This is a genomic window from Noviherbaspirillum sp. (assembly GCF_035254685.1).
In the GTDB taxonomy this organism is placed as follows: Bacteria; Pseudomonadota; Gammaproteobacteria; order Burkholderiales; family Burkholderiaceae_D; genus Noviherbaspirillum.
Genome location: NZ_DATFAI010000056.1, coordinates 1 through 55,836 on the forward strand (window position 1 = coordinate 1; position 55,836 = coordinate 55,836).

Annotated in this window: 58 protein-coding genes (1 of these 58 only partly in view); 36 read left to right on the forward strand and 22 right to left on the reverse strand. The window is 59.4% G+C overall.

Features of this window, described 5'->3' with window-relative positions:
- The 15 genes from VJ698_RS23565 to motD form a co-directional block, all read left to right on the forward strand.
- Positions 1 to 592 (forward strand): methyl-accepting chemotaxis protein (locus VJ698_RS23565; RefSeq protein ID WP_324105263.1); only part of this gene is annotated, 592 nt, incomplete at its 5' end.
- Between the two features lie 275 nt (positions 593 to 867).
- A complete protein-coding gene (locus VJ698_RS23570; protein WP_414691222.1) occupies positions 868 to 2,553 on the forward strand; it encodes a methyl-accepting chemotaxis protein in 1,686 nt (561 codons plus the stop codon).
- Between the two features lie 51 nt (positions 2,554 to 2,604).
- Positions 2,605 to 3,519 carry a CheR family methyltransferase gene (locus VJ698_RS23575; RefSeq protein ID WP_414691224.1) on the forward strand — a complete coding sequence of 305 codons (915 nt, stop codon included), beginning with the start codon at positions 2,605 to 2,607 and terminating at the stop codon, positions 3,517 to 3,519.
- 3 nt (positions 3,520 to 3,522) lie between these two features.
- The gene (gene cheD, locus VJ698_RS23580; RefSeq protein WP_324105264.1) at positions 3,523 to 4,134 is read left to right on the forward strand and encodes a chemoreceptor glutamine deamidase CheD; all 612 of its coding nucleotides are present in this window, start codon (positions 3,523 to 3,525) and stop codon (positions 4,132 to 4,134) included.
- 62 nt (positions 4,135 to 4,196) lie between these two features.
- Positions 4,197 to 5,273, forward strand: a complete 1,077-nt coding sequence (locus tag VJ698_RS23585) for a chemotaxis response regulator protein-glutamate methylesterase (protein WP_324105265.1) — start codon at positions 4,197 to 4,199, stop codon at positions 5,271 to 5,273.
- A gap of 170 nt (positions 5,274 to 5,443) precedes the next feature.
- A complete protein-coding gene (gene cheY / locus VJ698_RS23590) occupies positions 5,444 to 5,842 on the forward strand; it encodes a chemotaxis response regulator CheY (protein ID WP_136416137.1) in 399 nt (132 codons plus the stop codon).
- Between the two features lies 1 nt (position 5,843).
- Entirely contained in the window at positions 5,844 to 6,488 is a 645-nt protein-coding gene (gene cheZ / locus VJ698_RS23595; RefSeq protein WP_324105266.1) for a protein phosphatase CheZ, read from the forward strand.
- A 53-nt stretch (positions 6,489 to 6,541) separates the two neighbouring features.
- Positions 6,542 to 7,756: an EAL and HDOD domain-containing protein gene (locus VJ698_RS23600; RefSeq protein ID WP_324105267.1), complete on the forward strand. Its 1,215-nt coding sequence runs from the start codon at positions 6,542 to 6,544 to the stop codon at positions 7,754 to 7,756.
- Positions 7,757 to 7,936: 180 nt separating this feature from the next.
- Positions 7,937 to 9,100: a flagellar biosynthesis protein FlhB gene (gene flhB, locus VJ698_RS23605; protein WP_324105268.1), complete on the forward strand. Its 1,164-nt coding sequence runs from the start codon at positions 7,937 to 7,939 to the stop codon at positions 9,098 to 9,100.
- The gene (gene flhA, locus VJ698_RS23610; protein ID WP_324105269.1) at positions 9,097 to 11,184 is read left to right on the forward strand and encodes a flagellar biosynthesis protein FlhA; all 2,088 of its coding nucleotides are present in this window, start codon (positions 9,097 to 9,099) and stop codon (positions 11,182 to 11,184) included. Before flhB ends, flhA begins: the two co-directional genes overlap by 4 nt.
- Positions 11,181 to 12,503, forward strand: a complete 1,323-nt coding sequence (gene flhF / locus VJ698_RS23615) for a flagellar biosynthesis protein FlhF (protein WP_324105270.1) — start codon at positions 11,181 to 11,183, stop codon at positions 12,501 to 12,503. The genes flhA and flhF overlap by 4 nt, the downstream gene beginning before the upstream one ends.
- Positions 12,496 to 13,305, forward strand: coding sequence for an antiactivator of flagellar biosynthesis FleN protein (locus VJ698_RS23620; RefSeq protein ID WP_324105271.1), 810 nt, complete (start codon positions 12,496 to 12,498; stop codon positions 13,303 to 13,305). Before flhF ends, VJ698_RS23620 begins: the two co-directional genes overlap by 8 nt.
- Positions 13,306 to 13,355: 50 nt before the next feature.
- On the forward strand, positions 13,356 to 14,087 hold the full coding sequence (locus VJ698_RS23625; RefSeq protein ID WP_324105272.1) for an RNA polymerase sigma factor FliA: 732 nt from the start codon (positions 13,356 to 13,358) through the stop codon (positions 14,085 to 14,087).
- A complete protein-coding gene (locus VJ698_RS23630; protein ID WP_324105273.1) occupies positions 14,069 to 14,806 on the forward strand; it encodes a flagellar motor protein in 738 nt (245 codons plus the stop codon). Before VJ698_RS23625 ends, VJ698_RS23630 begins: the two co-directional genes overlap by 19 nt.
- 8 nt (positions 14,807 to 14,814) lie before the next feature.
- Complete coding sequence (gene motD, locus VJ698_RS23635) at positions 14,815 to 15,597, forward strand: flagellar motor protein MotD (RefSeq protein WP_324105274.1); 783 nt, start codon at positions 14,815 to 14,817, stop codon at positions 15,595 to 15,597.
- Between the two features lie 54 nt (positions 15,598 to 15,651).
- On the opposite strand, the gene VJ698_RS23640 is transcribed toward motD, so the two are convergent.
- The 3 genes from VJ698_RS23640 to flgA all read right to left on the reverse strand — a co-directional run bounded on the left by VJ698_RS23640 (position 15,652) and on the right by flgA (position 17,279).
- Positions 15,652 to 16,122, reverse strand: a complete 471-nt coding sequence (locus VJ698_RS23640) for a flagellar protein FlgN (RefSeq protein ID WP_324105275.1) — start codon at positions 16,120 to 16,122, stop codon at positions 15,652 to 15,654.
- A 4-nt stretch (positions 16,123 to 16,126) separates the two neighbouring features.
- A complete protein-coding gene (gene flgM / locus VJ698_RS23645) occupies positions 16,127 to 16,432 on the reverse strand; it encodes a flagellar biosynthesis anti-sigma factor FlgM (protein ID WP_324105276.1) in 306 nt (101 codons plus the stop codon).
- 145 nt (positions 16,433 to 16,577) lie between these two features.
- The gene (gene flgA, locus VJ698_RS23650; protein ID WP_324105277.1) at positions 16,578 to 17,279 is read right to left on the reverse strand and encodes a flagellar basal body P-ring formation chaperone FlgA; all 702 of its coding nucleotides are present in this window, start codon (positions 17,277 to 17,279) and stop codon (positions 16,578 to 16,580) included.
- 202 nt (positions 17,280 to 17,481) lie between these two features.
- Between flgA and flgB the strand changes: the two genes are divergently transcribed.
- The 11 genes from flgB (at position 17,482) to flgL (ending at position 28,251) form a co-directional block, all read left to right on the forward strand.
- Complete coding sequence (gene flgB / locus VJ698_RS23655) at positions 17,482 to 17,895, forward strand: flagellar basal body rod protein FlgB (protein WP_324105278.1); 414 nt, start codon at positions 17,482 to 17,484, stop codon at positions 17,893 to 17,895.
- A gap of 2 nt (positions 17,896 to 17,897) precedes the next feature.
- Positions 17,898 to 18,302 carry a flagellar basal body rod protein FlgC gene (gene flgC / locus VJ698_RS23660; RefSeq protein ID WP_324105279.1) on the forward strand — a complete coding sequence of 135 codons (405 nt, stop codon included), beginning with the start codon at positions 17,898 to 17,900 and terminating at the stop codon, positions 18,300 to 18,302.
- Positions 18,303 to 18,316: 14 nt separating this feature from the next.
- The gene (gene flgD, locus VJ698_RS23665; RefSeq protein ID WP_324105280.1) at positions 18,317 to 18,991 is read left to right on the forward strand and encodes a flagellar hook assembly protein FlgD; all 675 of its coding nucleotides are present in this window, start codon (positions 18,317 to 18,319) and stop codon (positions 18,989 to 18,991) included.
- A 36-nt stretch (positions 18,992 to 19,027) separates the two neighbouring features.
- A complete protein-coding gene (gene flgE, locus VJ698_RS23670; protein ID WP_324105281.1) occupies positions 19,028 to 20,296 on the forward strand; it encodes a flagellar hook protein FlgE in 1,269 nt (422 codons plus the stop codon).
- 46 nt (positions 20,297 to 20,342) lie between these two features.
- Positions 20,343 to 21,086: a flagellar basal-body rod protein FlgF gene (gene flgF / locus VJ698_RS23675; protein ID WP_324105282.1), complete on the forward strand. Its 744-nt coding sequence runs from the start codon at positions 20,343 to 20,345 to the stop codon at positions 21,084 to 21,086.
- A 153-nt stretch (positions 21,087 to 21,239) separates the two neighbouring features.
- The gene (gene flgG, locus VJ698_RS23680) at positions 21,240 to 22,022 is read left to right on the forward strand and encodes a flagellar basal-body rod protein FlgG (protein ID WP_324105283.1); all 783 of its coding nucleotides are present in this window, start codon (positions 21,240 to 21,242) and stop codon (positions 22,020 to 22,022) included.
- A gap of 33 nt (positions 22,023 to 22,055) precedes the next feature.
- Complete coding sequence (locus tag VJ698_RS23685) at positions 22,056 to 22,727, forward strand: flagellar basal body L-ring protein FlgH (RefSeq protein ID WP_324105284.1); 672 nt, start codon at positions 22,056 to 22,058, stop codon at positions 22,725 to 22,727.
- 76 nt (positions 22,728 to 22,803) lie between these two features.
- On the forward strand, positions 22,804 to 23,880 hold the full coding sequence (locus VJ698_RS23690) for a flagellar basal body P-ring protein FlgI (protein WP_324105339.1): 1,077 nt from the start codon (positions 22,804 to 22,806) through the stop codon (positions 23,878 to 23,880).
- 13 nt (positions 23,881 to 23,893) lie between these two features.
- Complete coding sequence (gene flgJ, locus VJ698_RS23695) at positions 23,894 to 24,745, forward strand: flagellar assembly peptidoglycan hydrolase FlgJ (protein ID WP_324105285.1); 852 nt, start codon at positions 23,894 to 23,896, stop codon at positions 24,743 to 24,745.
- A gap of 95 nt (positions 24,746 to 24,840) precedes the next feature.
- Positions 24,841 to 27,012 (forward strand): flagellar hook-associated protein FlgK, encoded by a 2,172-nt coding sequence (flgK, locus tag VJ698_RS23700; RefSeq protein WP_324105286.1) that lies wholly within the window; start codon positions 24,841 to 24,843, stop codon positions 27,010 to 27,012.
- An 18-nt stretch (positions 27,013 to 27,030) separates the two neighbouring features.
- The gene (gene flgL, locus VJ698_RS23705; RefSeq protein ID WP_324105287.1) at positions 27,031 to 28,251 is read left to right on the forward strand and encodes a flagellar hook-associated protein FlgL; all 1,221 of its coding nucleotides are present in this window, start codon (positions 27,031 to 27,033) and stop codon (positions 28,249 to 28,251) included.
- A gap of 44 nt (positions 28,252 to 28,295) precedes the next feature.
- Here the strand turns inward: flgL and fliR are convergent, their stop codons facing one another.
- The 13 genes from fliR to fliF all read right to left on the reverse strand — a co-directional run bounded on the left by fliR (position 28,296) and on the right by fliF (position 39,407).
- The gene (fliR, locus tag VJ698_RS23710) at positions 28,296 to 29,072 is read right to left on the reverse strand and encodes a flagellar biosynthetic protein FliR (protein WP_324105288.1); all 777 of its coding nucleotides are present in this window, start codon (positions 29,070 to 29,072) and stop codon (positions 28,296 to 28,298) included.
- A gap of 49 nt (positions 29,073 to 29,121) precedes the next feature.
- Positions 29,122 to 29,391, reverse strand: a complete 270-nt coding sequence (fliQ, locus tag VJ698_RS23715; protein ID WP_324105289.1) for a flagellar biosynthesis protein FliQ — start codon at positions 29,389 to 29,391, stop codon at positions 29,122 to 29,124.
- Between the two features lie 9 nt (positions 29,392 to 29,400).
- Positions 29,401 to 30,186, reverse strand: a complete 786-nt coding sequence (fliP, locus tag VJ698_RS23720) for a flagellar type III secretion system pore protein FliP (protein WP_324105290.1) — start codon at positions 30,184 to 30,186, stop codon at positions 29,401 to 29,403.
- Positions 30,173 to 30,583: a flagellar biosynthetic protein FliO gene (gene fliO, locus VJ698_RS23725; RefSeq protein ID WP_324105291.1), complete on the reverse strand. Its 411-nt coding sequence runs from the start codon at positions 30,581 to 30,583 to the stop codon at positions 30,173 to 30,175. The genes fliP and fliO overlap by 14 nt, the downstream gene beginning before the upstream one ends.
- Positions 30,580 to 30,999 (reverse strand): flagellar motor switch protein FliN, encoded by a 420-nt coding sequence (gene fliN, locus VJ698_RS23730; protein ID WP_324105292.1) that lies wholly within the window; start codon positions 30,997 to 30,999, stop codon positions 30,580 to 30,582. Before fliN ends, fliO begins: the two co-directional genes overlap by 4 nt.
- A complete protein-coding gene (gene fliM / locus VJ698_RS23735; RefSeq protein ID WP_324105293.1) occupies positions 30,992 to 31,993 on the reverse strand; it encodes a flagellar motor switch protein FliM in 1,002 nt (333 codons plus the stop codon). Before fliM ends, fliN begins: the two co-directional genes overlap by 8 nt.
- A 10-nt stretch (positions 31,994 to 32,003) precedes the next feature.
- Positions 32,004 to 32,534 carry a flagellar basal body-associated protein FliL gene (fliL, locus tag VJ698_RS23740; RefSeq protein ID WP_324105294.1) on the reverse strand — a complete coding sequence of 177 codons (531 nt, stop codon included), beginning with the start codon at positions 32,532 to 32,534 and terminating at the stop codon, positions 32,004 to 32,006.
- A 139-nt stretch (positions 32,535 to 32,673) separates the two neighbouring features.
- The gene (locus tag VJ698_RS23745; protein ID WP_324105295.1) at positions 32,674 to 33,942 is read right to left on the reverse strand and encodes a flagellar hook-length control protein FliK; all 1,269 of its coding nucleotides are present in this window, start codon (positions 33,940 to 33,942) and stop codon (positions 32,674 to 32,676) included.
- A 6-nt stretch (positions 33,943 to 33,948) separates the two neighbouring features.
- On the reverse strand, positions 33,949 to 34,389 hold the full coding sequence (gene fliJ, locus VJ698_RS23750) for a flagellar export protein FliJ (protein ID WP_324105296.1): 441 nt from the start codon (positions 34,387 to 34,389) through the stop codon (positions 33,949 to 33,951).
- A 29-nt stretch (positions 34,390 to 34,418) separates the two neighbouring features.
- Complete coding sequence (gene fliI / locus VJ698_RS23755; protein WP_324105297.1) at positions 34,419 to 35,819, reverse strand: flagellar protein export ATPase FliI; 1,401 nt, start codon at positions 35,817 to 35,819, stop codon at positions 34,419 to 34,421.
- Entirely contained in the window at positions 35,816 to 36,463 is a 648-nt protein-coding gene (locus VJ698_RS23760) for a flagellar assembly protein FliH (protein WP_324105298.1), read from the reverse strand. Before VJ698_RS23760 ends, fliI begins: the two co-directional genes overlap by 4 nt.
- A 300-nt stretch (positions 36,464 to 36,763) precedes the next feature.
- A complete protein-coding gene (gene fliG / locus VJ698_RS23765) occupies positions 36,764 to 37,759 on the reverse strand; it encodes a flagellar motor switch protein FliG (RefSeq protein WP_324105299.1) in 996 nt (331 codons plus the stop codon).
- Positions 37,752 to 39,407, reverse strand: coding sequence for a flagellar basal-body MS-ring/collar protein FliF (gene fliF, locus VJ698_RS23770; protein WP_324105300.1), 1,656 nt, complete (start codon positions 39,405 to 39,407; stop codon positions 37,752 to 37,754). The genes fliG and fliF overlap by 8 nt, the downstream gene beginning before the upstream one ends.
- A 463-nt stretch (positions 39,408 to 39,870) precedes the next feature.
- Between fliF and fliE the strand changes: the two genes are divergently transcribed.
- Positions 39,871 to 40,212: a flagellar hook-basal body complex protein FliE gene (gene fliE, locus VJ698_RS23775; protein WP_324105301.1), complete on the forward strand. Its 342-nt coding sequence runs from the start codon at positions 39,871 to 39,873 to the stop codon at positions 40,210 to 40,212.
- 222 nt (positions 40,213 to 40,434) lie between these two features.
- Here fliE and VJ698_RS23780 read toward each other — a convergent pair whose 3' ends face one another.
- From VJ698_RS23780 to VJ698_RS23805, 6 genes are all read right to left on the reverse strand, one after another.
- Complete coding sequence (locus VJ698_RS23780; RefSeq protein ID WP_324105302.1) at positions 40,435 to 41,202, reverse strand: flagellar brake protein; 768 nt, start codon at positions 41,200 to 41,202, stop codon at positions 40,435 to 40,437.
- Positions 41,203 to 41,208: 6 nt separating this feature from the next.
- Positions 41,209 to 41,544, reverse strand: coding sequence for an EscU/YscU/HrcU family type III secretion system export apparatus switch protein (locus tag VJ698_RS23785; protein ID WP_324105303.1), 336 nt, complete (start codon positions 41,542 to 41,544; stop codon positions 41,209 to 41,211).
- Positions 41,531 to 42,673: a flagellar hook-length control protein FliK gene (locus tag VJ698_RS23790; protein ID WP_324105304.1), complete on the reverse strand. Its 1,143-nt coding sequence runs from the start codon at positions 42,671 to 42,673 to the stop codon at positions 41,531 to 41,533. Before VJ698_RS23790 ends, VJ698_RS23785 begins: the two co-directional genes overlap by 14 nt.
- 5 nt (positions 42,674 to 42,678) lie before the next feature.
- The gene (locus VJ698_RS23795; protein WP_324105305.1) at positions 42,679 to 43,017 is read right to left on the reverse strand and encodes a flagellar protein FliT; all 339 of its coding nucleotides are present in this window, start codon (positions 43,015 to 43,017) and stop codon (positions 42,679 to 42,681) included.
- 4 nt (positions 43,018 to 43,021) lie between these two features.
- Positions 43,022 to 43,519, reverse strand: coding sequence for a flagellar export chaperone FliS (fliS, locus tag VJ698_RS23800; RefSeq protein ID WP_324105306.1), 498 nt, complete (start codon positions 43,517 to 43,519; stop codon positions 43,022 to 43,024).
- 247 nt (positions 43,520 to 43,766) lie between these two features.
- Complete coding sequence (locus tag VJ698_RS23805) at positions 43,767 to 44,135, reverse strand: flagellar protein FlaG (RefSeq protein WP_324105307.1); 369 nt, start codon at positions 44,133 to 44,135, stop codon at positions 43,767 to 43,769.
- A 342-nt stretch (positions 44,136 to 44,477) separates the two neighbouring features.
- Here VJ698_RS23805 and VJ698_RS23810 point away from each other — a divergent pair, with 342 nt between their 5' ends.
- The 9 genes from VJ698_RS23810 to VJ698_RS23850 form a co-directional block, all read left to right on the forward strand.
- Positions 44,478 to 45,185, forward strand: coding sequence for an acylneuraminate cytidylyltransferase family protein (locus tag VJ698_RS23810; RefSeq protein WP_324105308.1), 708 nt, complete (start codon positions 44,478 to 44,480; stop codon positions 45,183 to 45,185).
- Complete coding sequence (locus VJ698_RS23815) at positions 45,178 to 46,221, forward strand: N-acetylneuraminate synthase family protein (RefSeq protein ID WP_324105309.1); 1,044 nt, start codon at positions 45,178 to 45,180, stop codon at positions 46,219 to 46,221. Before VJ698_RS23810 ends, VJ698_RS23815 begins: the two co-directional genes overlap by 8 nt.
- Before the next feature lie 2 nt (positions 46,222 to 46,223).
- Positions 46,224 to 47,363, forward strand: coding sequence for a UDP-N-acetylglucosamine 2-epimerase (gene neuC, locus VJ698_RS23820; protein WP_324105310.1), 1,140 nt, complete (start codon positions 46,224 to 46,226; stop codon positions 47,361 to 47,363).
- Positions 47,360 to 48,106 (forward strand): imidazole glycerol phosphate synthase cyclase subunit, encoded by a 747-nt coding sequence (locus tag VJ698_RS23825; protein ID WP_324105311.1) that lies wholly within the window; start codon positions 47,360 to 47,362, stop codon positions 48,104 to 48,106. Before neuC ends, VJ698_RS23825 begins: the two co-directional genes overlap by 4 nt.
- Entirely contained in the window at positions 48,094 to 48,732 is a 639-nt protein-coding gene (hisH, locus tag VJ698_RS23830; protein WP_324105312.1) for an imidazole glycerol phosphate synthase subunit HisH, read from the forward strand. The genes VJ698_RS23825 and hisH overlap by 13 nt, the downstream gene beginning before the upstream one ends.
- Positions 48,733 to 48,743: 11 nt before the next feature.
- Positions 48,744 to 49,733 (forward strand): class I SAM-dependent methyltransferase, encoded by a 990-nt coding sequence (locus VJ698_RS23835; RefSeq protein ID WP_324105313.1) that lies wholly within the window; start codon positions 48,744 to 48,746, stop codon positions 49,731 to 49,733.
- Positions 49,730 to 50,932: an N-acetyl sugar amidotransferase gene (locus tag VJ698_RS23840; protein WP_324105314.1), complete on the forward strand. Its 1,203-nt coding sequence runs from the start codon at positions 49,730 to 49,732 to the stop codon at positions 50,930 to 50,932. Before VJ698_RS23835 ends, VJ698_RS23840 begins: the two co-directional genes overlap by 4 nt.
- Positions 50,933 to 51,288: 356 nt before the next feature.
- The gene (locus VJ698_RS23845) at positions 51,289 to 54,285 is read left to right on the forward strand and encodes a tetratricopeptide repeat protein (protein WP_324105315.1); all 2,997 of its coding nucleotides are present in this window, start codon (positions 51,289 to 51,291) and stop codon (positions 54,283 to 54,285) included.
- Positions 54,286 to 54,304: 19 nt separating this feature from the next.
- Positions 54,305 to 55,836: the 5' portion of a tetratricopeptide repeat protein gene (locus VJ698_RS23850; RefSeq protein WP_324105316.1), read on the forward strand. The gene runs 844 nt beyond the window's last position; only the first 1,532 of its 2,376 coding nucleotides appear in the window; the start codon lies at positions 54,305 to 54,307; its stop codon lies beyond the right edge, outside the window.

Here is a 55,836-nt window from a genome sequence, read left to right on the forward strand (position 1 = left end):
GAATGCAGCAGTGGAAGCCGCACGTGCCGGCGAGCAGGGCCGTGGATTCGCCGTGGTGGCGGCCGAGGTGCGCAACCTGGCGCAACGTTCGGCAGGCGCGGCCAAAGAGATCAAGGCATTGATCGGCGACTCGGTGGAGAAGGTGGATGCGGGCAGCAAGCTGGTGGACGAGGCGGGCAAGACGATGGACGAGATCGTCACCTCGGTCAAGCATGTGGCCGACATCATGAACGAGATCAGTGCGGCGAGCCAGGAGCAGAGCGCCGGCATCGAGCAGGTCAACCTTGCCATCAATCAGATGGATCAGATGACGCAGCAGAATGCAGCGCTGGTGGAAGAGGCAGCCGCCACGGCGGAGAGCATGCAGATGCAGGCGACCACGCTGGCCCAGGCGGTAGCGGTATTCAAGCTGCATGGCGGCGACTTCATGCAGCTGCCGGCTGTCGAGGCGAAACCTGTAGTGCGGGCCGCCGCGCCGGTGAAAGCGATGGTCCTGAAGCGTTCCACGCCGTCGCCTGCCGCGGCTCCCGTCATCGACAAGCCCAAGCCGAGCCTGCCTGTGGGGTCGAACGACGATTGGGAGGAATTCTGAGACCGCGCCGTAGCGCTGTACGAGCAAGTGGGCGAAAGATATGCGGAGGCGCGCCCTGGCGCGCCTTTTTGTTGTTTCAAATGACGCGGTAATTGCGCTTTGTTTCCGCAATTGCCCATAATGGCTAATACGCATAATCGGTGGTGGCTTGACTCGTCGGGCATGCCGGAGCGCCTCAAGTCCAATTGGGGGTAAGTTGTTAAATGAAATGGACCAGCCGTAATGCGGCCGTGCTCTCGCAAGCTGGGGCGGGACCAGGATAAAGAGGAGGCCAAATGAAGACAAGTAAACCGAAATCTTTGCGATTAGCCGTGGCGTGGCTTGTCGCCCTGATTGCCGGAACACTGGCGGCGGCCATGGTTGACTGGATTATGGGCGGCGTGCCTGGCTCCGTCGGGCTTGCCGCCGTGGCGTCGGGTGTGACGGGTGTTGTTGCATTGGTAATGCGCCGCAGCGGCGGTAACGGCTTGTCGCACGCCATTGAGCAAATGGGCGCCGAACTCGACCACATCATGATCGGTGCCGCAGAGACCTCCTACTTCGTCGATCTCATCAAGAAAAAGGTGGATGCCGACCTGCAGACGACCGAAGAAATTGTCGACAAGGCTGCACAGACCGCCCAGACCACCGAGCAGATCGCGGCCAATGCGCAGCGCGCCTCGAAGGTCGCAGCCAACGTGCGCACCGAAAGCGTGGCCGGGCGCGCTGAAGTCGATGAAGGTCTGCGCCGCATCAATAATGCCCGTCAGGATGCCCAGACCGCTTCGGAAATGATGAGCGAGCTGCAGGAAAAGTCGCGCCGTATCCATGTGATTACCGAGGTGATCAACGAAATTGCCGCACGCACCAATCTGCTTGCCCTGAATGCGGCAATCGAAGCTGCCCGCGCCGGAGAGCATGGTCGCGGCTTTGCTGTCGTGGCCGGTGAAGTGCGGCAGCTGGCGCAACGCACGAAATCCGCCACCGACGACATCGGCGTGATGGTGCGCGAGATCAACGAGGAGGCCGAACGCGCCGCCGCCGGCATGACGGCCCTGACCGGGAAGGTGATGGAGGCGGCGTCAAACGTGGAGAAGGTGCACGCGCTGCTGAACAGTATCGAGCGCTCTGCCGGCACATCGGAAAACGAAGTGCTGCTGATTTCCGCCGCATCGCAGGAACACGTGGAGACCACCCAGCTGATCGCCGACGCGATATCGCGCATCCGCGACGGCATGCTGGCCACGGAAGAGGAATTGCCGCGCGCGGCGGACTCTGCGTTGATGTTGACGGAGCGCGGAGAACTGTTGTTCGACGCGTTGTCGCACTCCAATGCGCGCACCTCGCATGATGCCATTCGTGCTGTCGCCGAGCAGGCGGCGAAGGAAGTCGGAAAGCTGTTTGAACAGTCAATCGCGACCGGCCAGATCAGCGAGGCGCTCCTGTTCGACCGTACCTACAAGCCGATCCCCAATACCAATCCGCCGAAGCACACCACGGCATTCGACAACTTCACCGACCGGGTGCTGCCCGCGATCCAGGAGCGGATCCTGGAATCGATGCCGCAACTGATCTATGCGGGCGCGGTCGACAACAATGGTTATTTCCCGACGCATAACAGGAAGTTTTCCAGACCGCTGACCGGCAACTACGAGGCTGACCTGGTGAACAACCGCACCAAGCGCATCTTCAATGACCGCACCGGCGCGCGCTGCGGAACGAATGCCAAGCCCTTCCTGCTGCAGACCTACAAGCGCGATACCGGCGAGGTGATGCATGACCTCTCCGTGCCGATCTACGTGAACGGACGCCATTGGGGCGGGTTTCGCGTCGGCTATCGCTCCAGTGCCGAATCCACCGGTCCGGCCGCAGAGGCCAAGGCGGCAGCGCCGGTTTCTGCAAGGGTGACCAGGCCGGAGGCAAAGACACTGATTTCAGGCGGCAGCGCCGCGCGTGCACGGCTTCCGCGCAAACAGGGTTGACCAACAACGACAGACGAACGAGGAACAGGTTTGACGAGTTTGTTGAAAACGATCGACAGTGCAAAGAAGCCCGGCGCGGACACGTCGGCGCGACAGGCCAGGCCGGAAACGATCAAGGAATTCGAGTTCACGGCCCGTGATTTCGAGCGCGTGCGCGCGCTCATCTACAGGCGGGCCGGTATCGCGCTCGCCGACAGCAAGCATGAAATGGTGTACAGCCGCCTTGCGCGCAGGCTGCGCGCCACCGGCATCCGATCATTCGGAGCCTATCTCGACAGCCTGGAAAACCGGCCTGACAGCGAGGAGTGGGAAGCTTTCACGAATGCCCTCACGACCAACCTGACCTCCTTCTTCCGCGAGGCGCATCACTTCCCGATCCTGGCAGAGCATGTTCGCAAGCTTTCGGAACCAATCACGATCTGGTGCGCCGCAAGTTCCACGGGTGAAGAACCCTATTCGATTGCGATGACCTTGTGTGAGGCGCTCGGCACGATGACTCCGCAGGCGCATGTGATCGCGACGGACATCGATACCAACGTACTCACGACCGCATCCAACGGCATCTACGCGCTGGAACGGCTCGACAAGATGGAGCCCGAGCGTGCCCGGCGGTTTTTCTTGCGCGGAAAGGGTGCGCAGGAAGGGTTGGTGCGGGTGCGGCCTGAACTGCGCCAGATGGTGACGTTCAAGCAGCTCAACCTGCTGTCAGACGACTGGCCTGTTTCCGGTCCGTTCGACGCCATCTTCTGCCGCAATGTCATGATCTATTTCGACAAGCCGACGCAGGGTAAAATCCTTGCGCGGTTCGCGCCGCTGATGAAGCCGAACGCACTGCTGTTCGCAGGCCATTCCGAGAATTTTTTGTATGTATCCGATGCATTCAAGCTGCGAGGCAAGACGGTCTACGAACTGGACCCGGGCCGAGCCGGAGCGCATCGTTTGGTCGCGCGTTCGATTGAGAAATAATTTATGAGCTACGGAATCGAAGAGCATTTTGCGACCAACGTCTATTACGATCGAACCTTCGATTGTGACGCCGCCAAGATTCTTCCCGGCGAGTATTACTTCACCTGTAAGGACATGATGATCGTGACAGTGCTAGGGTCATGCGTGTCGGCATGCATCCGGGACCGGGTCACGGGCATTGGAGGAATGAACCACTTCATGCTGCCCGACAGCGGCGGGGACGTTGACAGCCCCGTCTCTGCCTCGATGCGTTATGGCACCTATGCCATGGAAGTGCTGATCAACGACCTGCTCAAGGCCGGCGCGCGGCGCGAAAACCTGGAAGCCAAGGTGTTCGGCGGCGGCAACGTTCTGCGCGGATTTGTCGCGATCAATGTCGGCGAGCGCAATGCGCAGTTCGTGCGCCACTACCTGCGCGCCGAGAATATCAAGGTGGTCGCGGAGGACCTGAACGACATCTACCCGCGCAAGGTTTACTTTTTCCCACGCTCCGGGAAAGTGCTGGTCAAGAAGCTCAGGCAACTGAATAACAATACGCTGGTGAATCGGGAACAGGATTACGCAAGCCGGCTCCAGACGACTCCGGTGGTTGGCGATATCGAACTGTTCGGCTGATTGCAAGGCAGCTTGCAGGATTCCGGTACAGGAGATAACGCCCGCAATGGAAAGCATGTGTCATGAAAATTAAAGTCTTGATTGTCGATGATTCCGCGCTGATCCGCAGCGTGATGAATGAAATCATTCGCCAGCAGCCGGACATGGAAGTCGTCGGCGTGGCGCCGGACCCGATCGTCGCGCGCGAACTGATCAAGAAGACCAATCCCGACGTCCTCACGCTGGACGTGGAAATGCCGCGCATGGACGGTCTGGACTTCCTCGAGAAGCTGATGCGCCTGCGGCCGATGCCTGTCGTGATGGTGTCCTCCCTGACCGAGCGTGGATCGGAAATCACCTTGCGCGCGCTGGAGCTTGGCGCGGTCGATTTCGTCACGAAGCCGAAGCTCTCGATCCAGAGCGGCATGCTGGAATATGCCGAACTGATCACGGACAAGATTCGGGCAGCGGCCAAGGCGCGCGTCAAGCCGCGCACCATTGCGCACGCCGATCCGCACAGGGCGCCGGCTGAAGGGCTGCCGCTGATCCGCAACCCGCTGACCAGTAGCGAAAAGCTCATCATCATCGGCGCATCGACCGGCGGAACGGAGGCGATCAAGGACTTCCTGGTGCAGATGCCTTCCGACTGTCCCGGCATCCTGATCACGCAGCATATGCCCGAGGGATTCACACGTTCATTCGCCAAGCGCCTCGACAGCCTGTGCAAGATCACCGTAAAGGAAGCGGAAGGCGGCGAGCGGGTTCTGCCGGGGCATGCATTCATCGCGCCCGGACACTCGCATCTGCAGCTTGCGCGCAGCGGTGCGAACTATGTCACGCAGCTCGACCAGGGGCCGCCAGTCAACCGGCACCGTCCTTCGGTCGATGTGCTGTTCGACTCAGCGGCGCGCTTCGCGGGGAAAAATGCAGTCGGCGTGATTCTGACGGGAATGGGGAAAGATGGCGCGGCGGGCATGCTCGCGATGCGCGAGGCCGGCGCCTACAACTTCGCGCAGGACGAAGCCAGCTGCGTCGTGTTCGGCATGCCGCGCGAGGCGATTGCGATCGGCGCGACGCATGAGGTCGGTTCGCTGCATGCGCTGCCGGGCATGGTGCTGGGCTATCTGGCCGCACACAGCAGTCGCGCGCTGCGCGTGTAAGCATCTTGTCAGAACGATCACATCGGCCTTATGCTGCCTGTACATGGTGCACCACTGATGGCGTTCTTTTGGTGCAAAATGAACAGGGGAAGGATTATACTTAGTACGCCGTTCAATTCCGCAACTGAGTGGCCGATCTATAACGTCTTATAGAATCAACGGAGCATTACATGGCTGGTCCAAATACCAAATTCCTGGTGGTTGACGATTTCTCGACGATGCGTCGTATCGTTCGCAATCTGCTGAAAGAATTGGGCTACACAAACGTCGACGAAGCGGAAGATGGTGCCATGGCGCTTTCGAAACTGAGAAGCGAACAGTTCGATTTCGTGATCTCCGACTGGAACATGCCGGTGATGGACGGACTGACCATGCTCCAGCAAATCCGTGCCGACGCGGCATTGTCCAAGCTGCCCGTACTGATGGTGACGGCGGAGGCGAAGAAGGAAAACATCATCGCTGCCGCACAGGCCGGTGCAAACGGCTACGTGGTGAAGCCTTTTACCGCCGCCACGCTCGACGAGAAACTGAGCAAGATTTTTGAGAAGCTCGAAAAAGTAGGGGCCTGATTTGAACAAGGCGGTCAGCCAGTCGGGTTCGATCGATTCCAGCCAGGAAGAAATGCTCGCTCGCGTCGGCCAGATGACGCGACTGTTGCATGAAAACCTGCGGGGATTGGGCTTCGACGAGCTGATCGCCAAAGCGGCGCACGATATTCCGGATGCCCGGGACCGGCTCGATTACGTGGCGAAGATGATCGAGCAGGCCGCGCAACGCGTGCTGACCGCCACCGAAACCGCCAGCCCCCTGCAGGAACAGATCGCCACCGGCGCCGACAGCCTCGCGCAAGAATGGCAATCCCTTATCCAGTCCCCATGCACCGAGCAGCAATACCGCGACATGGCCGAGCGCACCATCACCTGGCTGGGCGAATCGCGCAGCAACGCGAATGCGACCAGGCAGCAGCTGATGGACATCATGATGGCACAGGATTTCCAGGACCTGACCGGCCAGGTTATCAAAAAGGTAACCGAGCTTGCGCACGGCATCGAGCAGCAGCTTGTCCAGTTGCTCATTGATTATGCCCCACCGGAAGTGCGGCGCGACGCAGGGCAGGGTTTGCTGAACGGTCCGCAGATCAACCCCACCAACAATGCCGACGTCGTCGCGAACCAGGGACAGGTTGACGACCTGCTGGAGAGCCTGGGTTTCTGATTGCTTGCCAGGCCTGGCACCATAAGCGTCAGGCCACCCACCAGATAGCACAAATGCAAGAAGATTACTTCATCGTCCGTGAACCCTTGGTCAATGCGCAGGAGCGTGTCCTCGGCTATGAGCTTTCCTGGCATAACACCGCTGCAAACGGCGGCAATCCCAGTGATGCGGAAGTGGTTGAGCTGGCGCGCTTCGTTGCCGATCAGCTGAACGACACTGAGTCCGGCGCCTTGCTGGGCGATCAGCTCCTGTTCATCCAGGCGAAGCCCGGGCTGCTCGGGCATGAGGCACTCTGTGCGTTGCCACCGAAAGGCACCGTGTTCTCGGTACGCGGCGCGGACGTCGCGTCCGCCGAGGCTATTGCGGCCGTCCAGTCGGCGCGTGCCTTCGGCTGCGGCATTTCTCTGCGCGAGGCGGATCTGGCTGCGGTCGACAAGGGCCTGCTTTCGCATGTTTCCTATTTCGAGGCGCCGATCAATGTTCCCGACTTCGTGGCGCAGGTGCGGCTCCATCGCACGCTCCATCCGACATCGATGCGCATGATCGCGCGGCACGTCGACAGTTGGCAGGCTTACGATACCTGCGCTCAGCTTGGCTTGTGCTCGTTCGTCGGCCATCTGCACCTGACCACGCGGCCCAACAGTTATTCGCGCGACCTGAACCCGGCGCAGGCAATGATCCTGCAGCTGATGGACATGGTGCGCAAGAATGCGGACATCAAGCAGCTGGAGAACGTGCTCAAGCGCGACGCAGCCATCTCGTACAAGCTGCTGCGGTATATCAACTCGGCTGGTTTCGGGCTCGGCTGCGAGATCCAGTCATTGAAGCATGCGGTCACGATGCTCGGCTATTCGCCGCTGTACCGCTGGCTGGCCTTGCTGCTCGCGACGGCGACCACTACCGGTTATTCGCCCGTGCTGATGCAGGCAGCTGTGATCCGCGGGCGTTTCTCGGAGCTGCTGGGGCAGGCTTTCCTACCGAAGCATGAAGCCGAAAACCTGTTCGTGGCCGGCATGTTTTCGCTGCTCGACAAACTGCTCGGCGTACCGATGGAAGATGTGCTGGAGAAGATCCAGTTGTCCGAATCGGTCACGCAGGCATTGTTGTCCCGGGAGGGCATTTACGGCCCGTTCCTCGCCCTGGCCGAGGCCTGCGAATTGAACAGCCCCGAACTGGAATCGATGGCGACGTCCCTGTGCCTCAGCGCGAAGCAGGTCAACGAGGCCCAGATGTCTGCCCTGGCCTGGGCGCAAAGCCTGAAGCTGTAGCACTCGCCACATCCCCGCCGCTCGTCGAACAACCCTTCGCACAACCCTTCGCACAGTCGAATAGCGGGGGGTTTCCTCGCCTGTTCCCGCGATCGTCATCCTGTTGGATCGCCAATAATCCTACCTTAATAGCCCCCAGTGTAATCGCGCATTTTGCGCGGGGCGAAACAGGAGTCGGCGATGGCCGAAGACAGCGATCTCGAACGAACAGAACCAGCGTCGCCCAGGAGACTGGAACAGGCGCGTGAGGAAGGCGACGTTCCCCGTTCACGGGAGCTTGCCACCTGCACGATCCTGCTCGCCGCTGGCCTCGCGTTCTGGTTCTCGGGCAAGGGCATCGTCCGCCGTCTCAACCACATGCTCGCTTCCGGCCTGAGTTTCGAACGCGAGCAGGCATTTGACTTCAACCTCTTGATGATGCGCCTGGGCTTCAGCCTCGGCGACGTGGTGATCGGCCTGGCGCCTTTGGCCGGCATCCTCATTCTGGTCGCGCTTGGTTCGCCCCTGCTGATCGGCGGCTGGCTGTTCACCACCAAGGCGCTGCAACCCAATTTTTCGCGCATGAATCCGCTGAGCGGCCTGGGTAACATGTTTTCCACGCGCGCGCTGGTGGAACTGCTGAAGGCGATCGGCAAGACAATCCTGGTCGGTAGCGTTGCCTGGCTGGTCGTGCGTTCGCAGGTTGAATCCATGCTCTCGCTGAGCGTCGAGCCGGTGGCAACGGGCGGAGCCCATCTGGCGCACCTGCTGCTGACCAGCTTCATCGCCATCGTTGCCAGCCTGGTCCTGATCGCGCTGATCGATGCGCCGTACCAGATGTGGCAGTACGCCAACAAGCTCAAGATGACGCGCGAAGAAGTGCGCCAGGAAGCGAAGGAATCGGACGGCGATCCGCAGGTCAAGGCGCGCATCCGCCAGATGCAGCGCGAGATGGCCAAGCGCCGCATGATGGCGGAAGTGCCGAATGCCGATGTCGTGGTGACCAACCCGACACACTTTGCGGTGGCCCTGAAGTACACCGAAGGCAAGATGCGCGCCCCGGTGGTGGTGGCCAAGGGCGCGGACGAGATCGCGGCGAAGATCCGCGAGATCGCGGCGGAGCACAAGGTCGCCCTGCTGGAAGCGCCGCCGCTGGCGCGTGCCCTGTATCGCCATGCCGAGCTGGGCGACGAGATCCCGGCCGCGCTCTACACCGCCGTGGCCGAGGTGCTCGCCTACGTGTTCCAGTTGCGCGCCTATGGCAAGCATGGCGGCGTCCGTCCGGAAGCGCCCGGCCATCTGGAGGTGCCGCCGGAGCTGGATCCGCTGAACGCCGCACGGCCCGATAACGGATTGATGCAATGAATAACCTGACCCTACCTTCATGGCTGACAGGCCCGTCGGGCAAGGCGCTCGCGGCGCCGATCCTGATCATCATGATGCTGGCGATGATGGTGCTGCCGCTGCCGGCATTCGTGCTGGACATGTTCTTCAGCTTCAACATCGCGCTGTCGATCATCGTGCTGCTGACCAGCCTGTACACGGTCAAGCCGCTGGACTTCATGGTGTTCCCGACGGTGCTGCTGGTCAGCACCATGCTGCGCCTGTCGCTCAACGTCGCATCGACGCGCGTGGTGCTGACTGAAGGCCACACCGGCCCGGATGCGGCCGGCAAAGTGATCGAAGCGTTCGGCCACTTCCTGATCGGCGGCAATTACACCGTCGGTATCGTCGTGTTCATCATCCTCACCATCATCAACTTCGTCGTCGTGACGAAGGGTGCCGGCCGTATCGCTGAAGTCGGCGCGCGCTTCGCCCTGGATGCGATGCCAGGCAAGCAGATGGCGATCGACGCCGACCTCAACGCCGGCCTGATCGGCGAAGCGGAAGCGCGTCGCCGCCGCCAGGAAGTCGGGCAGGAAGCGGAGTTCTACGGTGCGATGGACGGCGCCAGCAAATACGTGCGCGGCGATGCGGTCGCCGGCATCATGGTCACTGTCATCAACATCTTCGGCGGCCTGATCGTCGGCATGGTGCAGCATGACCTCGACTTCGGCATGGCGCTGAAGAACTACACGCTGCTGGCCATCGGCGACGGCCTGGTGGCGCAGATTCCTTCGCTGATCATTTCGACCGCTGCCGGCGTCGTGGTGTCGCGCGTGGCCAGCGAGCACGACATTGGCGGACAACTGATCAATCAGCTCTTCGCCAAGCCGGAAGTGCTGTACATCACCGGCGGCATCGTCGGCGGCATGGGCATCATTCCCGGCATGCCGCACATCGCCTTCCTCATGCTGGGTGGCGCGCTGGCCGGCGGCGCCTACCTGCTCAAGAAGAAGGCGCAGCAAGTTGCCGAACTGCCGCCCCCGGTGCCGGAAGTCGCGGTGTCGGCGCCGGAAGTGGAAGAGGCAACCTGGCAGGACGTCGTCCCCGTCGACACGCTTGGGCTGGAAGTCGGCTATCGCCTGATTCCGCTGGTCGACAAGGGGCAGAATGGCGAGCTGCTGCGCCGCATCAAGGGTATCCGCAAGAAGTTCGCGCAGGAAGTCGGCTTCCTGTCGCCGTCGGTGCATATCCGCGACAATCTCGAACTCAAGCCGACCGCCTACCGCATCACGCTCAAGGGCGTGGAAGTGGGCAGCGGCGAAGCGTATGTCGGCCAATACCTCGCGATCAATCCGGGCATGGTGAGCGGCATCCTGCCGGGCACGCCCACGTCTGATCCGGCATTCGGCCTGCCGGCGACCTGGGTCGACAGCGGCCTGCGCGACCAGGCGCAGGCCATGGGTTACACCGTGGTGGATGCAGGCACGGTCATCGCCACCCACCTGAACCATGTGATCACGACGCATGCGTCGGAACTGCTTGGGCGCCATGAAGTGCAGCAATTGCTCGATCATCTCGGCAAGGAATCGCCGAAGCTGGTGGAAGAGCTCGTGCCGAAGCTCATCCCGCTCTCGACGCTGCAGAAGGTCTTGCAGAACCTGCTGGTGGAAGGCGTGCACATCCGCGACATGCATACCATCATCGAGACCCTGGCCGAATATGCGGGCCAGGTCCAGGATCCGAACGAACTCACGGCACTGGTGCGCATCGCGCTCGGCCGTGCCATCGTGCAGCAGATTTTCCCGGGGGCCAACGAGCTTTCCGTCATCACGCTCGACAGCCGGCTGGAGCGCATCCTGATGCAGGCGATGCAGTCCGGCGGACCGGATGGCGCCGGCATCGAGCCGGGCCTCGCGGATACGATCGTTACACAGGCCGAGCAGGCTACGCGCCAGCAGGAACAGATGGGGCTGACGCCGGTGCTGCTGGTGCCCGGCCCGCTGCGCGCATTGCTCGCGCGTTTCCTGCGCCGCGCGCTGCCGCAGCTCAAGGTCCTGTCGCACGCCGAACTTCCCGATTCCAAAACGATTAGAGTCACCAGCCTAGTTGGAGGCCACGCATGAACGTAAGAAAATTCTCCGCCAAGACTTCGCGCGAAGCATGGCGCCTGGTGCGCGACGCGCTAGGCCCGGACGCGGTGATCCTCTCCAACCGCACCATCAACGGCATGGTCGAGATCCTGGCGCTCGCGCCCGAAGACATGTCGGCGCTCGCCGAGCCGGTGATCGAAAAGCCGGTGGTGTCCGAGTCCACGCTGGCAGCGCTTGGCGCGAAACGCTTGAGCGATGCTGCGCCTGCGGCGCCATCCCCGTTCGGGGCGGGACGTCCGATCGACAGCGACCAGGCCTCGAACCTGGCCGATGCGCTCGCTGCAAGTCGCGGGGCCACGCAGCCAAAAGAGAAGATTGCGCCCGAACTGAACGAAGTGATGTCCGAACTGCGCTCGATGCGCGGCATGCTCGAATCGCAGCTGGCCGAGATCGCATGGAGCAGCCAGCAGAAGCGCGAGCCGATCAAGGCGGTCGTGATGCGTGAGCTGCTTTCCGCCGGATTCAGCGCCAGCCTCGCGCGCTACCTGACGCAGAAACTGCCGTCCGGAGAAAAGCCGGAGAACGGACTGAACTGGGTGAAGTCCGTGCTGGCGCGTAATCTGAACGTGGTGGGCAACGAGAACGAGATACTGGAAAAGGGCGGTGTCTATGCGCTGGTCGGCCCGACCGGCGTGGGCAAGACGACCACCACGGCAAAGCTCGCGGCACGCTGCGTCATGCGCCATGGCGCCGGCAAGCTCGCGCTGATCACGACCGACGGCTATCGTATCGGCGGTTACGAGCAGCTGCGCATCTACGGCAAGATCCTGGGTGTGATGGTGCATTCGGTGAAGGATGAAACCGACCTGCGCATCGCGCTCGACGAATTGAAGAACAAGCACACCGTGCTGATCGACACAGTCGGCATGGGGCAGCGCGACAAGATGGTGGCCGAGCAGATCGCGATGCTGTCGGGCACCGACTGCAAGGTGAAGCGGCTGCTCTGCCTGTCGGCGACTTCCACCGGCGAAACGCTCAACGAAGTGGTGCGCTCCTACAAGGGCGACGGCCTCGCCGGTTGCATCATGACCAAGCTGGACGAAGCGGCGACGGTCGGCAATGTACTCGACGTCATGATCCGCCAGAAACTCAGCCTGTACTACGTGGCCAACGGCCAGCGCGTGCCGGAAGACCTGCACGTGCCGAACCAGCACTACCTGGTGGACCGCGCGTTCAAGCTCAAGCGTGAGACGGCGCCGTTCCAGTACCAGGATGAGGAACTGCCGCTGCTGATTGCGACGACCGCCCATGCCATGAATGACAAAAGTTTGCGCGAGGTGACCCTTGGCTAGTTTTGATTTTGACCAGGCAGAGGGCCTGCGTCGCATGCTCGCCGGCCCGAAGCCGCGCGTGTTCACTTTCCTGTCGGCGGCGTCTGCGGAAGAGAAAGGGGCGATGCTGGTGAACCTGGGCGCATCGTTGACGCAGGCTGGCAGGGATGTGCTGCTGCTGGACGCCTGTATCGGGCAGGAAGGAATCGCATCGCGTTTGAATGCCACGAAGTGCGCGAGCCTGGTGCAGGTCGCGCGCCGTGAGCGTTCTCTCGACGATGCCATTCAACCTATGCCGCAAGGCTTTGGTGTGGCGGCTCTGCGGCATGGTCCGACCAAGGCGGCCGACGTGGACGCGGATCAGGTACGGCGGCTGCAAGATGCCTATGGCGTGCTTGCCAAGCGCGCTGACATCATGGTGGTGGATGCCGAGTTGGGCAAGGATGACAATTTTTTGATCCCGGCACTGACCAGTAGCGAAATCGTGGTGCAGGTGGCGAACAATCCCGCTTCCATTACGAATGCCTATGCGATCATCAAACGGCTGAACGGCCGCCTCGGACGGCGCCCGTTCAGCCTGCTCGTCACCGGCGCCAGTGAAAAGGAAGCACAGGTCGTGTTCGAGAACATGGCGCAGGTCGCCAAACGTTATCTGGCTGTCAAGCTCAACTCCATGGGCTCCGTGCCGGCCGACGAGCACCTGAAACGTGCCATGCACCTCGGGCGTGCCGTGGTCGATGCGTTCCCGCTGGCGGGCGCATCGGTCGCATTCAGGAAGCTGGCGGGACGGGTTGTATTGTCTGAAGTAGCTGCAGCGGGATAACATGGTGGGAAAGCAACTCCCGGTCGCGCCATGCAACCGGATAGGACACTATGTATACCGTTAGCGGAAAAACCGACAAGAACCATCTGCTGGAGGCGCACGTACCGCTCGTGAAGAAGCTGGCGCACCAGATGAAGGCTAAGCTTCCGCCGAGCGTCGAAGTGGACGACCTGATCCAGGCAGGCATGATCGGCTTGCTCGATGCCATCGGCCGCTATGAGGAAACGCACGGCGCGCAGTTCGAGACATATGCGGTGCAGCGCATTCGCGGCGCAATGCTCGACGAGCTGCGTAACAGCGACTGGCTGCCGCGCGGTATCCGGCAGAACATGCGAAAGATCGAAGAGGCAATGAACAAGCTGGCGCAGCGGCTCGGCCGCACGCCGAAGGAAACGGAAATTGCCAAGGAGCTGAAGGTCTCCCTGGAGGAATACCAGGAAATGCTGTCCGAGGGCAGCGGCCACCAGCTGGTGTACTACGAGGATTTCCACGACAAGGACGAGAACGAGCACTTCCTTGATCGTTACTGCGTCGATGAGGCGAGCGATCCGCTCAAGGCGCTGATGAATACCGGCTTCCGCCAGGCGGTCATTCGCGCGATCGAAGCCCTGCCCGAGCGGGAGAAGATCCTGATGGGCCTCTATTACGAACAGGAGATGAACCTGAAAGAGATCGGTGCAGTGATGGGTGTGTCGGAATCGCGCGTATGCCAGTTGCACAGCCAGGCGATTGCCCGCATGCGTGCGCGGCTCAGGGAGCAGGCATGGACTGGGCTAGCCTAGGCGGCCTCGCGCTCGCGCTGGCGGGCATCCTGGCCGGCCAGCTGCTCGAAGGCGGGCATATCGATTCGCTGGTGCAGCCGGCGGCGTTCACCATCGTTGTCATCGGCACCGTCGGCGCCGTGCTGCTGCAGAGCGGCACGCGCAGCTTCGTGCGCGGGGTTGCCATGGCACGCTGGATCGTCATCCCGCCGGAAGACAAGACCCTCACGCTGGTGCATGACATCACGCTGTGGAGCGCAACCGCACGGCGCGAAGGCTTGCTCACCCTCGAGCGTTTTCTGGACGATATCAAGGATGAATTCACCGCCAAGGGGCTGCGCCTGATCATCGATGGCGTCGACCCTTACAAAATCCGCGAGATCCTCGACGTCGACGTCAGCACTTACGAGCGCCGCGAGCGGCAGGGGGCGAAGATCTGGGAATCGGCCGGCGGGTATTCGCCGACCATCGGCATTCTTGGCGCGGTATTGGGCCTGATCCACGTGATGGAAAACCTGACCGACCCCGGCAAGCTCGGCGGTGGCATCGCGGTGGCATTCGTCGCCACCATTTACGGCGTCGGTTTCGCCAACCTGGTTTTTCTTCCTGTCGCCAACAAGCTCAAGACCATCATCGGCGACGAAGTGCGGCGGCGCGAAATGCTGACTGATGTGTTTTGCAGCATCGCCAACGGCGACAACGCGCGAGTGGTGGAAGAACGCCACCTTGCCTATAAGTAGGCGTCATCATGGCGCGCAGAAAATACGAGGACGAGAGCGACAATCACGATCGCTGGCTCGTCTCGTATGCCGATTTCATCACTTTGCTATTCGCGTTTTTCGTCGTGATGTACGCACTGTCGTCGGTCAACGAGGGCAAGTACCGCGTGCTGTCGAATTCACTGGTCAATGCCTTCGGAGGTTTGCAGATCGCACCGATCAGGGTGGAGCCGCCGGTGCCGCCGCCAGCGATGCCGCGCGGACTGCCTCCCATCCGGCCGCGCACCAGCGAGGCCTTGCGCAAGGAGCGTGAGCACCTGACCGGCGTTGCGCGAGACCTTCTCAAGGTCATGGCGCCGCTGGTGGAGCAGGGGAAGGTGCGCGTCACCCAGTCCGGCCGTGGCGTGAGCGTCGAGATCAATGCCAGTGTGCTGTTCGCGCCTGGCGATGCCCGGCTTTCCGAATCGAGCAGCCAGGCGCTCAAGGCCGTAGCGCGCGTGCTCAAGGATGATGACCATTCAATCCAGGTCGAAGGGCATACCGACAGCGTGCCGATCCGTACCGCTTTGTTTCCGTCGAACTGGGAGCTGTCGGCGGTGCGGGCCTCCAGCGTGGTGCGTCTGTTCATCGAAAACGGCATTGCCGAGAAGCGTTTGAGCGCAGTGGGTTACGGGCCGACCATGCCGGTCGGATCGAACGAAACAACGGAAGGCCGCACGCGCAACCGGCGGGTGGAAGTGGTCATTCTGTCCAGCATGCCGGACCCAACTACGGAAGTGCCGCTGCAGGTACCAGCGCCGGTGAAGAAGTAGGGGATAAGGATTGCGCTGCCGGCGGCTGCGCCGGCATGCATGGGTTGCGGCTTGTCAGCCGATGACCAGCTTGCGGCTGCCGCCCTGTCCGGTGGACTGGCCGTTCGGGCCGTACATGTTCCCGCCTTGCGGGGCGCCGTGCAGCACGTTCAGCGCCGCCTGGGTGCGCGCCATGTGCTTGCCGATCAGCAGGCCGTTGATGCGGTTCAGTTCCTTTGCCTGCTGTGCGAGTTCGAGCAGATTGGTCCACGTCCGTGCGATGGCAGGTCCGGCAGTCTTCAGCCATGTCTTCATGCCAGCCTCGCTGGCTTCAAACCCAGCCGCGGCAAGTACCCGATGGCGGCGTTGCGCCAGCTCGCCCATGCGCGCAACGGACTTGTTCTTTTCTTCAGTCAGCCGGGCAAGTTCCTTGACATCGGCGCGGATGAGGACTTCCTGCTCATCCTTGAGCAGTTGCAGCAGCACATTGCTTTCCTTGATCTCGTCGCCGAGATCTTCTGCCGGGTTCTTGCCTGGAGTTTGCATCTTGTCAAGCCTTGCGTGCGTGGATCAGGTCGCTCACCGTGTCCAGCAGTCCGTTCGCGACCTTTTCCGGGTCGACCTTGAATGTGCCGTTGGCGATGGCGGCCTTGATTTCTTCGACTTTACCGGCGTCGAAGACGCCGTTACCGCCTGCCTGCGCGAGCGATTCCAGTTTCGACGAGATATGGACTGTGTCCGTCGGAACTGGTGCGCTGCTGACGCCGCCAGTCTTTTCGGCACTCTTTCCTGAGCGAGCCTGCGCCGATCCGACGCTCAAGCCCGAGGTTTTCTTGAGGGAGTCATCGATTTTCACGGCATTTTCCTTGTCTGTTTAGCGTTTGGATACGTCTGGTCTGGATATTGTCTTCTGACGGATTGTCGCATCTTGTCATGTTGTTTATCGACGCATTCTTCCGAAACTTTAGCATCGAATCCCGATTTCAGGAAAATACCTTGCTTCAATAAGTCACTTCTACCACGCCGCCGGTCCTTGCCACTCCGCTGACGACTTGTCCTGACGCCGTGCGCGCCTGCGCTACCTGACCTTCCGCCGCATTGTTCAGCGCACGTGCCTCTGCCGAAACGCGGAAACCGGGGCCGCTCGATACCAGTCGCACGGTTTGCCCCTGCTGGATTGCCTGCTGGGCCCTCAACGCATCGCTTCGCAGCGGGATGCCTGCGGCGAGTGACACTGCTGCAGTCCTGCCGACGGCCTGCGACAAATCAGTAATGATCCCCGGTGGCAGCGCCGTCAGGTCGCCCCTGACCTTCGCGATTTCACTTCCGCTGATCATCTGCCCTTGCGCGACTGGTGTCGCTGTCACGAGATATTCCGAAATCACCTGCACGCTCGCGGGAACGTAAATGGTCCAAGGCGAGGGCACGGAGCAGCGGATGCCGACTGTCGTCTTGCCCCAGAGCCGGCTGCCGGGAGGCAGGAAGGGTTCCGGTGCGGCGCATGCAGGGAGATAGGTTCGCGTGTCAATTTGACCGACGCTGACGTTGATCTGGCCGGGCAGGCCGGTGGTTTGTATGCGCAGGAATTGCTGCACGCTTTGGCGCAACACTGCCACATCCTGCTGGGAGGCGGGCGCCTGCGCTGCCGCGACGTTGGCCAGCAGGCAGAGTGCGGCGAGCAAAGCATGGAAGGAATGTCTCATGACTGGCAGAGCTTTGGATTCAGGCTCAATGTTACTGACCAGACTGTAAATCAAAAGGGCGAAAAGCCGAGATTTTCAGAGCCTTCTCTGCCGATGGGCGTGACAGGGGCGTTCGTATGATCGAGGCTACATTAATCTAACTTCGCAATCTGTCATCGGCGCGAGTTGTCAATTATTCAACCGATGATTTCCGGAGGTGGTCATGATCGGAAAACTCGACGAGGCGTTGCAGTTCCAGCAGACGGCGCTGAAGCTGCGAGCCGAACGCCAGCAGGTGCTGGCATCGAACATCGCTAATGCGGATACGCCCAATTACAAGGCGCGCGATATCGATTTCAACAGCGCGCTGAAGCAGGCCATGACTGGTGCCGCAACAGCGCCGGCTCCCTTGGCTACGACCTCTCCGACACATCTCGGCGGAATGGCGGCAAGCGTCACGCCATCGGGAACGCCGCTCCTGTATCGCGGCGTGCGTCAGGGGAGCGTCGACGGCAACACGGTCGACATGGACATGGAGCGCAACCAGTTCACCGATAACGCGCTGCGTTACGAAGCAGGCGTCACTTTCGTCGGCATGCAGCTGAAAAACCTGCTTGCTGCCATCCAGGGGCAATAATCATGTCGCTTTTCAATATCTTCAACGTCGCCGGTTCCGCCATGAGCGCACAGGGACAGCGCCTCAATACAGTGGCCAGCAATATCGCCAACGCCGACAGCGCCAGCAGTTCGACCGGGCAGGTGTACCGCTCGAAGCAGGTGGTGTTCCAGGCTGCGCCGACCGCCGATCCCTCTGCCAGCGGCGTCCAGGTGCAGCAGGTGGTGGAAGATAAGTCGCCGCCGAAGATGGTGTACGACCCCAAGCATCCGATGGCCGACGAGAATGGTTACGTCGCCATGCCGAACGTCAACGTGGTGGAAGAGATGGTCAACATGATTTCCGCGTCGCGTTCCTATCAGACCAACGTGGAAACCATGAACGCGGCCAAGACCATGTTGCTGAAGACGCTGACGCTCGGTCAGTAAACAGGGAGAGTTGAATGAGCACCGTACAAACCAATAACACCGTCTCTTCCGACCTGATGGCGACGATGAACGGCACACGTAGCACCACGACGTCGACGGCGCAGGAAGCGCAGGACCGCTTCATGACGCTGCTCGTGACGCAGATGAAGACACAGGATCCGCTGAATCCGTTGGACAATGCCCAGGTCACCAGCCAGCTCGCGCAGTTGTCGACCGTCACTGGCATCGACAAGCTCAACGCGACGTTGCAGGCGCTGCAGGGAAGCTATCAGGCCAGTCAGTCGCTCCAGTCTGCAGACATGATCGGGCACGGCGTGCTGGTGCCCGGCTCGACGGTCAATCTTGCCAATGGCAGCGCAGTGTTCGGCGCACAGCTGACCGACCCGGCTGACGACGTCAAGGTCACCATTCGCGATTCGGCTGGGAATGTGGTCCACACTGCGGATCTCGGCGCGCAGTCGGCCGGGGTCCTCCCGATCACATGGGACGGCGCAACCGATAGTGGCGCTGCGGCGGCCAACGGCAAATACAGTTTCGAAGTCACCGCGTTGCGAGGTGGGCAGCGTACGACTGCCACCGCGCTGTCCTTCGGCCAGGTCTCGAGTGTGTCGACCGGCGCGCAGGGCGTGAGTTTGAACGTGTCTGGTGTCGGCAGCGTGAACCTCGGCGACATCCGTCAAATCCTTTAAACCGATTGCCTTAACCCGGAAAGCAGGGAGAGAAAAATGAGTTTTCAACAAGGCCTGAGCGGTCTCAACGGCGCGTCGAAGCAGCTGGAAACGATCGGCAACAATATCGCGAACGCCAATACTGTCGGCTTCAAGGCCGCGACAACAGAGTTTGCTGATGTCTATGCGAATTCGTTGAGCGGCACCTCCGGACTGGGTACGGCGGGCATTGGTACACGTGTTTCAACCATTGCGCAGCAATTCAGCCAGGGCAATGTCACCGCATCCAATAATGCGCTCGACATGGCAATCAACGGCGGCGGCTTTTTCCGTCTCACCAATGGTGGTGCCGTCAGCTATGCGCGCAATGGCCAGTTCCAGCTCGACAAGAACGGTTATATCGTGAGTCCTAGTGGCGGGCACCTGACGGGCTATGGGGTCGATTCGAAAGGCAAGGTGGCAACCGGCAGTCCGACCGACCTGCAGATCACGACAGCCGATCTGCCGCCGAAACAGACCACGGAAATCGATGGGCAACTGAATCTGGATGCCCGTGTCACGCCTATTGATCCCACGGTGACGCCATTCAACGCTTCCGACCCGACAACCTATCACAATGGTACATCGGCGACTGTCTACGACACGCAGGGCAACCCGCATGTGGTCCAGACCTATTATGTGAAGACGGCTGCCGACAAATGGGATGTTTACGCAGATTGTGCTACCGCACAATCTGTAAATCCACCTGTACCCCCGGCGACGACCCCTCCTGCTGGATTTGTGGCATCTGTCACCTTTGACTTTTCAGGTCAGATCAAAACAGTGGCGCCATCGCCTTCGCCGATCACTTTGACCTTGCCGGCGACGAATGGTGCGACGTCGCCCTTCTCCTTTAATCTGAACCTGACCGGCAGTACGCAGTTCGGATCAACCTTCAGCGTGAACTCGCTGAGCCAGGACGGCTACGCCTCCGGCCGCCTGTCCGGCTTTGGTATCGGCAACGACGGAATCATTACCGGCCGCTACACCAACGGCAAGACATCCACACTGGGCCAAGTGGTGCTGGCGAACTTCCGCAACCCGAACGGCCTGCAGCCGCTCGGCAACAACCAGTGGGCGGAAACCGCCGGCTCCGGTGAAGCGCTGGTCGGTACGCCTGACTCTGGCAGCCTCGGCCTGATCCAGTCCTCTGCGACGGAAGACTCGAACGTGGACATGACGGCCGAACTGGTGAACATGATCACGGCGCAGCGCGTATTCCAGGCCAATGCACAGACCATCAAGACGCAGGACCAGATCCTGCAGACACTGGTGAACCTGCGCTGATGATGGATGAAAGCGCGGGCGCTGCCTGCGACGATGGAGGGAATGGATGGACCGCCTGATATATACCGCCATGACCGGCGCGAAGCACATCATGGAGCAGCAGGCCACGGTGTCGCACAACCTGGCCAATGCGACCACGACAGGCTTTCGCGCGCAGCTGGATGCCTTCCGCGCCGTGCCGGTGCTTGGCGAAGGACTGCCCACGCGTGCCTTCGTTGTCGATGCGACAGCCGGGACGGACTTCACGCCGGGGCCGATCCAGAACACCGGGCGCGACCTCGATGTCGCCGTACAGGGAAAGGGATGGATTGCGCTGCAGCTCGAGGATGGCACCGAAGCCTATACGCGCAACGGTAGCTTCAAGATCAGCGACAACGGCGTGCTGCAAACGCAGAGCGGCATCAATGTGATGGGCGATGGCGGGCCGATTTCGATTCCTCCCGATGTGACTGTCTCGGTTGGCAAGGACGGAACGGTATCCGCGATCTCTACCGTCGGTAAAGCGGGATCGGCGATTACGCTGGGGCGCATCAAGCTGGTCAATCCGCCGGAGGACGCCATCGTGCGCGGCGACGACGGGCTGTTCCGGATGCGGACCGGCGAGGCGGCGGATGCGGATGCGAACGTGCCGGTAATCGGCGGATCGCTGGAAGGCAGCAATGTCAGCGTCGTCGATGCGATGGTGAACATGATCAGTCTCGCCCGGCAGTTCGAGATGCACATGAGCCTGATGAAGAATGTGGAAAGCAATGACTCGAAAGCCAGTCAGCTCATGTCGTTGACCGGCTAGTAAAACCGCGTCACAAGTTGTCGCGGAACTGCTCCTTACTCCTGTAAGGGGACCGTGTGGTGATGATGTTTGACGCAGCAGGTAAAGATTCAAAATGATGTAACGTGCCGACATGGACTGCGTCGGCGATGAAAGTGGTTTTCGGAGAAAAATATGATTCGTTCCCTGTGGATTTCAAAAACCGGTCTGGATGCGCAGCAGACGCAGATGGACGTCATCGCCAACAACCTGGCCAACGTCAATACGGCCGGCTTCAAGCGCTCGCGCGCGGTGTTCGAGGATCTGCTGTACCAGACCGTGCGCCAGCCCGGCGCGCAATCCTCGCAGCAGACGCAGCTGCCGACAGGCCTGCAGATCGGCACCGGCGTGCGTCCCGTGTCGGCCGAACGCGTCTTCACACAAGGCAACCTGCAGCAGACCAACAATGAGAAGGACGTCGCCGTCCAGGGCCAGGGCTTTTTCCAGGTGCTGCTGCCCGACGGCACGACTGCCTATACGCGCGACGGTTCCTTCAGTATCGACAGTCAGGGTCAATTGGTGACAGCCAGTGGTTATCCCATCCAGCCTGCGGTGACCATCCCATCCAACGCCATCACGATGAGCATCGGCCGCGACGGCACCATCTCGGTGACGCAGCCCGGCGTGAACGCGCCTGTGCAGATCGGCGCGCTCCAGCTGGCGACCTTCATCAACCCGGCCGGCCTGGAAGCCAAAGGCGAGAACCTGTACATGGAGACCGCTGCGTCGGGCAGCCCAAATACCAATACCCCGGGCAGCAACGGTGCGGGCACCCTTGCGCAGGGCTACGTGGAAACCTCGAACGTCAACGTGGTGGAAGAACTGGTGAGCATGATCCAGACCCAGCGCGCGTATGAAATCAACAGCAAGGCGATTCAAACATCCGACCAGATGCTGCAGCGCCTGTCACAGGTGTGATGCGGGCTGATCGAATTCTGTGGTGAGGCTGACATGAAGCGCATTTCTTCGATCGTATCTGGGGCATTGCTGGCGGTGGTCCTGGCCGGCTGCGCGTCGGTGCCGGATACCATCATTCAGCATCCAAGCAGCATCAGGCCGCAACCGCCTGCGGCCGTTGCGCCCTCCAACGGCGCGATCTTCCAGACCTCGTCCTACCGGCCGATGTTCGAGGATCGCCGGGCGCGCCTCGTGGGCGATGTCCTCACGATCGCCATCAACGAACGTACCAGCGCTGCCAAATCGGCAGACGATACGGCGAGCAAGACGGGAAGCACGAGTTTCGCTGCGCCGACGCTGTTCGGTATTCCGGCCACGACGACCGCGAAGGCATCGATTTCGACCAGCACATCCAACAAGTTCGAGGACAAGGGCTCGGTCAGTTCCAGCAACTCTTTCAACGGCACCATCACGGTCACGGTGGCGCAGGTGCTCTCCAACGGCAACCTCGTGGTGTCGGGCGAGAAGCAGATTGCGTTCGACAAGGGCGTGGAGTACGTGCGCTTTTCCGGCGTCGTGAACCCGGACACCATCGGTAACGGCAATATCGTGTCTTCGACGCAGGTGGCTGACGCGCGTTTCGAATACCGCACCAACAGCCGCATCGACAAGGCCGAAGTCATGTCCCAGCTTACCCGCTTCTTCCTGAGCATCCTGCCGATGTGATGCGCGTGAAGGAATGCAAATGAAATACCTCGATCTCATTTCGCTGAACATCGCACGGCCGCTGGTGGTCGCGCTGATGGCATGCTGCGCTTTCGGCATGGCTCCTGCCCATGCGGAACGGCTCAAGGACCTCGCGTCGATCCAGGGCGTGCGGCAAAACCAGCTGATCGGTTACGGCCTGGTGGTCGGCCTCGACGGCAGCGGCGACCAGACCACGCAAACGCCCTTCACCGTACAGAGCGTGGTGAGCATGCTGCAAGGCCTGGGCGTAAACCTGCCGCCGACTTCCAGCCTGCAATTGAAAAATGTGGCCGCGGTGGTGGTCACCGCATCCTTGCCGGCATTCGCGCAACCGGGGCAGACGCTGGACGTCACGGTGTCTTCCATGGGCAATGCCAAGAGCCTGCGCGGCGGCACGCTCCTGATGACGCCGCTCAAGGGCGCGGACGGACAGATCTACGGTATCGCGCAAGGCAACGTGCTGGTCGGCGGTGTCGGCGCATCGGCCAACGGCAGCAAGACACAGGTGAACCATCTCAGCGTGGGGCGTATCTCCGCGGGTGCCACCGTTGAACGCGCCGTACCGACGATGCTCGGTAGCGGCGATGCGGTGTATCTCGAACTGAACGACACCGACTTCTCCACCGCCAGCCGCGTGGTCGATACAGTGAACCGGCGCTTCGGACCGGACACGGCATCCGCGCAGGACGGGCGCGTGATCCGCGTGCGCGCGCCGCTCGGCAGCGATGAGCGGGTCGCGTTCCTCGGCGCGCTCGAAAGTCTCAGCATCACGCCGGCGCAGATGGCCGCCAAGGTGATCCTGAATGCGCGTACCGGGTCGGTCGTGATGAACCAGGCCGTCACCCTCGACAGCTGCGCGGTATCGCACGGCAACCTGTCGGTAGTGATCAACTCGCAGCCGGTGATCAGCCAGCCCGCGCCATTCTCGAACGGCCAGACGGTGGCGACGCAGACCTCGCAGATCGACATCCAGAAAGAACCAGGCCAGGTCCTGCTGCTCAAGAGCGGCACCTCGCTGGCTGACGTGGTCAAGGCATTGAATGCCATTGGGGCCACGCCGCAGGATCTACTGGCGATCCTGCAGGCGATGAAGGCGGCCGGTTCGCTGCGCGCCGACCTGGAGATCATCTGATGCAGGTGACGCCATGATCAACCCCACCGGCCTTACCGGCAAGCTCGCGATCGATGTCAAGGACATGAACGAGCTGCGCCAGGCAGCGAAGGCAAATTCGCCGGAGGCGCTGAAGACGGCCGCCACGCAGTTCGAAGCACTGTTCATGAACATGATGCTCAAGAGCATGCGCGAGGCGACGCCACAAGACGGCATGTTCGACAACGAACAGACGCGCATGTACACCGGCATGCTCGACCAGCAGCTCAGCCAGACCATGGCAAGCCGTGGCATCGGACTGGCTGATGCCTTGTTCCGGCAACTGTCTGGCAAGGTTGGCAACATGTCCGCTTCGGGCGCGGATGGTTCAACGCCTTCGGCAGCGGGCGCGGTGTCCGGCACCATGCGCACACCATCCTCGCAACCGGCCAACATCAAGGAATTCCGCGAACGCCTCGAACCGCATGCGGAAGAGGCCAGCCGCGCCACCGGCATACCAGCCAAGTTCATGCTCGGCCAGGCTGCGCTGGAAAGCGGCTGGGGCCGGCGCGAGATCATCAACGCCGACGGCAGCAGCAGCCACAACCTGTTCGGCATCAAAGCGACCGGCGGCTGGAAGGGAAAAGTGGTCGAAGCGACAACGACCGAGTACGTCAACGGCGAACCGCAGACCAAGGTGGAGAAATTCCGCGCCTACGATTCCTACGCAGATGCATTCCGCGACTACGCCAATCTCCTGCGCAGCAACCCGCGCTATCAGGGTGTGCTGGCCAGTGGCCAGGACGTGGAGGGATTCGCGCAGGGCCTGCAGCGGGCGGGTTATGCGACCGATCCGAACTATGCGGCAAAACTGACACGCATCATCACGCATTCATTGTCGACATGACAATGAATTGACAAAGATCATTGGCCGCACGCTCAAGTTTGGGCGCACGCTGCCGTTGATGAAGTTATCGATAGACCGGTGGAAAAGAACATATCATGGGCACGAGCATCCTTGGGGTTGGCCAAAGCGCGCTGAATGCCGCGCAGATCGGCCTGCAGACGACCGGCCACAATATCGCCAACGTCAATACGCCCGGCTACAGCCGGCAGGTCATCGTGCAAAGCACGGCGGGCGGGCAGGATATCGGTTCCGGCTTCGTCGGCAAGGGGACCGAAGTCACCACCGTCAAGCGCGTCTATAACGAGTACCTGAGCAACCAGGTTGTGTCGGCGCAGGTTTCTTCGAGCGCCCTGTCGACCTACTACTCGCAGATCCAGCAGATCGACAATATGCTGGCGGATCCGACCGCAGGCGTGGCATCGGCTGTGCAGGATTTCTTCAATGGCGTGCAGGACGTGGCTTCCAATCCGAGCTCCGACGCTTCGCGCCAGGCGATGTTGTCATCGGCGAATGCGCTGGCTGCGCGTTTTCAGTCCGTCGGTGATCGGCTCGATCAATTGAGCCAGGGTGTGAACGACCAGATCACGACGAGCGTCAAGCTCATCAACAGTTACGCGCAGCAGATCGCATCCCTCAACGACTCGATCGAAAAGGCGCAGGGAACATCGGGCGAAAACAAGCCGGCGAACGATCTGCTCGACCAGCGCGACCAGATCATTTCCGAGCTGAGCAAGGAAATCAACGTCTCCGTCGTCAAGCAGGGCAACAGCTACAACGTCTTTATCGGCAATGGCCAGGCACTGACGGTTGGCACGCAGGTGTTCAGTCTTTCGCCGGCGGCATCGTTGACGGATCCGAGCAAGATCCAGGTGGCATACACGTCGAACGGCAAGACGAGCATCCTGGCCGATTCGAGTCTCCCTGGGGGCAATCTGGGTGGCTTGCTGGACTTTCGAAATAATTCGCTGACTCCCGCACGAAATTCGCTTGGGCAGATGGCGATCGGCATGGCGATGTCGTTCAATGCGCAACATGAATTAGGGCAGGACAAGAACGGTGCACTGGGTGGTGCGTTCTTTACGGCAGGGGCGCCTGTCGTCAACGCCAGCAGCGCCAACACGAGTGCAGCAACGGTGACGGCAACCATCGTCGACGCAAGCCAGCTGACCACTAGCAACTACCGTGTGCAACGCATCAACGGCACTGGCGGCCCCGGCGTCGACTACCTCGTGACGCGTGTCTCCGACGGCCAGACGACGAAATTCGCGGGCTTCCCGCAAACCATCGACGGCATCACCTTCGCCAATCCGACCGGCACCATGGCCAGTGGCGACGAGTTCCTGGTGCAACCGACAGTAGCGGCCGCAACGGGATTCAGCGTGAAGGTTAACGACATAGCGCAGATCGCTGCGGCGACGCCAATGCGGGCCGCGGTGGGCAGCGCCAACACTGGAAGCGGCAAGATCAGCGCAGGTACCGTGAATTCCACGGGATTGCTGCCCTCGGGTGTGAAGCTTACCTATGATGCGACGGCGGGCCAGATTACCAGCATGACGCCCTCGACGGCACCGATCACGGTAAAGAGCGGCGCGACGACGACGGTTTATCCCCCCGGTTCAACGAATATCCCGTTCGCGACGGGCGATTCGCTCAGCATTGATGGCGTTCCGGTGACTTTCCCGACCACGGCCAACGGTACCTTCACGTTCAATTCGCCGACGTCGACCACGCTTACCTTTGCAAGCGGTTCGTTCACCGGATTCCCCGCCTATGAAGACGTCACGATCGTCCATGCGGACGGAACCAAACAGGTTGTCGCCGGCGCATCTCCGGCGGCATCGGTTCCGTACAAGGACGGCGATACGATCAGTTTCGGCGGCGTCAGCTTTACCATCTCGGGCGCACCGGCCGATGGCGACCAGTTCACGATCAGCCCGAACAGCAGCGGCGTAGGCGACAATCGCAACGCGCTGCAACTGGCATCGCTTCAAACCGCGAAGACGCTGGCTGGCGGCAACACCTATCAGACTGCCTATACTTCCATGGTTGCGCAAGTCGGCAACAAGACCAAGGAACTGGAGGTCACCAGCAGTTCCGCGGACAAGCTACTGGCGCAGTCGGTCGAGGCCCAGCAGTCCGAATCCGGCGTCAACCTGGATGAGGAAGCCGCGAACATGATGCGCTACCAGCAAGCCTATCAGGCGGCGGCAAAAGTCATGCAGACCGCGGGCCAGTTGTTTGACCTGCTGTTAACGTTGGGCCAGTAAGCCCGGGAGTCGGAAAACATGCGTATCAGTACTTCCACTATTTTCGATAAGGGCACGGCCCGCATGGGCGAGTTGCAGACGAGCTTGGCGAATACGCAGCAACAGGTATCGACCGGCCGCAGGATACTCACGCCCGCGGACGATCCCGTGGCATCGGCGCGCGCACTGGATGTGACGAATTCGCAGGCAATCAATTCCCAATATGCCGTCAATCGGCGCAATGCCAAGGACTCGCTCTCGGCGACGGAAGGCGCCTTGCAGAATGTGACGTCGTTGCTGCAGGACGTGAAGGTGCGAATCGTCGAAGCAGGTGGCGGCGCGCTCGACGATACCCAGCGAGGTTACATTGCGACCGAATTGCAGGGGACTCTCGACGAGCTGGTCGGCTTCGCCAACAGCAAGGATGGGGCGGGAAACTATCTTTTTTCCGGTTACATGACATCGACGCAGCCGTTTACGTCGAGCGCGACCGGCGCGCAGTACGCGGGCGACCAGGGATCGCGCCAGATGCAGGTGGCTTCGGGACGCCAGATCGAGGTCGCAGACAATGGTAATGCCTTGTTCGAGCAAATCAACAGCACTGGCCTGTTCGCATCCGCGAGCTCCGGTAACGGCGGCAACGGCACCATCTCCACGGGGACGGTCCTTGATGCCTCGAAGGTAAAAGCCGGACATAGCTACAGCATCAACTTCACTGTCACCGGGCCGACGACGACGTACAACGTGGTTGATACGACCGACCAGAGCACGCCGGTGACGCTTTCCACGGGCAATGCTTACACGAGCGGCCAACCGATCATCTTTGACGGTTTGCAATTCTCCGTCAGCGGCACACCGAACAATAATGACTCGTTCACTGTACAGCCCAACGGAAAGCAAAGCATCTTCACCACGCTGAAAAACCTGATCACAGCCTTGCAGACCCCAGCCTCGGATACCACCAGCCGCAACAACCTGGCGTATGGATTGAGCGTCGCGAACGGAAATGTCGACAATGCGCTGGATCATGTTCTGACCGCGCGTGCGTCGGTCGGCGCGAGTCTGAAGGAAATCGATTCCCTGGATAACATGGGCGACGACATGGATGTGCAGTACACGCAATCGCTATCCCAACTGCAGGATCTGGATTACGTTCAGGGCATTTCGAACCTGATGAAACAGCAGAATGCCTTGCAGGCTGCCCAGCAATCGTTCGCCAAGGTGGCGGGCATGTCGCTGTTCAACTACATCAATGGTTGACGGTCTGTACCGATTCGCTTCGGCGAACGGGCATGATCCGGTTGTCACGGTCTGGCAATTTGCCGGATGAATTCCACGCTTTCATTGAACAAGCGGTCAATCGGCGTTGCCAGATAGGGCAGTACAAGGCCGATGATGATGAAGCCCACGCCCAGCGTGATCGGAAACCCGATGCCGAACAGGTTCAGTTGCGGCGCGGCGCGGGTAAGAATGCCCAAGGCGATGTTCGTGATCAGCAGTGCGGCGATGATCGGCAGGGACAATTGCAGGCCGGCGCTGAATATCAAGCTTCCCCAATCCACGACTTGCTTCAGACTCTTGCCGCCGAGCGGCGTCGCCGAGATCGGCAACGTCGTGAAACTCTCCGCCAGAGTCGAGAGCAGAAGCAGGTGCGTATTGGTCGCCAGGAAAAGCATCAGCATCAACAGCGCAAGGAACTGGCTGATGGCCGACGAGCGTCCACGGGTTTGCGGGTCAAAAAAGGTCGCGAAACCGAAGCCCATGGTCAAGCCGGCTACTTCGCCGCCCAGTTCCACGGTGGAAAAGACGATCCGCATGCTGAAGCCCATCGCCAGCCCGATGATGAGCTGCTGGGCGAGGATCAACAGGCCGGGAAGCGACATCGGATCCATCGCGGGTATCGGCGGTATGATCGGCGCGATCACCAGCGACAGCATCACGCCGATTCCAATCTTCACCGTGACAGGCACGCTGGCGTTGCCGTAGAGGGGAGCTGTCGTGATCAATCCGAGTATGCGAGTCAACGGCCAGATGAATGACGTGATCAGGGCGTAGAGCTCGGCGCTGCTGAAGGTGATCATGCAGGAAGGCCGTAGTGTATTCCGCGCTCAATGACGGACGCAGCGCCGCTCACCCCACCATGCCCGGAATGCTGGAAAACATCTGCCGCATGAAATCGAGCATGATGGACAGCATCCATGGCCCGGCCACGATCAGGGCGACGAACACACCGATCAGCTTGGGAATGAACGACAGCGTCATTTCATTGATCTGCGTGGCCGCCTGGAAGATGCTGACGATCAGGCCGACCACCAGCGCCACCAGAAGCATCGGTGCCGACACCATCAGGGTCACTTCAATGGCCTGGCGGCCGATGGTCATCACGCTTTCCGGTGTCATGGTTCATCCTCAATAGAAACTTTGCGCCAGCGAGCCGATCAGCAACTGCCAGCCATCCACCAGCACGAACAGCATCAGCTTGAAGGGGAGCGACACGATCGCAGGCGACATCATCATCATGCCCATCGACATCAGGATACTGGCAACCACCATGTCGATGATCAAAAAGGGAATGAAGATGGCAAAGCTGATCTGGAAGGCTGTCTTCAGTTCGCTGGTGATGAATGCCGGGATCAGCACGCGCAGGGACACGTCCTCCGGCCCGTTCAATTGCGGCGTGTTGGACAGCTTGACGTACAGCGCAAGGTCGGCCTGGCGCGTCTGCTTCATCATGAAGCTCTTCAGCGGCACGGCGCCGCGCTCCATCGCCTGCGACATGGTGATCTTGTTTTCCGAGAGCGGCTGGTAGGCATCGGTGTAGATCTTGTCGAACACCGGACCCATCACGAACAGGGTCAGGAAGAGCGAGAGGCCGATCAGCACCTGGTTGGGCGGCGCGGTCTGTGTGCCGAGCGCCTGGCGCAGCAGCGAGAGCACGATGATGATGCGTGTGAAGCTGGTCATCATCAGCAGCACCGCCGGCAGCAGCGACAGGCCGGTGAGCAGGATCAGGGTCTGCAGGCTGAGCGAGTAGGTTTGCGCGCCGCCAGGGCCGGGCGTGCTGGTGAACGCCGGCAGACCAACCTGCGCGGATGCAGCAAGCGGCAGGGCGGCCAGGGCCAGGGGGAGCAGTCGTATGAATGTCTTTGCTACGGGAGACGCAAGGCTGCGGTGAAAACTGTTATTGATGCCCATTGCGTTTTTCTACGGTTTGCTTGAGCCACGCGGCGAAGCTGGTGGTGCCCGGCATGTCTGCCGGTGCAGCGGAGATGTCCTGGCGCGGCAGGGTGGACAGTGCATTCACTCGACCAGGGGCGACGCCTACCACGATCCATTGGTCGGCCACTTCCACTACGATGACGCGCTCGCGATTGCCGACGCTCACGCCGCCGACGACTTTCACGACATTGTTGCCGCCGGCGCCGGCCACGCCGATGCGTTTGAGAATCCACGCCGCGCCGGCCATCAGCGCAAGGACGACGGCCAATCCAAGTGACACCTGCAGCAGGCCGCTGGCTGAAGCGGGCGACTGTTCGGCGGCATGGACTGGCGCGGCGAGCAGCAATGCCGGGAGGAGGCTCAGACGCATCATTTGTTCAGTTTTCGGATTCGTTCGGACGGCGTGATGATGTCGGTGAGGCGGATGCCGAACTTGTCGTTCACCACCACGACCTCGCCCTGCGCGATCAGGCAGCCGTTGACGAGCACGTCCATCGGTTCGCCGGCCAGGCCGTCGAGTTCCACCACCGAGCCCTGCGCGAGTTGCAGCAGGTTCTTGATGGCGATCTTTGTACGCCCCAGCTCCACGGTGAGCTGCACCGGAATATCGAGAATGAAGTCGATGTCATTGTGCGTGCCGGTCTTGACGCTGCCGCCGGAAAAATCCTGGAACATCGCTGCAGCGGCCTGCTGCTTCTGCACCGCCGCCTGTTCGGCCGCCGCCTGCTCGGCGAAAGCCGCACCCCAATCGTCGTCGGCTGTCGCCTGGGAATCGTTTTCGTCAGCCATGGTCTTCTCCTTGCGTGAAATCGTTGGTGCTGTAGGTCAGGAGCTTCTCCACGCGCAAGGCATACTGACCGTTGAATTTTCCATAACTGCATTCCATCACCGGCACGCCGTCCACCTTGGCGGCGATCGTGTCCGTGATCGCGATAGGAATGATGTCGCCCACCTTCATGTTCAGAATGTCGCCCAGCGTCGAGCGCGCGGTGCCGAGGTCGGCAACCAGCTGCACTTCCGCGGTCTGGATCTGCTGCGTCATCAGGCGCACCCAGCGCTTGTCCATCTCCAGCGTTTCGCCTTGCAGGCTGCTGGTCAGGATGTCGCGGATCGGCTCGATCATCGAGTAGGGCGTGCAGAAATGCATCTCGCCGCTGACCGGACCGAGTTCGATGGTGAACGTCGTGGCGACCACCACTTCATTCGGGGTTGCGATATTCGCGAACTGCGTGTTCATCTCGGAGCGCACGTATTCGAACTCGACCGGATAGACCGGCTCCCATGACTTCGCATAGGTCTCGAACACGATGCCGAGGATGCGCTGGATGATGCGCTGCTCGGTCTGCGTGAAGTCGCGGCCTTCGACGCGCGTGTGGAAGCGTCCGTCACCGCCAAACAGGTTGTCCACCAGCAGGAACACGAGGTTCGGGTCGAACACCATCAACGCCGTGCCGCGCAGCGGCTTCATGTGGACCAGGTTGAGGTTGGTCGGCACCACCAGGTTGCGGATGAATTCGCTGTACTTGTGCACGCGCACCGGGCCGATCGAGACTTCGGCGCTGCGATGCAGGAAGTTGAACAGGCCGATGCGCAGCAGGCGCGCGAAGCGCTCATTGATGATTTCCAGCGTCGGCATCCGGCCACGGACGATGCGCTCCTGCGTGGCCAGGTTGTACGGACGTATCCCCGAATCGTCTTCCGGCGCGGCGCTTTCGTCCTGGTCGCCGGTGACGCCCTTCAGCAGGGCATCGACTTCTTCCTGGGAAAGGAAATTGTCTGCCATAAGCTTGGTGTTACTGAATGACGAAGGAGGTGAAGAACACACCCGTGACCGCTTGCGGCGGGCTTTGCGGCGTGAATGGCTGCTTCACCTTGGCGATGATTTCATCCTGCAGTTTCTTCTTGCCTTCCTCGGTCGCGAGTTCCGACGGCTTCTTGGTGGACAGCAGCAGCAGGATGCGGCTTCGCACCAGCGGCGTGTAGAGCTTGAGCAGTTCCACCTGCGCCTCGTCTGCGACTTGCAAGGTGAACGCGACCTGCAGGTACTGGTCGCCGTTTTCATGCTGCAGGTTCACCGTAAACGGATCCATGTTCACGAAGACCGGCGGCTTGGGCGGCTCGGCCTTGTGCGCCTCCGCCGCCGACTCCGACTTCGAACCCATGAAGTACCAGGCCGCGCCAGCGCCGCCGCCAAGCAGGAGCAGCGCAATCCCGAGCAGGAGGAAAAGCTTCTTCTTTGATTTCTTGGGGGCGCCTGCGTCGGCCTCCGCCGATCCTTCGGCGATGGGCACGACTTTCGGGTTTGCTTTCTGGGCTGTTGCCATCTTTGTCCTCTGTCCGACTGGTTACAGATTATCCGGAAAAACTATCGTCAGGATGCTTCGAAAAGAGGGATGAAGTCAATGCAAATCCGCGCTTCCGCGCGGCGCGCGGACCACGGCAAAACTCTTCCTACGCCATCGCTTACACGAAGGTATCCACCATCCCCTGTCGGGAAACCGCGGGTTGCACGCGGCTAGTGCGGACCGCCGTGTCGCCGCGGGTGTCTGCCTGGTCGATGTGGTGCGAGGACTGCGCATGATGCTGGCCAGGCGTGTTCTGCTGATTCGCCGAGCCGCTGTTGACCGTTGCCTGGCCGAGCTGGATGCCGGCCTCGCCGAGCATGTCGCGCAGTTTCGGCATGGCCGCCTCCAATGCCTGGCGCACTTCCGGCTGTGCGGCGATGAAGGTGGCATCCGCCTGCGAATTCGTGACGTTGAGCACGACCTGCAGCGGTCCTAGGTCCGGCGGGTTGAGAGTGAGTGAAGCGCTCTGCTGATCGCCCGCGACCATCCAGACAATCTTCTGACCCAGCGCCTGGTCCCATGCCGGGGTTCCGACACGCGGCGACAGCTGTTCCGCTGCCTGGATCGCCACCGGCTGGGGCGGCTGGACGGCGGCCGCCTGGATCTGCTGGATGCCGTTCGTGATCGTGGCTAGCGATTCCTTCATCTCGCTCTTGAAGTCCGCTGCCGCTGCTGCGGCGGTCGCTGCCGTGGTACCGCGTACCGCATCCTTTCCGCTGCCTGCGGTTTCGGTCGCAGCGGGAATCGACGCATGATCACCCGCTTTTGCGGCACCATGCTCCGGTCGAGCACGCGTGTGTCCAGCCTTGTCCGTTACTGAGGAGAGGGAAGTGTCATGTTTGGCGGAGCCGGGCTTGTCGATGGTGGCAAGACGTTGCGCGGCGTCGGTCGCCTGCCCAGACATCATGGCATCAATGGACGATGCAGCACCTTGCGTGCCCGCAGCCGCAACAGTAGCCAGTGCGGGTGCAGAATCGGTCGCGGCTGCGACATCTTTTGCAGAGCCTGCCACCTTGCCGTCGGCCTTCGCGGCCGGCTTTGCCATTTGCGCAAAGTTCGCGACAAGGGCGAGCATTTCATCGGGCAGCGTCGTGGCGTTCGCGGACTCGTCGGCAGCGGCCGCGTCAGCGGCCGTGCTGTCGTCATCGGTTGCCTTGGCGTCGTTCGCCTGTTTCGGATCGCTCTTCGAAGCATTTGCGGCAGCGGCCGTATTGCCCGATCCCGAGTCGGAGCGTGCCGGTGCCGTAGCGGCCTCGTGGCGGTTCGCCACTTCGCGCGACAACACTTGGCCAAAGGGCTGGGAAGACGAGCCGGATTCCGGCTGCTTCGTCGGCGGCGCGGGGTTGGTCAGCATGTTGACCGGATTCGTGACCTGGGATGTCTGCATGTCTGCCTACCGTTTGTAATTTGCCTGCCGGGTTGCGTATTCGTCCATCAACTTCTGGTCACGCCTGCTCTCCTTGCGCAACTCCGCCTGCTCTACGCGCGTTGCGAGCGTGTCGTAGGAGATGCGCTTGCGCTCGCACGACTGCCATGTGGAACGCTCGCTGGTGATGCGCTGCTTCGCCGCATTCACGATCTGCTGCTGGCCGGCGATCGCGGTATCGAGCTTCTCCAGGAAGAGCTGGAAATTGCGATACCCCGCGGCGCTCATGCCGGCTGCCATGCCTGCTTTCAGTCGCGCTTCATAGTCCTCGCGATATTGCAGCAGCATGGCAAGTTTCTGCTCGGTGTCCTCACACGCGCGAATCGCCTGACCGAGACGCTTGGCGGCGTCGTCGGTCTGGTTCGTTGCCAGTTCGATAAGCGTATCGAGTGCGGAAGGTGATGCCATGATTCATTATAGGTCGGGGTTTTTCCAGCCTATCCATTGAATAGCGCGGCAAGTTGCCCCAAGCTCTCCTGAATGCCCGACCGCTCCATGATCCCTTGCTGCAGGAAGGCTTCGATCCTCGGATGCAGCGCGATGGCCTGGTCGAGCACCGGATCGGAGCCGGGGCTGTAGGCGCCGACACTGATGAGGTCGCGATTGCGCTGGTAGCGGGAATACAACTGCTTCAGCTGGCGCGTCAGGCGCTGGTGGTCGTCGCTGGTGATGTTGTGCATCGCGCGGCTAATTGACTGTTCGACATCGATCGCCGGGTAATGGCCGGCGTCCGCCAGCGTACGGTTGAGGACGATGTGACCATCCAGGATCGCGCGCGCCGAATCGGCGATCGGATCCTGCTGGTCATCGCCTTCGGTCAGCACGGTATAGAAGGCGGTGATGGAGCCGCCGCCGACGCGGCCGTTGCCGGCGCGCTCCACCAGTGTTGGCAGTTTGGCAAACACGGACGGCGGATAGCCCTTGGTCGCCGGCGGTTCGCCGATCGCCAGTGCGATTTCGCGCTGCGCCATGGCGTAACGCGTGAGCGAATCCATGATCAGCAGCACGCTCTTGCCCTGGTCGCGGAAGTATTCGGCGATCGAGTGCGCGTAGGCCGCACCTTGCAGTCGCATGAGCGGCGGCGTGTCGGCCGGCGCGGCGACTACGACGGAGCGCGCCAGTCCGGCCGTGCCAAGGATCTGCTCGATGAATTCTTTCACTTCCCGTCCGCGTTCGCCGATCAGGCCGACCACGATCACGTCCGCGCCGGTGTAGCGCGCCATCATGCCGAGCAGCACGCTCTTGCCGACGCCGGAGCCGGCGAACAGGCCCATGCGTTGCCCGCGACCGACCGTGAGCATGCTGTTGATGGCGCGCACGCCGACATCGAGAATGTCCGTGATCGGCGCGCGTGTCAGCGGATTGGCCGCGCGCACATTAAGCGGCGCGGCGTGCACGGTATTGAGCGGGCCGAGACTGTCCAGCGGTCGGCCGGCGCCGTCAAGCACTCGGCCGAGCAGTTCCTCGCCCACAGGCAGATGGCGTCCACGGTCGCTCGGCCGGCGCCGAGGATGATCGACGGTGCCGGGGCGCGGCAGGCTCTGCACGACTTCAACCGGGAAGACGCGCGTGCCGGGTACGATGCCTTCCACATCGCTCTGCGGCATGAGGAACAGCCTGTCATTTTCAAAGCCGACCACTTCTGCTTCGATGCGCGCGCCGCTGGGAAGGGGAACGGTGCAGGCGCTGCCGACGGCGAGACGCAAGCCGACGGCTTCCATGACGAGGCCTGCCACACGCGTCACGCGGCCGGACACCTGCATCGGCTCCGGGATCGATACCAGCGACCGGCAGTCGCGCAAATAGGATTGCCAGCGCGTGGTGTGGGCGCTTGTCATTCCAGCCAGTCCGATTGCTTGCCCAGCGCGTCGGTAATGCGTTGCCAGCGTATAGCGGGCGTGGCCTCGATCTGGTTGCTCGCCGTTTCGACACGGCAGCCACCGCGCTCCATCTGGATGTCTTCAGCGATGCGCCAGCCAGCTTTGCCCAGCTCGTCGGCCATGTGGCTTCGTACGATTTCCGCATCCTGTGGATGCAGTACCAGGAGGGCAGGCTGTTGCAGGCTGGGCAGATAGCGGATGGCTTCGCCGACGATGGCGAGCACTAGTTCGGGCCTGATTTTCAATGCCGTCTTCAGCATCGCCTTTGCCACGTCGAGTGACAGGTTCAGCATGTCATCGGCAACGTTCTCGCTGGCGCGCGAAACTTCAGCCGCGAAGTTATCGGCAAGCTGCCGCAGCGCCGTGAGTTCGCGCGCTGCCTCGGCCTGCCCGGATGCGAGGCCGGCCGCCTGGCCCTGCGCAAAACCTTCCTCGTAGCCCTGGAGGCGCGCTTCCTCGCGCTGTTTGGCAAGCTGTTCCGCGACGAGCTTCGCGTTGGCCTGCGTATTTTGCATTGCGCTCGGGCGATCGTCCCCGAACGAGGCCAGTTCCCAGCGCTGATAAGCGGATAACTGTTCTTTGGGTATGGCGTTGGAGCTCATGTTCAAGTCTCGCATTCAGCGTAGATTGATGGCGCGGACAAGATGAGATCGGACTCGCGCAACGGGCAGTTCATCCGGCTACCTCTCGTCGGCTGGGTTGACGAAGGAAACCCGGCAAAGTTGATTGCAAGGGTGGCGCGATGTCGGGTTTCGCTGCGCTCAACCCAACCTACAAAACTGTTATACCTCGTAGCCTGGGTTGACGAAAGAAACCCAGCAAATCTGATTGCATGGGCCGCGCGATGTCGGGCTTCGCTGCGCTCAACCCAACCTACAAAACCTATCGAAGTCATCTTGACACTAGATATAGGCATCCTCACCCTTGGCACCAAGGATGATCTGTCCTTCGTCCGCAAGACGGCGCACGATCTGCAGGATTTCCTTCTGCTGCGCTTCCACTTCCGACAGGCGGACCGGGCCCTTGGAATCGAGGTCTTCGCGCATCATCTCGGCGGCGCGTTGCGACATGTTCTTGAAGATCTTCTCGCGCAGCTCCTGGTTGGCACCCTTGAGCGCGACGATGAGCGATTCGGACTGCACTTCGCGCAGCAGGATCTGGATGCCGCGATCGTCGATGTCGATGATGTTCTCGAACACGAACATCTCGTCCATGATCTTCTGCGCCATGTCGCTGTCGTAGTTCTTCAGGCTGTCCATCACGGACGTTTCGACTTCGCCGGACAGGAAGTTGAGGATTTCCGCCGCGGAGCGAACGCCGCCGATCGGTTTTTTCTTCAGGCTCTCATTGCCGGTCAGGAGCTTGGTCAGGACTTCGTTCAGTTCGCGCAGCGCGGCCGGTTGCACGCCGTCGAGCGTGGCGATACGCAGCACTACGTCGTTGCGCAGGCGCTCCGAAAAGAAGGTCAGGACTTCAGACGCGTGATAGCGCTCGAGATGGACGAGGATGGTGGCGATGATCTGCGGATGTTCGTTGCGCACGAGGTCTGCCACCGACTGCGCATCCATCCACTTCAGACTTTCAATGCCGCTCGCATCGCGCGTGCCGAGGATGCGGTTGAGCAGGGAAGAGGCCTTGTCTTCACCAAGTGCCTTGGTCAGGACGGTGCGGATGTACTCGTCCGAATCGAGACCGAAGGAGGTGTTCTGCTCGGTCTCCGCCCGAAAATCATCGAGCACTTTTTCAAGCTGTTCGCTGGCGACCGCCTTCATGGTCGACATCGCCGCGCCCAGTTTCTGCACTTCGCGAGGCCCGAGGTACTTCATCACCTCGGCGGCTTCCTCCTCGCCCAGTGCCAGCATCAGGATTGCTCCTTTCATGACGCCGTCTTCACTCATTTCCCACCCATGCCTTTACGACGTTTGCGACCATCTTCGGGTCATTCTTTGCCAGTTGCTTGGCTGCTTCCAGGTTGTCCTGGTAGGTGCTCGCCTTGCTTCCCATTGGTTCCACTTCATGTTCGATCCGCGCCACGACTTCAGGTGGCGGCTCGGGCGGCTCGAAAGTCTTGGCGATCTTGCGCAGCAATGGCTTGAGCACCGCGAAGAAAAGATAGGCCAGGATTGCGGCAGCGGCGATGTATTTGCCTGCACCCATGGCGTAATTCAGCGTTTCCGGACGCTTCCAGATCGGCGTCTCGGGAATCACTTCCTTCTCTGCGCCCGCGAACGGACTATTCACCACGTTGAGCGAGTCGCCACGATCCTTGTTGAAGCCCATGGCTTCCTTCACGAGGTCCGTAATCTGTGCCTTCTCGGCATCGCTCAAGGGCTTCATCGACACTTTGCCATCCTTGCCGACTTCCCGCTTGTAATTCACCACCACCGCGACTGACAAGCGCTGGATGCCGCCCATCGGCTGTTGCGTGTAGCGCACAGTCTTGTCAACTTCATAATTGACCGTCATGTCCTTGTGCGCATTGGCGGGCGCCGCACTCGATGCGCCGGCGGCGGCACCGGCACCATTGCCTGCCGCAGGCGCGGCTGGTGCAGTAAGTGGCGCCGTGGACGGGGCGGGAGGCTGGTTGGTGAGTGCGCCGGGTACGCCGGACGCAGTCGTCGGCGTCGAGCTCTGCGTTTCGCTCAGCTGCTGGCTGCGGATGGCGGAAGTGTTCGGCGCCTGGTTCGGCTTGTAGCTCTCGGCGGCCTGTTCGGTGTGCGAGAAATCAATGTCCGCCGTCGCCTCCGCGCGTACATTGTTTGCGCCAAGGATCGGCGTCAGGATCGATTCAATGCGCTTGACGATGCTTTGCTGCAGTTCCTGCACATACTTCAGCTGGCTTGCATCAAGCCCGTTGCTGCCCGGCGCGCGTGTTTCCGACAGCAGGTTGCCGTTCTGGTCGACGATAGTGACGTTCTTGGTAGGCAGGTCCGGCACGCTACTGGCTACGAGGTGCACGATGCCGCTGACCTGCTGTTCATCCAGTGTCCGGCCGGGGTGCAGGTTGAGCAGCACGGACGCGGTCGGCTTTTGCTGGTCGCGAATGAATACCGAGGCTTTCGGCAGTGCCAGGTGCACCCGCGCTGCCTGCACTGCGGACAGCGACTGGATCGAACGTGCCAGCTCACCTTCCAGCGCGCGCTGGAAATTCACCTGTTCGAGAAACTGCGACACGCCCAGCTTCTGGTTTTCCATCAGCTCGAAACCGACGTTGCCGCCCTTGGGCAATCCCTGCGACGCGAGTTTGAGGCGCACATCGTGCACCTGGTTGGAGGGCACCAGGATGGCGCCGCCACCCTCGGCGAACTTGTACGGCACGTTCATCTGTTGCAGGGACGAGACGATGGCACCGCCGTCGCGGTCGGAGAAATTCGAGAACAGTACGCGATAGTCAGGCTGCTGGCTCCACAGCCATATGCCTGCCATGACGCCGGCCACTGCCGCAACGCCAAGCATGAGGAAAAAATTCCGTCCTCCCGGCGTCTGCGCGAAGCCGACAATGCCCGATGGGGCAGGAGCGACGGCGTTTTCACCTGCTACCGCCATGATCCGCCTTCCGGGGCGATGCCGCCAAAGGTGCTGTTTTTCATGTTCTGTCCAAAGATGGGTGATGAATCGTGGTCTAAGCCTTAGTGCAGGATTTTCGGCCTGTTATGCAAATTTGATCTTTCGAACAGAACGCGATTTTTCCCGTTTATCTTGCCCAATACCCGCGGATTTGCGTGATACCTTAGCGCCGTGGAAAAAGGCGTCCGCAGCGGCTGATTCCGTACAGCCAGCGTTATTTTTCTTGCGTCGTCTCCGCGCAGGCGGGGACCCATAGGGAGGCCAATGCGGAGACTCAGCATGGATCTCCGCGCTTGCGGGGACGACGCAAGGGTAAATCAGCCTGGTGGTCCGTCCAGACGAATTCAATGGATAAAGAGCCGCAGGGTGCGTCGTGCGCGCCATTGCGACTGACTGGCATAAGGCCGCAGCAGCGAATGGCGATGAATTGCAGGGAGTGCACATGAAAACCGGAATGATCGATGCAAACAGGATCCAGGCGATGATCTCGCAGCTGAAGGCTGCCGCGACGCGTCCCGAGCAAGGCATCGAAGCGCCGGTGCTCGGCGAGTCCGCCCCCAAGGTCGATTTCGCCGCTGCCCTGAAGTCATCGCTGGACCAGGTCAACAGCGCCCAGCAGAAATCGGAAGACATGGCCAAGCGCTTCGTGCTCGGTGACGACAGCGTCAGCCTGTCGGACGTCATGATCAATTCGCAGAAGGCGAGCATCGCATTCCAGGCAACGGTCCAGGTGCGCAACAAGCTCGTATCGGCCTACCACGACATCATGAACATGCAGGTCTGACGGACGCTGCAAGGAATACGTGCAGGTGACGTGCAGCGCAGGATAAATGTCCACCAAAAACGCTCGGCGCGTCCCACGAAACCCACGAAAAACTTCAAAAATTTTCGTGTTTTTTGTGGGGCGCGCCGAGCGTTTTCCGTGGACAAAAATAAGTACGTGATGGGCTCGATGCGGGGAATGCCATGCGCATCACGCGAATGCATCAGAACGGCCTATTAACCTTCACCCCATCCCCGTCGCTCTCGCATTCCTCTCTCGTTCCAGCTTGGTGATGTAGCGCTGCACCGCCGCCATAGTCGGGCGGGGCGGATCGACGAACATGCATCCCAGCTTGCGGATGCTCTTGCCGCTGGCCAGTGTGTATTCGTGCGAATTGCGCACCTGCAGATCGACCACGACCGGGCTTCCGCCGGGGAGGTCGATGCGGCACGCGTGGTACACGCGGCCGATGGTGTTATCCAGCAGCTTCTTTTCATCCACGACCGCAATGCCGCCGCCGCTGATGTCCTTGAGCGTCACGACAATGGTGGTGCCGCCGGTGCCCGTGTCATCTGGCGGGATGAGGATCGTGCAGCGCAGCGGATGGGCGACCGGCGTCGGCACGCGGTAATGTTCGCGCCGCTGAAGCCGAACGAGGGTAGCAGGAATCTTGATGTACAGCGCGGGAAGGTTCTCGTACAGGCACTCCCCAACCTTGTCCGTGAAAAACAGGATGCGGATGTTATCCAGTACCGTCTCGAACGAAACGTTGTCGCTCTCCAGCAAGCGCTGGTTGAGCAGATTGGTCGGCGCGCGGTCGATCACGACCAGTCCGCCGGCCTCGTCCACGGCAAGCACCGAGGTGACGACCGCGTCCGCGCCGCCGTCGACCTGCATGCTCACGAGCTGGTTGCGCTCCTGCATGGCGCGCAGCAAGGCGATGATCTCGCGGCGGGAATGCACCTGGTACGGGCTGACATCCTCCGCTCCGAACTTCTTGTTGAAAGCCATTGATCCCTATTTCGTATGCGCAGTCTCTCCGGGAAGGGGAAGGTTCCCCTTGTCGCGATGATTGTTTTTGTTCGCGTCGATATGGTAAAGCCACGCGAGCAATTCTGCCACTACTCGATAAAGCGCAGGGGGAATATGGCGATCCAGGTCAACCTGCATCAGCAGGCCGACCAGTTCCTTCGACTCGTGCACGAACACGCCATGCTCGCGTGCGCGGGCGATGATTTCTTCCGCGATCAGCCCACGCCCCTTGGCCACTACCTTCGGCGCGAGGTCGCCGGTCTGATATGCCAGCGCGACCGCGTTCTGGGCAGGATTGGGGCCGTGCTTAGGCGGATTCATTGCGTTTCACCGAAAACGAATCCAGCGGCGCACCTGCCGCCTCCAGCGCGTCTGCCAGGCTTGCACTTTGCTGGCGCAGGGATGAAGCCGCTTCGTCGCTGGCCGTACTCACCTGCACATGCGCGCGCGAACCGACCAGCCGCACGGTCGCCGAAATCTCGCCAAGATGCGGCAGCTCGAAGCGCATTGTGCTGGTCCACGAAGGCTGTGGTCCGGCCTGCGAGCCGCCATCGTGCTTGTCCTCCTGGATCTCCCATTCCATCGGCTGCCCCGGCCACAGCTCGCCCTGCCAGCGCACTTGGTGCTGCTCCAGCGTATTGAGCTGTAGATTGATGATGCGCGACGCATCCCGGTCAATCGCCGGCAACTCCTCCGGCAGGCGCGAGAGGATATCGGCATCCGTCGCCGCCGCGCTGACCGGCTGGGGCTGTGCGTCGCGCACCAGCTCCAGCAGCGCCTGTGCACTGCTTCCGGGTTCGCGCAGGGCTGCGGCGAGTTTTGTCAGGTCGATATTGAGCGGGCCGGCATCGGGCGCGCGCTGTACCGCTGGCGCAGAAGAGCGCTCGAAACGGGCTTGCGGTTCAGCCGCCATCTCCGCTTGCGTGCGGCTGCCGCTGATCCACTCATGCAGATGCGATTCGTAAAACAGGCCGCTGGCATCGACGGCATGAAAGAGACTGATGGCGACGGCCTTCGGATCGGCCGCCTCCGTTGGCGTTGTAATGATCGGCGTGCGACCGAGGAGGGCGGTTGGTGCGCCGTTCTGCTCCGCCGTCTGTAGCAGATGGTCCACCAGTCGCGCCGTCGTGCTAAGGGAAGCTGTCGTACTGCCTTGCTGCATCAGCAGGAAAGTCGGACGCGGCTCGCGCGCCACGAACACCATGTCCAGCGTATCGCCGACGCGGGTACCTGTCGGCAGAGCCATGCGTGCGGTGGTATCAGCTACCTTTACCAGAAAAGTGCCATCGTCGAACATGGCATCGACGGTGGCCTGCAGTTCCTTGCCGATGGAAATCTGGGTGAGCCTGCGAAAGATCTCCTGGCGCGAATCCGTCGCGGAGGTGACAGGCGTAGGGGCCTCCAGCGAGGCCGCGGGCCGGGTGGTAGTGAGGTCGGCCCGAGGAAGCATGGCCGCTACCCGGCCTGGTTCGCGCCGTAGGCCTTCGAGAGTTTGCGCTCGGTGCCCGCGCTTTTCAGGATCGCAGACAACTGGGCCATCCACGGCTCGGTGATGTCACGGATCTGGCGGTCGTCCTCAAGGATCTTCTTGATGATGCGCGTTTTCTTTTCACGCGCGGAAGGCGTCAGCGGCTGGCGAGGCTGATCATTCTGCTTGATGATCTCGACCTGGCTGGAACAACGCGACTCCAATGCAGCCAGTTGCTCCCAGTTCCCGGTACGCGCAGCCGCCAGCATCTGATCAGTGATGTCGGCAACGGTTTCGTACAAGGCGAGGATTTCTTGGTTGTCCATTTTATCAGGCTTTCACTAGGCGGGACGTCTGCGGGGCGAGGGCGTCGTAGGCTTGTGTTTTCGGCATGGATTGTGCCGGTTGTGTCTGTTGAGCCTGGACCTGAATGTCTGCCTTCGGGGCAATCGACTCCCATGCGTCTTTCAGGCCTTTCAGTAACTGGTACACCTCTTCCAGCACTTTCGGCTGGTTCTTCAGGTTGGCGGTCAGAAGTCGGTTGCTCATGTATTCATACAGAGCATCGAGGTTCAATGCGATCTCGCCACCGACCTTTTTGTCGAGGCTGGCGCGCAGGCCGTTGTCGATGATGGAGATTGCCTTTGAAATGGCTTCGCCTTTCTTCGCAATGTCGCCGGACTGCATGTGCTGAATGCTGGATGCCACCGCGACCATCGCGCCTTCGAACAGCATGACGATCAGCTTGTGGGGGCTCGCCGCAGCAACGCCGGTTTCGATTCCGACCCTGGCATAGGCGTTGGCACCGCCTAATGATGACCCGAACATCTTGGTTTCTCCTATTTCACTTTGACAAATCACTCGCGGGCATTCACGCAAGCGGGAGGGAAATCTTGGCCATATGGCGCAACTTGCTGTTGAATCGGACGGTTTCGAATTTTGAAGACCTGTGAAATTTCGCGCGACACTAGCCGACGCCGTGGAGTACTTCGCCTGCCAGACAGCACTTTATCCCAGTAGCGGAAATGTCAAACTAAACTTTAGAAGGTGATTCAGGTGCTTATTTCGCGGCGGATCATGCCTTCTGTCGAATAAGCAGTCCTTGCTGAACGCCATCGAGCGCCTTTGCGATTTCCAGTGCTTCCTCCGATGGAATCTGGCGCAGAACTTCCTTGGTCTTCTGATCGACGATCTTGATGATCGTCCGGTGGCTGTCCGAATCCATTGAAAACTCCACTCCCTGGGCCTGTTCTTGCAAGGTCTTGTTAATACTCTTGATGGCTTGGGCCACTTGCGCCATGCTCGGAATCGCTGCCGGCTGCTGAACGGCATTTGCCACTTGCACAGGAGCCGCCGGCTCTGCGGGAACATTGGCTACCGCTGGCGCTGCCCGGTCCGCGGGCGGCATGGGGGGCGGGTTGGCCTTGACAGGTTGGATATCCATGATGTGCTCCTCTATAGAAGAAGGAGGCCGGCGCAAGGCCGGTTTGTTATTAAAAAAACATTGTCCAGCATGGCCGGAAGCACAGGCCGATCTCAAATGCTTCTCTGCCATTAATCTTTTTAACGGCTGAAATGCGGAAAAATTTAGGCCCTCTGCGGGAAGCGGTCTTTCCGGAACCGTTCGGCATTCCGCGCGAGCGCCAGCCGCATTATTCGAAGGGATTGCGTTGTAAAGCATGTCTTTATTGCGGTTTTGCAGCGGTAAGAGCAACGCTATACTCGATTTAGGGAGAGGGGAAAGATATTCTTTGCCTAGAACGACGCGCATAGATATTTCTAAACCATGGCAATTAATAACCACGTAGTGATCGGCTTGATACCTGCGCGAGGCGGCTCCAAGGGGGTGCTGCGCAAGAACCTGAGAATGATCGGCGGGAAACCGTTGGTCGGTTTTACTATTCAAGCCGCATTGAGTTCCCGATATATTGACGCCACTTATTTATCGTCGGACGACGACGAAATCCTAGCGTATGGCGAAAACAATGGCGTAAAACCCATGCGCAGGCCGTCCGAACTGAGCAGTGATACGGCTTCGGCTGTCGGCGTGGTCAAGCATTTTCTCGATGCATTGCAACCGCATCTTGTCGGGCAGGACCCATATATCGTTTATCTGCAGCCCACGTCTCCGCTGCGTTCCGGCATTCACATTGATGCGGCTTTGCTGCAAATGATGATGCAGCAAGCTCACTCGCTCATGAGTGTGGTGGAGATGGCGAAGTCGCCATTCAAGTCGTTCTCCCTCGATGATCATGGGCGGTTAAAGTCTATTTTTGACGAGGCAATGTCGAATCAGCGCCGCCAGGATTTGCCGAAGGCGTATATGCCGAATGGCGCGATTTATGTATTTCGTTCCTCGGAGTTCCTAAGCAAGGGAGGATTCCCTTCGAACGGAAGTGTTCCGTTCATGATGAGCCAGGATGAGAGTATCGACATTGACACGGAAGAAGATGTCAGACACATAGAATACATTCTGAAAGAGAGAAATGGCTGAATTCCAGATTTCCGATCGCTGGATCGGTGACGATCGCCCGCCAGTTGTGATTGCCGAGATCGGCATCAACCATGAAGGCTCAGTAGAAACGGCAATTGCGATGGCCGATGCTGCTATCAATGCCGGAGCCGAAATCATCAAGCACCAGACGCATATCGTCGAAGACGAGATGTCCGACGAAGCGAATGCCGTCATTCCTGGAAACGCCACGGTTTCGATTTACGAAATCATGAAGCGCTGCGCGCTCTCGGAGCAGCACGAGAAGCTTCTGATGGACCATGTTCATCGGCGCGGTGCGATTTTCATCAGCACGCCATTTTCACGCGCAGCGGTCGATCGTTTGGTCAAGTTCGACGTCCCGGCCTTCAAGATCGGTTCTGGCGAGTGCAATAACTACCCGCTCGTCAAGTATATTGCCCGCTTCGGCAAACCTGTCATCATCAGCACCGGGATGAATTCCGTAGAGACGGTAAGGCCGACCGTGGAAATTCTTCGCAAGGCCCGTCTTCCGTTCGCGCTGCTTCACTGCACCAATGTCTATCCGACGCCTCCGGAACTGGTTCGGCTCGGAGCAATGCACCGGCTAAAGGAGGCATTTCCGGATGCCGTAATTGGATTATCTGATCATACTACCTCTAACTACTGCTGCTTGGGAGCGGTTGCTCTTGGCGCCTCGATACTGGAGCGTCACTTCACGGACAGCAGGGATCGGCCTGGCCCCGATATCGTATGCTCCATGGATGGAAAGGCCTTGGCCGAGTTGATAGAGGGCTCCAGAATCATTTTTTCCGCGCGTGGCGGAGAGAAGGGGCCGGTCGAGGCGGAAGGTCCGACGATTGCGTTTGCGTTTGCGTCTGTTGTGGCCATCGAAGACATCGAGCTAGGCCAAACGCTATGTGAGAAGAATATCTGGGTCAAGCGCCCTGGCGGCGGGGATTTCTCGGTAACTGATTATGAGACCTTGCTCGGAAAGGTCGCGATAGCGCCAATTCATCGCGGAACCCAGATAAAAAGAAGCGATGTCGACCTGAGGTGATCATGCAAAAAAAAAAGCGCAAGATCGTGTTTCTGACCGGAACACGCGCAGACTTTGGCAAGCTGAAATCACTGATGAGCAGGTTGCAGAACGATGACGATTTTGAAGTCCATGTTTTTGTCACCGGCATGCATATGCTGTCGAAGTACGGCTATACATGCGAGGAAGTGGAAAAAACGGGTTTCCGGAACATTTACAAGTACGTCAACCAGAATGCCAGCGACAGTATGGACCATGTCCTGGCGAAGACAATTGTCGGACTATCTGACTATGTGAAGGAAATTTCTCCTGACATGCTGGTAGTGCACGGTGATCGCGTCGAAACGCTCGCCGGCGCGTCAGTGGGGGCGTTAAGCAATATCCTTGTGGGGCATATCGAAGGCGGCGAGGTTTCCGGTACAGTCGATGAATTGATTCGCCATGCGGTCACCAAGTTGTCGAATATCCATTTCGTCGCAAATGAACGGGCGAAAGTGCGTCTCACTCAGTTAGGGGAGAGAGAAGATGCAATTCACGTGATAGGCTCTCCCGACATTGACATCATGAGCTCCAACACGCTACCGACGATCGGACAGGTGAGAAAACACTACGAGTTCAATTTTGGCAATTACGGAATTTTAATCTTCCATCCGGTTACCTCGGAAGTGGATGATCTGCAGCGACAGATCAGGATCGTCGTGGACCAGGTAATCGCGTCGGGCCAGAATTACATCGTAATCTATCCGAACAACGACTCCGGCACGGATATCATTCTGCGAGAGTACGTCCGCATGCACAATCTCCCGCGGATCAGAATCTATCCCTCGATGCGCTTCGAATACTTTCTCACCCTGTTGAAGCATGCGGATTTTATTTTGGGTAATTCGAGCGCTGGGGTGCGGGAGGCTCCTCACTTTGGCGTGCCGACTATTAATGTCGGCTCGCGGCAGTACAACCGGGTGAAATGCGATTCAGTGATTGATGTGGCCGTTGATCCAGAAGCGATCGCGCGGGCGATCGAACAGAGCTGGTCCACACCGAGACGCGCACGTACCCTGTTTGGGAACGGCGATAGCGCCGAGTCCTTTCATGCCATTGTCAGCAACCAGCTTTTTTGGGAGCGCGAGACACAGAAGTATTTTGTGGATCGAGTCATGTCATGAGGATAATTGCGCGTCTCGATGTCAAGAATGAATTTGTCATCAAGGGCATTCACCTGGAGGGTCTGCGCAAGGTCGGCAATCCCAATCAGTTGGCCAAGGCGTACTATGACGCAGGAATTGATGAAATAGTATTTGTCGATTGTGTGGCCAGCCTGTACGACCGAAACAACTTGTTTTCGGTAATTCGCAATGCTTCGAAAGAAGTGTTCGTGCCAATTACCATCGGTGGTGGCCTGCGCAGCATTGCCGATGTTGAAGAAGCGCTGGATGCCGGCGCCGACAAGGTGGCGATCAATACCGCTGCGGTTCGCGATCCGCGGTTAATCGAAGACGTGGCAAGGCGTTATGGAAGCCAATGCGTCGTCGCGTCTGTGCAGGCCAAGCGCACGGTGAACGGATGGGAGGCCTACATGGAAACCGGGAGAGAGAAGACCGGCCTGTCCGTGCTCGACTGGGTTGTGCGCCTGCAAAATCTTGGAGCGGGCGAACTTCTGGTGACTTCAGTCGATCAGGAGGGAACCAGATCGGGTTTCGATATTCCCCTTGCGCGAGCAGTGAATGAAGCAGTCACGATTCCTGTGATCGTGAGCGGCGGATATGGTCAGCAAAAACACTTGAACGACCTGCTATGCGAAACCGAGCCGAGCGGCTTGTGCTTTGCTTCAGTTCTTCACTACAAGACTGCCACGGTCAGCGATTTGCGGCGGTTCGTCGACGAGGCAAGTGCGAAATGTCAGAAATGAAGAACATTGTCGTACTCGATTATGGTCTTGGCAACGTGCGTAGCGTCAGCAACGCACTAAGCGCTGTCGGAGCCAATCCGCAGGTGTCCCGCAATGAAACGAATATCTTGCAGGCGGACGGCCTGCTAATTCCTGGCGTCGGGGCATTTCCCCATGCGATGGAAAGATTGGTGGAGGCAGGTCTCGGTGAACAGATTCGCAGGTTTATTGACAGCGGGAGGCCCGTCCTCGGCATCTGTCTCGGCATGCAGCTATTGTTCGAGCAAGGTACCGAGTTTGCCTTGACTAAAGGACTCGGCGTTATCGCAGGTACAGTGGATCGTATCCCGATCCGGCCGGATGAAGGTCGATTGCCGCATATTGCATGGTCCAGGGTACGCGCCACGAAACACGGAAGCGATAAGCTATTTGCCGGTTTATGCGAGGACGAATTGCGGTTCTATTTCGTTCATAGTTACGCCGCCATTGGGGTTCCGGTTGAACATGTGATGGGCACGGCAGAATACCTTGGGCAAGAGATAGTAGCCGTCGTGCAATGCGGTAATGTGTGGGGTACACAGTTTCATCCCGAGAAAAGCGGCCCGTCAGGGCTGCGATTATTAAAAAACTTTATCTCTTACTGTTAGGGCCTAGGGACATGAAGACCGAGAATGAGGGACAAGAACGTCTGCAGCAGGAGGCCAGCGCATTCGATCGACAAATAGAAGAGCGAATTGCAAACGGCCACATCCCAGACCTCAGACTGTCAAAGCCATGCGAATATTTTTATAACAACTCGTGGCGCCATCCGGCATACGTCAAGATCGATTTCTATGAGCAGTTTGAGGTGATCCGTGACGCTATTCTTGAAGGCCTGAACAGGAAACCGGATGAAATCCGCGTGCTGGAGGTTGGGTGTGGACCCGGTTATCTCAGCCTGGAGCTTTCCCGCGCCGGATTTCATGTTGTGGGCCTGGACATTTCGGAACGTTGTGTCGAGATCGCTTCGAAATTTGCGGATGAAGATCCGTGGATTGCACGACGCGGTTCTTTGGAGTACATGGCAGGAGACTTCCATTCCCTGCCAAAGCTGGAAAAAGAGTCGTTTGATGTCGTGGTGTTTCTCGGGGCGCTCCATCATTTCCAGGATCAGTCCGCCACTCTCAAGAAAGCAAAAGATCTCCTGAGGCAGCATGGACTGGTCATTGCCCATGAGCCGGCAAGAGACAGAGTCACGCCGGCGCATGCTGCATTCATGCATTTACTGAGCTCGATACTTTCTCTTAATAAAAATTTTTACAAACATCAGGAACTCGTGGTCGATCGAGGCCAGTTGCTGCATGAGGTGGGTAGGATATACAACCTCCTGAGATATGAAAGTGAAGACGGAGAGAAGACGCAATCGATCAACGACAATGAAGCAGGTTTCGCTGAAATGTACCCGGAACTAAGCGGTGCATTCCAGCAGATTCGCTTTGAGTGGAGATATTCTTTTTTTCATGAGTTTATTGGCGGACTTCGGTTTGACGAAGAAACGAATGTGCGCGTGGCCCGGTTTTTGAAAGAAATGGATCGCATTCTGGTAGAGACTGAAGCCTTGCCGGCAACGGAATTCCTTTTTGTTGGGCGAAAGGTGATGGAAGTATGAGTACCGCCTATTTTGGTCTTCCCGAGACCGTCATTTTTTGCAAGCACTGTGTCATTTCCAATCAGCGCCCGAACTCGACTGTCGAGTTCAAGCATACGCCGAGTGAAAAGAAAGCGACGATCGGCTTCGACGAGGAAGGCGTATGCGACGCATGCCGATACCACGAAGTGAAAGAGAAGCAAATCGATTGGGAGAAGCGTGAGCGGGCCCTGATTGAACTGCTGGATAAACATCGCCGCAACGACGGCGGCTATGACATCGTTGTGCCAGGCAGTGGCGGAAAGGACAGTGCCTACACTGCGCATGTCCTGAAGTACAAGTACGGGATGAACCCGCTCACCGTCACATGGGCACCGCATAAATACACTGAAATCGGATGGAAGAATTTCGAAAACTGGATGCACGTTGGAGGGCTCGACAATATCCTCTTCACGCCTAATGGGCGCTTGCATCGCTACCTGACCCGGCAGGCATTCCTGAATTTGCTGCATCCATTTCAGCCGTTCATTGTCGGCCAGCGCATTATTGGTCCGCTGATGGCAGCTAAGTTCGGTGTCAAGCTCGTCATGTACGGAGAGAATCAGGCTGAGTACGGTAATAACACCGACGAGAACTACACCCCGACAATGGACCGCAAGTTTTTTTCAGTCGGAAAGAGTACAGAGATGATCCTGGGCGGCAAGTCAATTAAAGACATTATCGCGGAAGGTCAATTTACGCTGAACGACTTTGCGCCTTACATCCCGCCGAGCGCCGATTATCTCGAAAGCAAGGGAGTCGAGGTGCATTATCTTGGCTATTACCTGAAATGGGATCCCCAGGAATGCTATTACTATGCAGTCGACAATACAGGATTCCAGTCTAATAGCGAACGGACTGAAGGGACATACTCCAAGTACAGCAGCATTGACGACAAGATCGACATGTTCCACTACTACACAACCCTAATCAAATTCGGTATTGGTCGCGCCACTTATGACGCAGCCCAGGAGATTCGCAACGGGAAGATCACCAGAGAAGAAGGGGTGCATCTCGTTCATAAATACGACCAGGAATTCCCGCAGAAGTATTTCAAGGAATTTCTTGATTACATTGATATCTCGGAGGAAGAATTCTTTTCGACAGTCGATAAATTTCGCTCGCCGCACTTATGGGAATGCAGGGATGGAAAGTGGAGTTTGAGGCACCAGGTAAGCTGATTCAAGGAATTGGCCTCTTTAATCCACGCGTGCCTTCAAGCGGGTTCAGCTGGCGCCGCCTCAGAGAAGTCCATCTGCCAGTGTTTCGTGTTTTTGGCGGCACTGCGGATGCTTCAGGTCGAGCCGGCTCTTTTCATGCCGCAATGCTGAAGCACGCTGCCCGATGCATTTTCAATGTTTCCGCTCTACTCGCGCCAACGTAATGCGCGAAACGGGGCGACCTGCCCGACGCCCATTTCCTTTGATTGCCAAACCGATGATCAATGGTGGCATGTGCTGTTGCGGAACAAACCGATGACCCAAGGGCATCGCTTAAAGAAAGCCGGGCTCTCACGGAAAAATCGAAAGGAAAGCTGATGAACTATTCCAAGAAAAATAACACAAGCAAAGCCGACCTTGTTTTTCATAAGGCTTTTGCCGCGCATAACGCCGGGAAGCTCATCGAGGCAGAGAGGCTGTATCGTGAGGCGATGAAAATAATGCCATCCGATATAGAGACACTGTATTTGCTGGGGACAGTTTGCAGCCAGCAAGGAAAATGGGACGACGCAGTCAAATATCTGAAACGAGCCCTGGTCATCACGCCGGATCATCCGGAAGCATTGAATAATCTGGGGCAGACTCTGAGCGAAATCGGGCAATTGAGCGAGTCCCAGGCATGTTTCGAGAAGGCCTTGGAAGTTCGGCCAGATTACGCGGATGCACACAGCAATATTGGCGGCGTGTTGAAACAACTGGGCCAGTTGGACTCGGCTGAAACCCACTTGAGAAGGGCGCTGCAATTGAATCCCGGCCTGGCAAACGCGCATTACTATCTTGGGCTGGTGTTATCGGAGAAGGACCGTTTTGCAGAGGCGGCCGAATGTTTCTTGCGAGGCCTTCAATTAAAGCCTGATAACGAATTCGCTTATTGCGACCTTGGCATCATCTACAAGATCTGGGGGCGGCACGAGGACGCGCGAACCTGCCTTGAGCGAGCGTTATCGCTGAAAGCAGACTATGCCAGCGCATTGAACAATCTGGGAGCGGTTCTCGAAGAGATGGGGTTGCTGGGTGATGCGCTCGCAAGATATGAGCAAGCGATAAGGTTGAATCCGGAAGATGTCACTCCCCAGTGGAATCTGGCATTCTTGTTCCTCCGGCAGGGCATATTGAATCGAGGCTGGGAAGCGCATGAACGGCGATTCGAAATGGGAATGGCGACCAGGCGATTCCCATTTTTCCCCGAGTGGGACGGATCCTCGCTGGAGGATAAAACGATTCTGATTTATGCCGAGCAAGGGTTGGGTGACGAGATTCTCTTCGCTTCATGTTTCCCGGACATCATTGCAAAGGCCAGGCATTGCGTGATTGAGTGTGCGCCGCGTCTGGCAACATTGTTTGCTCGCTCCTTTCCTGCGGCGACCGTACGTGGTTCGGCTCGGGACCACGTCGGTTGGCTTGCGACAGTGCCGAATATTGACGTACAGATAGCCGCGGGTAGTCTTCCACGATTTATCCGGCCGACTGTGGAAAGTTTTCCGAAGGCGCCTCAATATCTGAACCCGGATCCGCAGCGGGTCGAATACTGGCGCGCTCGACTGTCTGCCTTGGGGCCGGAACTGAAGATCGGCATATGCTGGCGCAGCGGTCTTTTAAAGGGTGAGCGTCTCAAGCAATACAGCAAACTTACCCAGTGGGACCCTATCTTCCGGGTGCCTGGGGTGCGCTTCATTAATCTTCAATATGATGAATGTTCGGCAGAACTGCGTGAGGCCGAGGAGAAGTTTGGGGTAACTATTACCAATTTCCCGGATATCGACCTGCGCAACGCGATCGATGATTCGGCCGCACTTACCGCAGCCATGGACCTGGTCATTACTGCCGGTACTGCGGTTGCCGAGATCGCCGGTGCGCTAGGCGTGGTCGTATATCGCCTCGACTTTTACGGGAAAGCATTCGAGTCTCTAGGTACCGACAGGATGCCTTGGCATCCGACAATGAAACTGATTGGACAGACATCGCTTGGCGACTGGGATACCGCACTTGCACTGGCTGCGGACGCTCTCGAAAGCAAGGTGAAGGGTAACGAGGATAAGGCCCAATATGTACCCTTGACCGACGGTGCAGAGATTGCTGTAAGCGGTCCACTGGACGAACTTGCCACCTATGTGTTGAAGGAATCGCAAGCCTGGTTTGATCGTGAGTATGAATTCGTGCTGAGCATTGCGCAGCCTGGCATGCGTGTCGTCGATGTCGGCGCCGGCGTGGGCGCATATGCAATTCCAATAACGCGTCGAATTCCCGGCGGTTTCCTTTGGGCGAGAACGACTACATCTGCTGCGACTAATCTGCTCATGAAGTCACGCCTGCGCAATCGCCTTGAGAACAGCATGAACGTTGCGATAGTCGCGCAGAACTTCTCGCTCGACGTCGAAATGGATTTGCATGGTCTCGATGACATTGCATTTGTACGAGTGGCCGCGGAAGTATGCAAGCGGGATTTGTTTGCCAGCAGCACACGGTTTTTCTCGGTAAATTCACCGTTGCTCATGTTTGGAATCAAGGCTGGGGCGGATTTTGATTTCACGGTGACTGAATGGCTCAATATGCATGGCTTTGGGATCTATCGACTTGTCCCGGGCCTTAATCTGCTGGTGCCGTGTGATTCGTTGGAGGAACTGGATGCTTATTCCCTGAACCTGTTTGCCTGTAAGCCGGATAGAGCTGCAATGCTGGAGCAGCAAGGGGTTCTGGTTCGTCAATGTCCTGCGATGGGTAATTTGCCAGGCATCGAGCCCCGATATTGGGAAGCGCATATCAGGGACTTGCCCTATGCGGTTGACACGGTTGCCGGCTGGAGTAACGCGCAGGCAAAGGACAAGCACTGGGAGATCTATTGGATTGCATTGAATTTATATGCCATGACAAAAATGGCGGATCGGTCCACAGCCGAGCGGCTGGCCTGTCTCCAGTCTGCTGCCGACATCATGACCGATTTATTGAAGGAAAGTGCTAATTTGCCGCGGTTGCTGACGTTCTGCAGGATACTGACGGATCTTGGCAGACGTGAAGCAGCGGTACGCCTGCTGAACAAGGTTTGCGAACTGTTGAACTCAGGGATGGACCGTAGGTGCGACGAGCCTTTCCTCGCACTCACGGACGCCTTTGCGCAGATTAATCCGTGCAACCGGATGAACGAATGGGTCGTGGCGATGATCCTCGCGCAGCGCGAACATTTACGCGCATTCTCGACGTTCTTTACTGGACAGGAATCTCTCCCGGTGTTCGAGGAAATCGAGGCCTTGGGATTCCTGGATGCGCAGAGTGAGCGCGGCATGGCGCTGATAAAGGCACGATTTTCCATGACATGAATGGGCGGCGCACATCGAAATGAACGTAAGCAAAATAGGGCGCAACGATCCTTGTCCATGCGGAAGCAAGAAGAAATACAAGCAGTGTTGCCTGCAGAAGGAACTGACCAGCACGGCTACAGGCCCTGTGGCAGGTTTGTCGGTACCGGCTGCGGTCCAATCGATCGTCAGCCATCTTCAGGCGGGGCGGCTTTCGGAAGCAGAGAGCATTTGCACCCAGGTTCTGCAGGTCGACGCACGCAATGGCGATGCGCTTCACTACCTGGGGTTGATCGCGCATGAACGCGGAGACTGTAGTGCGGCCGTCGAATTGATCGAGAGCGCGATCGCCGCAAGTCCTGAGGACCCCTTTGCGTACTGCAACCTGGGGAATGCGCTGCTGGCGCTTGGCCGGCTGGAAGAGGCGCTTTGCCGCTACGCGAGAGCGATCGAACTCAAGCCGGATTTCGTCGCAGCCCAGTACAACTGCGGCAGTGCATTGCTTGATCTGAAACGGCATGCGCAGGCGCTCGAGAGCTTCGACCGGGCGTTGCGTATCACGCCGGACTTCCCCGAGGCGCTCGGCAATCGCGGAAACGCATTGCGGGAGCTTGGGCGCCATGCGGAAGCATTGGACAGTTACGATCGTGCGATCAAGCTCAAGCCGGCGGACGAAATTGTACTGAACAATCGAGGGCTTTCGCTGCACGGGCTGCGCCGCTTCGAGGGGGCCGCCGCATGCTTTCGCAAAGCGCTGCAAATTCGCTCAACCTATGCTCCCGCGCACAACAATCTGGGCAATGCATTGTGCGAGTTGAGGCAATTCGATGCGGCGGTGGAAAGTTATCGCACAGCGCTCGCAATTCAGCCAGATTACACAGAGGCACTCTACAATCTCGGCATCGTGATGCAACACCTGAAACGGATCGACGATGCGGTCGCATGTTATCACGCCGCACTTGAGATCGCGCCGAATAGCGTCAATGCCTGGAATAACCTTGGTGCAGCGCTCCAGTGTCTCAGGCGTTACGATGAGGCGGCGGCGTGCTATCAACGGATACTCGATATCGATCCTGCGCATCGGTATGCATTTGGCATGCGCGCAAACTGCGCATTGAATGCCTGTGACTGGGACGCATTGGACCACTATGCGCCACAGCTGCGTGAGCGGCTTTACACTGGCAGTGATGTGCTGATGCCGTTCCATTTCCTTGGTTTGTCAAATTCGCCTGCTGACCAGCTGGCATGCGCAAAAAAGTATCTGCGCGATTGTCTTCCCGATCTGCCTTTGCCGCTCTGGAACGGGGAACGCTATTCTCACGAACGGATCAAAGTCGCCTATCTTTCCGCCGACTTCCATGAGCATGCTACGTCCTACTTGATGGCCGAGCTTTTTGAACTGCACGACTCGACGCGCTTTGAAACCATCGGCATATCTTTCGGCCCCGACGACCAGTCGCCGATCCGGGCCCGGATCGCGGCAGCGTTCGATCGATTTTTCGATGTGCGGACGACAAGCGACGCAGAGGTGGCCAGACTGTTGCGTGAGCTGGAAGTAGATATCGCAGTCGA

What these genes read in the sequence shown, in the direction of transcription:
- fliS (WP_324105306.1), bottom strand. Translation starts at nt 43,519, where the DNA reads ATGTTCGGGTCATCATTAGGCGGTGCCAACGCCTATGCCAGGGTCGGA.
- VJ698_RS23570 (WP_414691222.1), top strand. Translation starts at nt 868, where the DNA reads ATGAAGACAAGTAAACCGAAATCTTTGCGATTAGCCGTGGCGTGGCTT.
- fliO (WP_324105291.1), bottom strand. Translation starts at nt 30,583, where the DNA reads ATGATGCGTCTGAGCCTCCTCCCGGCATTGCTGCTCGCCGCGCCAGTC.
- flhA (WP_324105269.1), top strand. Translation starts at nt 9,097, where the DNA reads ATGAATAACCTGACCCTACCTTCATGGCTGACAGGCCCGTCGGGCAAG.
- fliJ (WP_324105296.1), bottom strand. Translation starts at nt 34,389, where the DNA reads ATGGCATCACCTTCCGCACTCGATACGCTTATCGAACTGGCAACGAAC.
- VJ698_RS23690 (WP_324105339.1), top strand. Translation starts at nt 22,804, where the DNA reads ATGGCATGCTGCGCTTTCGGCATGGCTCCTGCCCATGCGGAACGGCTC.
- VJ698_RS23840 (WP_324105314.1), top strand. Translation starts at nt 49,730, where the DNA reads ATGAGTACCGCCTATTTTGGTCTTCCCGAGACCGTCATTTTTTGCAAG.
- VJ698_RS23795 (WP_324105305.1), bottom strand. Translation starts at nt 43,017, where the DNA reads ATGGACAACCAAGAAATCCTCGCCTTGTACGAAACCGTTGCCGACATC.
- flhB (WP_324105268.1), top strand. Translation starts at nt 7,937, where the DNA reads ATGGCCGAAGACAGCGATCTCGAACGAACAGAACCAGCGTCGCCCAGG.
- VJ698_RS23815 (WP_324105309.1), top strand. Translation starts at nt 45,178, where the DNA reads ATGGCTGAATTCCAGATTTCCGATCGCTGGATCGGTGACGATCGCCCG.
- flgB (WP_324105278.1), top strand. Translation starts at nt 17,482, where the DNA reads ATGATCGGAAAACTCGACGAGGCGTTGCAGTTCCAGCAGACGGCGCTG.
- VJ698_RS23835 (WP_324105313.1), top strand. Translation starts at nt 48,744, where the DNA reads ATGAAGACCGAGAATGAGGGACAAGAACGTCTGCAGCAGGAGGCCAGC.
- fliG (WP_324105299.1), bottom strand. Translation starts at nt 37,759, where the DNA reads ATGAGTGAAGACGGCGTCATGAAAGGAGCAATCCTGATGCTGGCACTG.
- VJ698_RS23630 (WP_324105273.1), top strand. Translation starts at nt 14,069, where the DNA reads ATGGACTGGGCTAGCCTAGGCGGCCTCGCGCTCGCGCTGGCGGGCATC.
- motD (WP_324105274.1), top strand. Translation starts at nt 14,815, where the DNA reads ATGGCGCGCAGAAAATACGAGGACGAGAGCGACAATCACGATCGCTGG.
- fliF (WP_324105300.1), bottom strand. Translation starts at nt 39,407, where the DNA reads ATGGCGGTAGCAGGTGAAAACGCCGTCGCTCCTGCCCCATCGGGCATT.
- flgL (WP_324105287.1), top strand. Translation starts at nt 27,031, where the DNA reads ATGCGTATCAGTACTTCCACTATTTTCGATAAGGGCACGGCCCGCATG.
- fliM (WP_324105293.1), bottom strand. Translation starts at nt 31,993, where the DNA reads ATGGCAGACAATTTCCTTTCCCAGGAAGAAGTCGATGCCCTGCTGAAG.
- VJ698_RS23785 (WP_324105303.1), bottom strand. Translation starts at nt 41,544, where the DNA reads ATGAATCCGCCTAAGCACGGCCCCAATCCTGCCCAGAACGCGGTCGCG.
- flgA (WP_324105277.1), bottom strand. Translation starts at nt 17,279, where the DNA reads ATGAGACATTCCTTCCATGCTTTGCTCGCCGCACTCTGCCTGCTGGCC.
- VJ698_RS23805 (WP_324105307.1), bottom strand. Translation starts at nt 44,135, where the DNA reads ATGGATATCCAACCTGTCAAGGCCAACCCGCCCCCCATGCCGCCCGCG.
- VJ698_RS23810 (WP_324105308.1), top strand. Translation starts at nt 44,478, where the DNA reads ATGGCAATTAATAACCACGTAGTGATCGGCTTGATACCTGCGCGAGGC.
- neuC (WP_324105310.1), top strand. Translation starts at nt 46,224, where the DNA reads ATGCAAAAAAAAAAGCGCAAGATCGTGTTTCTGACCGGAACACGCGCA.
- VJ698_RS23825 (WP_324105311.1), top strand. Translation starts at nt 47,360, where the DNA reads ATGAGGATAATTGCGCGTCTCGATGTCAAGAATGAATTTGTCATCAAG.
- fliN (WP_324105292.1), bottom strand. Translation starts at nt 30,999, where the DNA reads ATGGCTGACGAAAACGATTCCCAGGCGACAGCCGACGACGATTGGGGT.
- flgK (WP_324105286.1), top strand. Translation starts at nt 24,841, where the DNA reads ATGGGCACGAGCATCCTTGGGGTTGGCCAAAGCGCGCTGAATGCCGCG.
- VJ698_RS23780 (WP_324105302.1), bottom strand. Translation starts at nt 41,202, where the DNA reads ATGGCTTTCAACAAGAAGTTCGGAGCGGAGGATGTCAGCCCGTACCAG.
- fliE (WP_324105301.1), top strand. Translation starts at nt 39,871, where the DNA reads ATGAAAACCGGAATGATCGATGCAAACAGGATCCAGGCGATGATCTCG.
- flgD (WP_324105280.1), top strand. Translation starts at nt 18,317, where the DNA reads ATGAGCACCGTACAAACCAATAACACCGTCTCTTCCGACCTGATGGCG.
- fliQ (WP_324105289.1), bottom strand. Translation starts at nt 29,391, where the DNA reads ATGACACCGGAAAGCGTGATGACCATCGGCCGCCAGGCCATTGAAGTG.
- flgF (WP_324105282.1), top strand. Translation starts at nt 20,343, where the DNA reads ATGGACCGCCTGATATATACCGCCATGACCGGCGCGAAGCACATCATG.
- flgJ (WP_324105285.1), top strand. Translation starts at nt 23,894, where the DNA reads ATGATCAACCCCACCGGCCTTACCGGCAAGCTCGCGATCGATGTCAAG.
- fliI (WP_324105297.1), bottom strand. Translation starts at nt 35,819, where the DNA reads ATGACAAGCGCCCACACCACGCGCTGGCAATCCTATTTGCGCGACTGC.
- fliR (WP_324105288.1), bottom strand. Translation starts at nt 29,072, where the DNA reads ATGATCACCTTCAGCAGCGCCGAGCTCTACGCCCTGATCACGTCATTC.
- VJ698_RS23585 (WP_324105265.1), top strand. Translation starts at nt 4,197, where the DNA reads ATGAAAATTAAAGTCTTGATTGTCGATGATTCCGCGCTGATCCGCAGC.
- hisH (WP_324105312.1), top strand. Translation starts at nt 48,094, where the DNA reads ATGTCAGAAATGAAGAACATTGTCGTACTCGATTATGGTCTTGGCAAC.
- VJ698_RS23745 (WP_324105295.1), bottom strand. Translation starts at nt 33,942, where the DNA reads ATGCAGACATCCCAGGTCACGAATCCGGTCAACATGCTGACCAACCCC.
- VJ698_RS23790 (WP_324105304.1), bottom strand. Translation starts at nt 42,673, where the DNA reads ATGCTTCCTCGGGCCGACCTCACTACCACCCGGCCCGCGGCCTCGCTG.
- VJ698_RS23845 (WP_324105315.1), top strand. Translation starts at nt 51,289, where the DNA reads ATGAACTATTCCAAGAAAAATAACACAAGCAAAGCCGACCTTGTTTTT.
- VJ698_RS23685 (WP_324105284.1), top strand. Translation starts at nt 22,056, where the DNA reads ATGAAGCGCATTTCTTCGATCGTATCTGGGGCATTGCTGGCGGTGGTC.
- cheD (WP_324105264.1), top strand. Translation starts at nt 3,523, where the DNA reads ATGAGCTACGGAATCGAAGAGCATTTTGCGACCAACGTCTATTACGAT.
- VJ698_RS23640 (WP_324105275.1), bottom strand. Translation starts at nt 16,122, where the DNA reads ATGCAAACTCCAGGCAAGAACCCGGCAGAAGATCTCGGCGACGAGATC.
- flgC (WP_324105279.1), top strand. Translation starts at nt 17,898, where the DNA reads ATGTCGCTTTTCAATATCTTCAACGTCGCCGGTTCCGCCATGAGCGCA.
- VJ698_RS23600 (WP_324105267.1), top strand. Translation starts at nt 6,542, where the DNA reads ATGCAAGAAGATTACTTCATCGTCCGTGAACCCTTGGTCAATGCGCAG.
- flgE (WP_324105281.1), top strand. Translation starts at nt 19,028, where the DNA reads ATGAGTTTTCAACAAGGCCTGAGCGGTCTCAACGGCGCGTCGAAGCAG.
- flhF (WP_324105270.1), top strand. Translation starts at nt 11,181, where the DNA reads ATGAACGTAAGAAAATTCTCCGCCAAGACTTCGCGCGAAGCATGGCGC.
- flgG (WP_324105283.1), top strand. Translation starts at nt 21,240, where the DNA reads ATGATTCGTTCCCTGTGGATTTCAAAAACCGGTCTGGATGCGCAGCAG.
- cheY (WP_136416137.1), top strand. Translation starts at nt 5,444, where the DNA reads ATGGCTGGTCCAAATACCAAATTCCTGGTGGTTGACGATTTCTCGACG.
- fliP (WP_324105290.1), bottom strand. Translation starts at nt 30,186, where the DNA reads ATGGGCATCAATAACAGTTTTCACCGCAGCCTTGCGTCTCCCGTAGCA.
- fliL (WP_324105294.1), bottom strand. Translation starts at nt 32,534, where the DNA reads ATGGCAACAGCCCAGAAAGCAAACCCGAAAGTCGTGCCCATCGCCGAA.
- VJ698_RS23760 (WP_324105298.1), bottom strand. Translation starts at nt 36,463, where the DNA reads ATGAGCTCCAACGCCATACCCAAAGAACAGTTATCCGCTTATCAGCGC.
- VJ698_RS23625 (WP_324105272.1), top strand. Translation starts at nt 13,356, where the DNA reads ATGTATACCGTTAGCGGAAAAACCGACAAGAACCATCTGCTGGAGGCG.